The organism is Halobacillus sp. Marseille-P3879 (assembly GCF_900240285.1).
In the GTDB taxonomy this organism is placed as follows: Bacteria; Bacillota; Bacilli; order Bacillales; family Halobacillaceae; genus Halobacillus_A.
On sequence record NZ_OESS01000003.1, the window covers coordinates 115,344 to 173,014 of the forward strand.

The 57,671-nt window shown below is 40.2% G+C and carries 51 protein-coding genes and 1 pseudogene (2 of these 52 cut by a window edge); 37 read left to right on the plus strand and 15 right to left on the minus strand.

Annotated elements, in window-relative coordinates; all coding sequences use genetic code 11:
- The 3 genes in view from C1A12_RS15190 to C1A12_RS15200 are tightly spaced (at most 17 nt apart) and all read left to right on the plus strand, a layout consistent with a single transcriptional unit that may run on beyond the window.
- A protein-coding gene (locus C1A12_RS15190) for an SLC13 family permease (protein ID WP_235001625.1) crosses the window boundary here: on the plus strand, positions 1 to 941 show its 3' portion. 436 nt of this gene lie to the left of the window's left edge; only the last 941 of its 1,377 coding nucleotides appear in the window; the start codon falls outside the window, past its left edge; the stop codon is at positions 939 to 941.
- Positions 942 to 958: 17 nt separating this feature from the next.
- Entirely contained in the window at positions 959 to 1,876 is a 918-nt protein-coding gene (gene prpB, locus C1A12_RS15195; RefSeq protein WP_101845129.1) for a methylisocitrate lyase, read from the plus strand.
- A 4-nt stretch (positions 1,877 to 1,880) separates the two neighbouring features.
- The gene (locus tag C1A12_RS15200; protein WP_101845131.1) at positions 1,881 to 3,299 is read left to right on the plus strand and encodes a bifunctional 2-methylcitrate dehydratase/aconitate hydratase; all 1,419 of its coding nucleotides are present in this window, start codon (positions 1,881 to 1,883) and stop codon (positions 3,297 to 3,299) included.
- A 407-nt stretch (positions 3,300 to 3,706) separates the two neighbouring features.
- Here the strand turns inward: C1A12_RS15200 and C1A12_RS15205 are convergent, their stop codons facing one another.
- Positions 3,707 to 5,086: an alpha-amylase family glycosyl hydrolase gene (locus C1A12_RS15205; RefSeq protein ID WP_200816606.1), complete on the minus strand. Its 1,380-nt coding sequence runs from the start codon at positions 5,084 to 5,086 to the stop codon at positions 3,707 to 3,709.
- A gap of 424 nt (positions 5,087 to 5,510) precedes the next feature.
- Here C1A12_RS15205 and C1A12_RS15210 point away from each other — a divergent pair, with 424 nt between their 5' ends.
- From C1A12_RS15210 to C1A12_RS15300, 19 genes are all read left to right on the plus strand, one after another.
- Entirely contained in the window at positions 5,511 to 5,774 is a 264-nt protein-coding gene (locus C1A12_RS15210) for a hypothetical protein (protein WP_101845134.1), read from the plus strand.
- Positions 5,775 to 6,310: 536 nt separating this feature from the next.
- Positions 6,311 to 7,138 carry a sugar phosphate isomerase/epimerase gene (locus C1A12_RS15215; protein ID WP_101845136.1) on the plus strand — a complete coding sequence of 276 codons (828 nt, stop codon included), beginning with the start codon at positions 6,311 to 6,313 and terminating at the stop codon, positions 7,136 to 7,138.
- A 21-nt stretch (positions 7,139 to 7,159) separates the two neighbouring features.
- Positions 7,160 to 8,332 carry a Gfo/Idh/MocA family protein gene (locus C1A12_RS15220; RefSeq protein WP_101845137.1) on the plus strand — a complete coding sequence of 391 codons (1,173 nt, stop codon included), beginning with the start codon at positions 7,160 to 7,162 and terminating at the stop codon, positions 8,330 to 8,332.
- A gap of 52 nt (positions 8,333 to 8,384) precedes the next feature.
- The gene (locus tag C1A12_RS15225) at positions 8,385 to 9,548 is read left to right on the plus strand and encodes a substrate-binding domain-containing protein (protein WP_101845139.1); all 1,164 of its coding nucleotides are present in this window, start codon (positions 8,385 to 8,387) and stop codon (positions 9,546 to 9,548) included.
- Between the two features lie 13 nt (positions 9,549 to 9,561).
- Positions 9,562 to 10,734: a Gfo/Idh/MocA family protein gene (locus C1A12_RS15230; protein ID WP_101845141.1), complete on the plus strand. Its 1,173-nt coding sequence runs from the start codon at positions 9,562 to 9,564 to the stop codon at positions 10,732 to 10,734.
- Positions 10,735 to 10,774: 40 nt separating this feature from the next.
- Positions 10,775 to 12,277: a sugar ABC transporter ATP-binding protein gene (locus C1A12_RS15235; protein ID WP_101845143.1), complete on the plus strand. Its 1,503-nt coding sequence runs from the start codon at positions 10,775 to 10,777 to the stop codon at positions 12,275 to 12,277.
- Positions 12,255 to 13,214 carry an ABC transporter permease gene (locus tag C1A12_RS15240; RefSeq protein WP_235001626.1) on the plus strand — a complete coding sequence of 320 codons (960 nt, stop codon included), beginning with the start codon at positions 12,255 to 12,257 and terminating at the stop codon, positions 13,212 to 13,214. Before C1A12_RS15235 ends, C1A12_RS15240 begins: the two co-directional genes overlap by 23 nt.
- A 19-nt stretch (positions 13,215 to 13,233) precedes the next feature.
- Positions 13,234 to 14,205 (plus strand): sugar phosphate isomerase/epimerase, encoded by a 972-nt coding sequence (locus tag C1A12_RS15245; RefSeq protein ID WP_101845147.1) that lies wholly within the window; start codon positions 13,234 to 13,236, stop codon positions 14,203 to 14,205.
- A 129-nt stretch (positions 14,206 to 14,334) separates the two neighbouring features.
- Entirely contained in the window at positions 14,335 to 16,362 is a 2,028-nt protein-coding gene (locus tag C1A12_RS15250; RefSeq protein WP_101845149.1) for a LacI family DNA-binding transcriptional regulator, read from the plus strand.
- A gap of 779 nt (positions 16,363 to 17,141) precedes the next feature.
- Complete coding sequence (locus C1A12_RS15255) at positions 17,142 to 17,909, plus strand: helix-turn-helix domain-containing protein (RefSeq protein WP_235001670.1); 768 nt, start codon at positions 17,142 to 17,144, stop codon at positions 17,907 to 17,909.
- On the plus strand, positions 17,854 to 19,035 hold the full coding sequence (locus C1A12_RS15260) for an XdhC family protein (protein ID WP_159462206.1): 1,182 nt from the start codon (positions 17,854 to 17,856) through the stop codon (positions 19,033 to 19,035). Before C1A12_RS15255 ends, C1A12_RS15260 begins: the two co-directional genes overlap by 56 nt.
- Positions 18,993 to 19,640, plus strand: coding sequence for an NTP transferase domain-containing protein (locus C1A12_RS15265; protein ID WP_101845154.1), 648 nt, complete (start codon positions 18,993 to 18,995; stop codon positions 19,638 to 19,640). Before C1A12_RS15260 ends, C1A12_RS15265 begins: the two co-directional genes overlap by 43 nt.
- A complete protein-coding gene (locus tag C1A12_RS15270; RefSeq protein WP_101845156.1) occupies positions 19,637 to 22,069 on the plus strand; it encodes a xanthine dehydrogenase family protein molybdopterin-binding subunit in 2,433 nt (810 codons plus the stop codon). Before C1A12_RS15265 ends, C1A12_RS15270 begins: the two co-directional genes overlap by 4 nt.
- Positions 22,069 to 22,524, plus strand: coding sequence for a carbon monoxide dehydrogenase subunit G (locus C1A12_RS15275; RefSeq protein ID WP_101845158.1), 456 nt, complete (start codon positions 22,069 to 22,071; stop codon positions 22,522 to 22,524). Before C1A12_RS15270 ends, C1A12_RS15275 begins: the two co-directional genes overlap by 1 nt.
- A 19-nt stretch (positions 22,525 to 22,543) precedes the next feature.
- The gene (locus tag C1A12_RS15280; RefSeq protein ID WP_101845159.1) at positions 22,544 to 23,413 is read left to right on the plus strand and encodes a xanthine dehydrogenase family protein subunit M; all 870 of its coding nucleotides are present in this window, start codon (positions 22,544 to 22,546) and stop codon (positions 23,411 to 23,413) included.
- 5 nt (positions 23,414 to 23,418) lie between these two features.
- Entirely contained in the window at positions 23,419 to 23,913 is a 495-nt protein-coding gene (locus C1A12_RS15285) for a (2Fe-2S)-binding protein (protein ID WP_101846474.1), read from the plus strand.
- Positions 23,910 to 25,466, plus strand: coding sequence for an AMP-binding protein (locus C1A12_RS15290; protein WP_101845161.1), 1,557 nt, complete (start codon positions 23,910 to 23,912; stop codon positions 25,464 to 25,466). The genes C1A12_RS15285 and C1A12_RS15290 overlap by 4 nt, the downstream gene beginning before the upstream one ends.
- A gap of 23 nt (positions 25,467 to 25,489) precedes the next feature.
- A complete protein-coding gene (locus C1A12_RS15295; protein ID WP_101845163.1) occupies positions 25,490 to 26,278 on the plus strand; it encodes an enoyl-CoA hydratase/isomerase family protein in 789 nt (262 codons plus the stop codon).
- An 84-nt stretch (positions 26,279 to 26,362) separates the two neighbouring features.
- Entirely contained in the window at positions 26,363 to 27,601 is a 1,239-nt protein-coding gene (locus tag C1A12_RS15300) for a benzoate/H(+) symporter BenE family transporter (protein WP_235001627.1), read from the plus strand.
- 499 nt (positions 27,602 to 28,100) lie between these two features.
- On the opposite strand, the gene C1A12_RS15305 is transcribed toward C1A12_RS15300, so the two are convergent.
- From C1A12_RS15305 to C1A12_RS15320, 4 genes are all read right to left on the minus strand, one after another.
- The gene (locus tag C1A12_RS15305) at positions 28,101 to 28,544 is read right to left on the minus strand and encodes a tripartite tricarboxylate transporter TctB family protein (RefSeq protein ID WP_101845166.1); all 444 of its coding nucleotides are present in this window, start codon (positions 28,542 to 28,544) and stop codon (positions 28,101 to 28,103) included.
- A 1-nt stretch (position 28,545) separates the two neighbouring features.
- Positions 28,546 to 30,027 (minus strand): tripartite tricarboxylate transporter permease, encoded by a 1,482-nt coding sequence (locus C1A12_RS15310; RefSeq protein ID WP_101845168.1) that lies wholly within the window; start codon positions 30,025 to 30,027, stop codon positions 28,546 to 28,548.
- A 15-nt stretch (positions 30,028 to 30,042) separates the two neighbouring features.
- Complete coding sequence (locus tag C1A12_RS15315; RefSeq protein ID WP_235001672.1) at positions 30,043 to 31,155, minus strand: tripartite tricarboxylate transporter substrate-binding protein; 1,113 nt, start codon at positions 31,153 to 31,155, stop codon at positions 30,043 to 30,045.
- A 106-nt stretch (positions 31,156 to 31,261) separates the two neighbouring features.
- On the minus strand, positions 31,262 to 32,131 hold the full coding sequence (locus C1A12_RS15320; RefSeq protein ID WP_101845173.1) for a LysR family transcriptional regulator: 870 nt from the start codon (positions 32,129 to 32,131) through the stop codon (positions 31,262 to 31,264).
- A 136-nt stretch (positions 32,132 to 32,267) separates the two neighbouring features.
- Here C1A12_RS15320 and C1A12_RS15325 point away from each other — a divergent pair, with 136 nt between their 5' ends.
- On the plus strand, positions 32,268 to 33,383 hold the full coding sequence (locus C1A12_RS15325; protein WP_101845175.1) for a 2-methylaconitate cis-trans isomerase PrpF family protein: 1,116 nt from the start codon (positions 32,268 to 32,270) through the stop codon (positions 33,381 to 33,383).
- Positions 33,384 to 33,656: 273 nt separating this feature from the next.
- Here C1A12_RS15325 and C1A12_RS15330 read toward each other — a convergent pair whose 3' ends face one another.
- Positions 33,657 to 33,944 (minus strand): MFS transporter, encoded by a 288-nt coding sequence (locus tag C1A12_RS15330; protein ID WP_306417022.1) that lies wholly within the window; start codon positions 33,942 to 33,944, stop codon positions 33,657 to 33,659.
- A gap of 265 nt (positions 33,945 to 34,209) precedes the next feature.
- Between C1A12_RS15330 and C1A12_RS15335 the strand changes: the two are divergent.
- A pseudogene (locus tag C1A12_RS15335) lies at positions 34,210 to 35,027 on the plus strand (VOC family protein).
- Between the two features lie 331 nt (positions 35,028 to 35,358).
- Here C1A12_RS15335 and C1A12_RS15340 read toward each other — a convergent pair.
- Positions 35,359 to 36,558 carry a thiolase family protein gene (locus C1A12_RS15340; protein WP_200816607.1) on the minus strand — a complete coding sequence of 400 codons (1,200 nt, stop codon included), beginning with the start codon at positions 36,556 to 36,558 and terminating at the stop codon, positions 35,359 to 35,361.
- Positions 36,545 to 38,608, minus strand: coding sequence for a 3-hydroxyacyl-CoA dehydrogenase/enoyl-CoA hydratase family protein (locus C1A12_RS15345; protein ID WP_101845177.1), 2,064 nt, complete (start codon positions 38,606 to 38,608; stop codon positions 36,545 to 36,547). The genes C1A12_RS15340 and C1A12_RS15345 overlap by 14 nt, the downstream gene beginning before the upstream one ends.
- A 156-nt stretch (positions 38,609 to 38,764) precedes the next feature.
- On the opposite strand from C1A12_RS15345, the gene C1A12_RS15350 reads away from it, so the two are divergent.
- The 7 genes from C1A12_RS15350 to C1A12_RS15380 all read left to right on the plus strand — a co-directional run bounded on the left by C1A12_RS15350 (position 38,765) and on the right by C1A12_RS15380 (position 46,265).
- Positions 38,765 to 39,544 carry an IclR family transcriptional regulator gene (locus C1A12_RS15350; RefSeq protein WP_159462207.1) on the plus strand — a complete coding sequence of 260 codons (780 nt, stop codon included), beginning with the start codon at positions 38,765 to 38,767 and terminating at the stop codon, positions 39,542 to 39,544.
- A 7-nt stretch (positions 39,545 to 39,551) separates the two neighbouring features.
- On the plus strand, positions 39,552 to 40,328 hold the full coding sequence (locus C1A12_RS15355; protein WP_101845181.1) for an IclR family transcriptional regulator: 777 nt from the start codon (positions 39,552 to 39,554) through the stop codon (positions 40,326 to 40,328).
- A 330-nt stretch (positions 40,329 to 40,658) separates the two neighbouring features.
- Positions 40,659 to 42,206, plus strand: coding sequence for a class I adenylate-forming enzyme family protein (locus tag C1A12_RS15360; RefSeq protein WP_101845183.1), 1,548 nt, complete (start codon positions 40,659 to 40,661; stop codon positions 42,204 to 42,206).
- 33 nt (positions 42,207 to 42,239) lie between these two features.
- Positions 42,240 to 43,616, plus strand: a complete 1,377-nt coding sequence (locus C1A12_RS15365) for a solute carrier family 23 protein (protein ID WP_101845185.1) — start codon at positions 42,240 to 42,242, stop codon at positions 43,614 to 43,616.
- Between the two features lie 180 nt (positions 43,617 to 43,796).
- Positions 43,797 to 44,201: a thioesterase family protein gene (locus C1A12_RS15370; protein WP_101845187.1), complete on the plus strand. Its 405-nt coding sequence runs from the start codon at positions 43,797 to 43,799 to the stop codon at positions 44,199 to 44,201.
- Positions 44,202 to 44,439: 238 nt separating this feature from the next.
- A complete protein-coding gene (locus C1A12_RS15375) occupies positions 44,440 to 45,672 on the plus strand; it encodes an FAD-dependent monooxygenase (protein ID WP_101845189.1) in 1,233 nt (410 codons plus the stop codon).
- 17 nt (positions 45,673 to 45,689) lie between these two features.
- The gene (locus C1A12_RS15380) at positions 45,690 to 46,265 is read left to right on the plus strand and encodes a hypothetical protein (RefSeq protein WP_101845190.1); all 576 of its coding nucleotides are present in this window, start codon (positions 45,690 to 45,692) and stop codon (positions 46,263 to 46,265) included.
- A gap of 43 nt (positions 46,266 to 46,308) precedes the next feature.
- Here the strand turns inward: C1A12_RS15380 and C1A12_RS21700 are convergent, their stop codons facing one another.
- Complete coding sequence (locus C1A12_RS21700; RefSeq protein ID WP_101845192.1) at positions 46,309 to 46,569, minus strand: IclR family transcriptional regulator C-terminal domain-containing protein; 261 nt, start codon at positions 46,567 to 46,569, stop codon at positions 46,309 to 46,311.
- 236 nt (positions 46,570 to 46,805) lie between these two features.
- Here C1A12_RS21700 and C1A12_RS15390 point away from each other — a divergent pair, with 236 nt between their 5' ends.
- From C1A12_RS15390 to C1A12_RS15405, 4 genes are read left to right on the plus strand one after another with little or no spacing between them, the layout of a single operon-like run.
- Positions 46,806 to 48,098: a phenylacetate--CoA ligase family protein gene (locus C1A12_RS15390; protein ID WP_101845194.1), complete on the plus strand. Its 1,293-nt coding sequence runs from the start codon at positions 46,806 to 46,808 to the stop codon at positions 48,096 to 48,098.
- A gap of 45 nt (positions 48,099 to 48,143) precedes the next feature.
- The gene (locus C1A12_RS15395; RefSeq protein ID WP_101845196.1) at positions 48,144 to 49,100 is read left to right on the plus strand and encodes a fumarylacetoacetate hydrolase family protein; all 957 of its coding nucleotides are present in this window, start codon (positions 48,144 to 48,146) and stop codon (positions 49,098 to 49,100) included.
- Positions 49,097 to 49,588, plus strand: coding sequence for a DinB family protein (locus tag C1A12_RS15400; protein WP_101845198.1), 492 nt, complete (start codon positions 49,097 to 49,099; stop codon positions 49,586 to 49,588). The genes C1A12_RS15395 and C1A12_RS15400 overlap by 4 nt, the downstream gene beginning before the upstream one ends.
- Positions 49,589 to 49,602: 14 nt before the next feature.
- A complete protein-coding gene (locus C1A12_RS15405) occupies positions 49,603 to 50,724 on the plus strand; it encodes a cupin domain-containing protein (protein WP_101845200.1) in 1,122 nt (373 codons plus the stop codon).
- 235 nt (positions 50,725 to 50,959) lie between these two features.
- On the opposite strand, the gene C1A12_RS15410 is transcribed toward C1A12_RS15405, so the two are convergent.
- The 6 genes from C1A12_RS15410 to C1A12_RS15435 form a co-directional block, all read right to left on the minus strand.
- A complete protein-coding gene (locus C1A12_RS15410; protein WP_101845201.1) occupies positions 50,960 to 51,187 on the minus strand; it encodes a hypothetical protein in 228 nt (75 codons plus the stop codon).
- A gap of 525 nt (positions 51,188 to 51,712) precedes the next feature.
- On the minus strand, positions 51,713 to 52,840 hold the full coding sequence (locus tag C1A12_RS15415; RefSeq protein ID WP_101845203.1) for a toxic anion resistance protein: 1,128 nt from the start codon (positions 52,838 to 52,840) through the stop codon (positions 51,713 to 51,715).
- A gap of 68 nt (positions 52,841 to 52,908) precedes the next feature.
- Positions 52,909 to 53,760, minus strand: a complete 852-nt coding sequence (locus tag C1A12_RS15420; RefSeq protein ID WP_101845205.1) for a hypothetical protein — start codon at positions 53,758 to 53,760, stop codon at positions 52,909 to 52,911.
- A 176-nt stretch (positions 53,761 to 53,936) separates the two neighbouring features.
- Positions 53,937 to 54,890: a calcium/sodium antiporter gene (locus C1A12_RS15425; RefSeq protein WP_101845207.1), complete on the minus strand. Its 954-nt coding sequence runs from the start codon at positions 54,888 to 54,890 to the stop codon at positions 53,937 to 53,939.
- A 295-nt stretch (positions 54,891 to 55,185) separates the two neighbouring features.
- Positions 55,186 to 55,455 carry a hypothetical protein gene (locus C1A12_RS15430; protein WP_101845209.1) on the minus strand — a complete coding sequence of 90 codons (270 nt, stop codon included), beginning with the start codon at positions 55,453 to 55,455 and terminating at the stop codon, positions 55,186 to 55,188.
- Between the two features lie 543 nt (positions 55,456 to 55,998).
- A complete protein-coding gene (locus C1A12_RS15435; protein WP_101845211.1) occupies positions 55,999 to 56,388 on the minus strand; it encodes a tautomerase family protein in 390 nt (129 codons plus the stop codon).
- Between the two features lie 193 nt (positions 56,389 to 56,581).
- On the opposite strand from C1A12_RS15435, the gene C1A12_RS15440 reads away from it, so the two are divergent.
- Together C1A12_RS15440 and iolB are read left to right on the plus strand one after the other, a co-directional pair.
- Positions 56,582 to 57,334, plus strand: a complete 753-nt coding sequence (locus C1A12_RS15440) for a DeoR/GlpR family DNA-binding transcription regulator (protein WP_101845213.1) — start codon at positions 56,582 to 56,584, stop codon at positions 57,332 to 57,334.
- A 232-nt stretch (positions 57,335 to 57,566) separates the two neighbouring features.
- Positions 57,567 to 57,671 carry the beginning of a 5-deoxy-glucuronate isomerase gene (gene iolB / locus C1A12_RS15445; protein WP_101845215.1) on the plus strand. It continues 714 nt past the right edge of the window, so 105 of the gene's 819 nt are visible here — the first part of the coding sequence; it begins with the start codon at positions 57,567 to 57,569; its stop codon lies beyond the right edge, outside the window.

A 57,671-nucleotide genomic window follows, 5' to 3' on the forward strand; every position in this document is an offset into this window, starting at 1 on the left:
ATGATCTATCCAAAAGCCTGAAGAAGGTATATGAGGTCAACTATATTCCAAAGGCATTATTTATAGGGGTGGCTTATGTCAGTGCTATATCTGGAGCGTTCGTACCGACCGGGGCAAGTTCGACGATCTATGCTTTTGGGATATTTTCTGAAGTTTCCCCAAGCCTCACCTATATGAAATGGCTCTTGTATTTCAGTGTCCCTATGCTTTCCTTCGTCATGTTATTGTGGCTGGTTTTTATTTTCTGGTATCCGGAAGAAAAGATTGAACCCATGCATGTGAAAAACCTGATTGATAGAAAGATGCAGGAAATCGGTCGATTAAACCCTGAAGAAATACGGATGATGGTGATCATGCTGGTGACGTTGGGATTATGGATGTCACAACCTGTACATGGCTATTCGATACCTCTGGTCGGTCTATTAGGTGCCAGTCTGGTAGTTTTCCCTGGGATAGGTGTATTGAAATGGGAAGAGGCAACCAAGGGCGTAAATTGGGATATGATGATCTTTTTTGCTGCAACGCTGATGCTTGCAAACATGTTGATTGACACAGGAACTGTAGAAGTTCTTGTCTCATTTCTCGTCAGTCATTCCAACGATTGGTATTCCTGGGTGTTTGTGATTGGAGTGCTGATCATTACCTCACTGATACGTGTGGTGTTTGTCAATGTATTGGGATTTATGACGATCATGCTCCCAACGGCTATCACACTTGGGGAAAAGCTGGACAGTGTCACTCCACTGACACTTGCGATGGGGGTGTATTTGATTGGCATACCGGGGTTTCTGTTAGTCACACAATCTCCCGTTCATTTAATCAGTTATTCTTACGGGTATTTTACCGATCGAGATTTATTCCTAGTCGGGCTAATAGCGATGCTCATCTGGATTGTTATTGTCTGTTTAACCATGCTCTTCTATTGGAGTTGGATCATTTAAAAAGGAGGTAATCCGTTATGACTTGGTTAACATCAAAACAGAAATCACAAGCCGAACTGGCAAAGGAATTTCGTGAGTTAATCCATCAGAAGTCGGTTTTAAAAATCATGGGAGCCCATGATGGGATGGCCGGCCTGATGGCAAAAGAAGCTGGGTTCCGTGCGCTTTATTTATCAGGGGCAGCTTATACCGCCAGCAAGGGCCTGCCGGATTTAGGGATATTGCAGTCCACCGAAGTTGCCGAACGGGCAAAAGAAATTACCAGAGCTACCAATCTGCCGCTACTGGTAGATGTAGATACTGGCTTTGGAGGTCCATTGAATGTAGCAAGGACAGTCAAAGAGACGGCCGAAGCCAACGTGGCAGCTATCCAGATGGAAGATCAGAAGCTTCCAAAAAAATGTGGCCATTTAAATGGAAAGCAGTTGATTTCCTTGGAAGAAATGGTAGAGAAAATAGAAATGGTAAAAGAAACCGTCCCAGAAGTCGTGCTCGTAGCGAGAACAGATGCCTTTGGAGTTGAAGGAAAAGAACAGGCTCTGGAGAGAGCAAAAGCTTATGAACAGGCAGGCGCAGACGCGATTTTCCCAGAGGCGCTAAGCAAGGAGACAGATTTCAAGGAGTTTTCTGAACAGCTTAACGCCCCACTGTTAGCGAATATGACCGAATTCGGAAAAACACCATACTATACAGCGGATGAATTTGAATCGATGGGATACTCTATGGTGATCTACCCAGTCACATCCATGCGCCTTGCAGCCAAAGCTTACAAGGATACTTTTGAGGAAATATGTAAGCAAGGAACACAAAAACATCTGCTCGATCGTATGCAGACGAGAGAAGAATTATATGATGTCATTGGTTTAGCTGATTATGAATGTCTCGATCAGAAGATTGCCAGTACCGTTTTGCCGAAATACGGGGAAAGAGAGTGAGTGCATGAGTAACCATGATTTCGATAAAGTCATTGAGAATATTGCAGACTATGTATTGAGGGAGGATGTTGGGGATAAGGAATCACTGGAAACAGCCCAATATGTTCTGATGGATAGCTTGGGATGCGCGATTCTCTCTTTAAATTACGAAGCCTGTACCAAATTGTTAGGCCCCCTTGTCCCTGGGGTAGCGATCGAAACCGGTGCAAAAATTCCAGGTAGAAGAGAGGTGCTTGACCCTGTACAGGCTGCCTTCAATTTAGGAACTATGATCCGCTGGCTCGATTACAATGATTGCTGGTTGGCGAAAGAATGGGGTCATCCGTCTGATAATCTAGGTGGAATACTCACGGTGACTGATTATATCAGTAGGAAGTATGAAGCAATCGGTAAGGATCCATTGACAGTAGAGGATGTGTTGAGAGCCACGATTAAAGCACACGAAATTCAAGGGGTGCTTGCGCTTGATAACAGCCTGAACCGGCAAGGACTCGACCATGTTTTATTTGTTAAAATAGCTACAGCCGCGGTCGCTACACAGATGCTTGGCGGGGATAAAATACAAATCATGAACGCAGTCTCTAACGCCTGGATCGATAACTCCAGTCTGAGGACGTATCGCCATTACCCGAACGCGGGATCGAGAAAATCTTGGGCAGCAGGAGACGCGACCAGCCGTGGGGTATGGTTAGCTTTTCTCAGTATGAAAGGGGAAATGGGCTATACAACGGCCTTGACTTCTCATGATTGGGGGTTTGAGGAGGTGCTGATGGATGGCCAAACCATCACACTAAACCGGGAACTTGACGACTATGTCATGAAAAACATCCTGTTTAAAATCTCATTTCCTGCGGAATACCACGCCCAGACCGCTGCAGAGTGTGGCTTCGATTTATATGAACAAGTAAAAGGACGTTTTGGGGATATCGATACCATAACAATTCGAACCCATGAATCTGCAGTACGGATAATCGATAAAAAAGGCCAGTTAACTAACCCGGCCGACCGGGACCATTGCCTGCAATATATCACAGCCATTGCCCTGATATATGGGGAGATAACAGCTGACCATTATGAGGATCATATTGCAGAAAATCCTTTGATAGATGAGCTGCGCCGGAAAATGGAAGTAGTGGAAGAACCAGAATTTAGTAAAGAATATCTGGATCCAGAGAAACGCTCGATTGCGAATGCCGTTAAAGTTTATTTCAAGGATGGAAGTGCTACCGAAGAGGTGGTGAGAAGGTATCCACTCGGTCATCGTATCCGGAGGGAGGAAGCTTTGCCGGATCTTCATAAGAAGTTTCGTTATAATATTTCTACTCAGTTTTCTGAAGAAAAGCAAGCGGAGCTCACCCAGTTATTTGCGGCACGCGATCTTATGAGCACTACTGTTCCTGATTTTATGGATGCCTGGGAATAGGAAATATTTGAAGTTATTATTTTGTAAACTCTTGTAATGTAGAAACTCGACTTTTAGATTTGGGGAAAAATTAGGACAGTATTTTATAATTTCTGTCTAAACCTCTTTAATGTTAATTATTGTTTATATTCCTAAAATATTGAACTATTTTAAACAGTTAAGCACTTTTAAATAGTGGACCATTTGTTGACCAAATCCATTATTTTAACTAATTTTGCATCCAATTGTATCCTAGTGTGCGCTCTCAGATGGTGAATTAAACTTATTTGTTACAGGACTTTTGGAAAGTATCAATAAAAAGAAGGATGTTGACCGAATTCGTCAACAGCCTTCTTTTTATTCCTATTTTATCTTAAAGCCAGCTCACATAATAAGAGGCTGGCTATTGATTTCAAGTGGTCCCAATTTTACTTACCTTGTTTATTCTGCACAAGAATCTTAAATTCCCATGGTTCTAGATCAAGAGTATGTTTACCACGCAGAATAAAGTCAGAATCAGAGAAATAAGATGTATACTTGCCTGATGAAGATCTAGGCTTAAGAGTAGTAGACTCCTCATTTTCTGTGAGGTTCATTACCACTACCACTTTATTGCCATTCTTTTCTCTCTCAAACGCTAAAACATTCTCGTTCGAGTTCTCTAAAAACTTAACATCTCCACCGTAGTTTCCATTCCAAAGGGCTGGGTTTTCTTTTTTAAGATCAATTAATTTCTCGTAATACTTTTGCATAGACAAGTCGTTCCAGTTGATTTCGTCCTTTTCAAAGAATTCCAGCATCTTGTCCAATCCTGCCTCTTCTCCGGAGTAAATAAGCGGCATTCCCGGCATAGTAAAGGTTAGAGCTGTCAGGGTTTCGTTTGCTTCGCCGTAAAGATCTTCATTTGTTCCGTTCCAAGAATTCTCATCATGATTCGTAAGGAAATTCATTGGGTAAGTCCCTTCAGGATACGTTTCCTCTACCTCTGAAATATAAGTACGAATGTCTTCTGCCGTGTTTTCACCGTTTGCTACTCCGATAGCATTACCGAGAAAAGGCCAGCCATAGTTAGCATCAAAACTCTCTTCCAAAAGGTTAAGGTTATCACTATCTTCCGCTAACATATAGATTGGTTTAATCTCGTCTAGTTCTTTTTTTGCCTCTTCCCAGAAATCTGCTGGTACTCGTCCTGCAACATCCATCCGATAACCATCAATGTCTGCTTTTTCCACCCAGAACTTCATTTCCTCAATCATTGCTTTACGCATTTCTTCGTTTTCATAGTCTAACTGGGCGACATCCGTCCAATCTGTGCCCGGTGGCTGCACAATCTCATCATCTTCATTCTGGATATACCATTCAGGATGCTCGGAGATCCAATCGTGATCCCACCCCGTATGGTTAGGAACAAAATCCAGCATGACTTTAAACCCCATATCATGGGCTCTTTGAACTAACTGTTCAAAATCCTCCATTGTTCCAAATTCAGGGTTAATCGCTGTATAATCTTGAATTGAATAATAAGATCCCAAAGTTCCTTTTCGATTCTCTTCAGAAATTGGGTAAACCGGCATAAACCAAAGAATGTCTACTCCCAACTCTTGGAGCCGGGGAAGATGCTTTTCAAATGCTTCAAAAGTACCTTCTTCTGTGTATTGTCTGACATTTACTTCATAAATGACATCATCTTTCGCCCATTCTGAAACCTCATCTGATTTCTGCTTTGATTCCGACCCTAGTGCAACCGGTTGCACAAATGCTGTAAAAAAAAGAACAGTTGCTGCTACCATAAAAAAAATCTTCTTCACTCTATTCATCTCCCTTTTATAGTTAGTATTGCACTTCCTTCTTTTAAACTTTTACCTCCTTCCACTAATTTTTAACTATTATTGGGAAGCGCTACCATGACTATAAAGTTTTTCTTTTAAGTTTTCAATATTTTCTCACTATTCTAAAAAGAACAGTGCGAAAGTCTTAGAAGGTTTATTTATAAACTTATTCGTAACTGGGTGAGTTTTTTACCCTGTTAGTTGTATCCACAGCGCTACAAGAGCGATACGGTTCGCAGATACTATCGGAACAGGAAATTCCTTTTTATAAAAAATAATTCAAGTCCCTTTGAATCTTCCATCAGTGGATAATGAAGATTTAAGAAACTTTTGTTTTAGTGAGATAGATTAAGTTATAAACCTCTTTGATATTGAATTATCTGCAGACGATGCTAGACAATTTGTGAGTAATTTCTCTAAAGGGTTAGAAGCCCATATAAAGACACCTAGACAAGCGAAATTATATTCAAATATCCTTATGTTTTCATTACCCATATTAAAGGATGAAGCAAATGTTGTTGATTTAATGTTAATAGAAGGAATTAGGGTCTTTTTGCCTCCAATTTATACTTTAATTAAAGATAATGAAGATTTATTTTTGAAAGATGGAAAGAGTGGCTTTGGTTATGATTATGACCAAAAAGAAAAGGAAAGGAGAAAAGAGTGAATTTATTTCACGCCGATTGTTAAGTACACTTTAGTCGGATTACAGTCACAGGAACTGAGCTTGGTGAATCCTGCAATGTCTACCCTATCCAGGTATCCGTGTACTTATGAGAGGCTTTTCTTATGAAAATTGTTATGGGAAGTACCGATCTTTTCAAATAAAAAATTAAGTTTAAATGTTGATTTATTTCCTTTATATTACATGATTCTTCAAGTCGGGTTGTAGGTGGGGCTAGAAATGCATACCATCTTCATTGCAATTGTGTTTCGATTTGGTCGAGAAAGCTTTTAACATCCAGAAAAGAAAGTGCTTCATGTTTTTTCTAATTCATTGAAATATAATTTACGTAAAAAAACTAAGAAAAGATTAAAAATGTATATATAAAAGACTATAAACCTCATATTTTTGAATTATTATCGCATTATTTGCGCAAATTTTACGAAAAATAATTGACACCGTTTTCATATAGTGTTAAATTACTAACCGTAAGCAATTCATTTTATTTATTTACGTAAATATATAGAGGAGGGTAACTAGTGAATGTTGGTTATATGACTAATGCCTTCGGGCCTTTAGTAGGTTCAGGCGGCGGAGTAACTAGTATCAAAGACGTGCGTTATGAAACTTTGTGCAGGGATGAAGAAGTTTTTCAGAAAATCCAGAGACAAGGGTTCAACGGAGTGGAACTGTTTGATGGCAATCTGGATCAATTCGCAAGTCAGCCTAAGAAGCTAAAAGCACAACTTCAAGGGATGGGGCTTTCACTTTATGGTGTGTATGCTGGAGCAAATTTTATTTACGAAGATGCATGGCAGGATGAATTGTGGCGTATTCACCAGACAGCCAGAATTGCAGCTGAAGCAGGAGCCAAGCATCTCGTGCTAGGCGGTGGTGCGGTTCGAGCTTCAGGTGGAGAGCAAAAAGACATAAAACGATTGGCAGCATCATTAGCTGAGGCAGAGTCTATAGTGTCCCAGGAAGGGTTAATTGTAAGTTATCATCCACACTTAGGTTCAATGATTGAATCACCAGAACAAATTGATCAGCTTTTTTCTTGCTCATCTATAGCGTTTTGTCCCGATGTTGCACACTTAGCCGCAGGCGGTGGTGACCCATTAGAGATCATCCAAAAGTACAAAGACCGAATTCCATATATTCATTTGAAAGACTGGGACGGTGAAGGATTTGTCCCGTTAGGGCATGGGAGTTTAGATCTGCACGGTATCATTGACTTTCTTGAGGCCCAATCGTATACAGGGGATTGGCTGGTAGAGATCGACGGTTATGCCGGTGATCCTGTAGAAGCATGTAAAGTATCGTATGAATTTCTAAAAAACACTTCATTAAATAAAAATACTAAATAGTAGATAAAGGAGAGGTTTGTAATGAAAAATATAAAGATTGGTCTTATTGGCGCTGGGTTTATGGGGAAGGCACACGTTGTAGGTTATTCTAATGTACCGAAGCTGTTTTGGCCTGCACCAGCAGTTCCGGAACTGAAAACCGTATGTGATATAGATGAGGAAACAGCAAAGGATTCCAAAGATCGGTTTGGTTTCAAGGAATGGACGACTGACTGGCATGACATTATTAATGACCCAGAAATAGATGCGGTAAGTATCTGTACCCCGAATGATTCACACGCGCAGATTTCTATAGCTGCTTTAGAGGCAGGAAAGCATGTACTTTGTGAGAAGCCCATCTCAAACAATCCTGAAGACGCAAAAGCTATGGCAGACGCAGCGGCACAAGTATCCTCCGATGGTATTATCGCAATGTGTGCTTATCAATACCGCCGTGTACCGGCAGTTGTTCAAGCTAAAAAACTTATCGAAGATGGTTCTATTGGCGACGTTCTCAATATTCGTACAACATATTTGCAAAGCTGGAGCGCAGATCCAGATTCACCTTTGTCCTGGAGGTTTCAGAAAAAATATGCAGGAGCTGGGGCATTAGGTGATATTGGGACTCACGTTATTGATATAGCACAATACTTAGCCGGAGATATTGAAGAGGTAGTATCAAACGTTAGAACCTTCATTAAGGAAAGACCTGTACAAGAGGGTGGTGCAGATCTGCTTGGAACTGTGAAAGTAGATCCTGACGCAGCAAAAGAACCGGTGGATGTAGATGATGAGGCATCTTTTCTTGTCAATTTTAAAAATGGAGCTGTTGGAAGTATAGAAGCTACTCGGAATGCTTGGGGGCGAAATAATTATATTACTGTAGAAGTGCATGGCACGAAGGGTTCGATCCTATTCAATTACGAGCGCTTAAATGAACTCCAGGTAAGTTTCTCAGAGGACCCAGAGGACCGTCGAGGATTTAAAACGATTTATACAGGCCCTGCTCACTCTTATGGGGAAGTAACGTGGAATATCCCTGGTATGAATATTGGATATGGTGAATTGAAAACAATTGAAAGCTACGATTTTTTGAAAGCGATTGCTGACAAAGAACAGCCTTCTACTTCATTTAATGAGGCTTATAAGGTGGATCAAGTATGTGAAGCCGTATTAGCTTCAGCGGAGTCACGCAGATGGGAGAAGGTAAAATGATTTCTCCTATAACTCAAAGTATTTCTCTTTGGATTATAAGGGAGGAAGGAATATGAGAACAAAGTTCGTTGCAGGGTTGTTTGTGTTATTCACACTTCTAATGGCTGGGTGTAATGCACAAAAAGGCAGCGGTGACGAGATAGTCTCAGAAGATATAGAAATGGATGTTGCTTCAGAACCGATCCGGATTAACCCTGATATCCCGGAATCAAAGATATATAGCGAAGGACCTCAAGGAGAACAGGCAGTATCTGCTCATACTCTTGAACTGAGTGTGGAGGAAGCGGAAGAGATCAGTGATGGAGACTATACAGCAGCTATAGCTATGCATTATGCAGGAAATGACTGGTCACGAGCCCAGATTAATGGGTTGAAGCAGACTTTCGCGAAAATGGGAGTTGAAGTCATCGCAGTGACAGATGGACAATTTAGCGTAGAAAAACAGGCCTCTGATATCGAAACACTGCTTGCAAGAGACCCGGACGTTCTCGTCAGTGTTCCTGTAGACCCGGTTTCCACTGCCAGTGCATACCGGAAGGCAGAAGAAGCTGGTGTTGAACTTGTATTTATGGACAATGTTCCTAAGGGATTTTCTCCTGGAGAGGATTATGTAAGCGTTGTCTCTGCGGATAACTATGGAAATGGTGTCATTGCTGCACATAGCATGGCAGAAGAGGTTGGAGAAGAAGGAGAAATAGGCGTCATTTATCATGATGCTGACTATTTTGTAACAGAGCAACGGGTAGAGGCGTTTGAAAAAACGATCAACGAAGAATATCCTGATCTCAAAATTGTCGAACGTGATGGGATAGGAGAGCCAGAAGATGGAGAACGAGTTGCCAACGCCATGTTAACGCGGAATGCTGATTTGGATGGGTTATTCGTAGTATGGGACGTACCAGCAGAAGGAGCTTTGGCGGCTGCGCGTTCGGCAGCTTTGGAAGACCTGGATATTACTACAATCGACCTTGGTTCAGGAGTAGCGCTTGATATGGCACGTGATCAAAATATTAAAGGTATCGGCGCGCAACTTCCCTACGATCAGGGAGTGACAGAAGCTATTCTTGCCGGATATGCTCTGTTGGATAAGGAAACACCTCCTTATGTTGCGGTTCCGCCTCTAGAGGTAAATCGGAATAACCTGCTTGAGTCATGGGAGCTCGTGTATAACGAGGAAGTGCCACCAGAGATTCAAGGGGAAATGGAAAAAAAATGAGGGGGTTTTGATCATGAAAGAGCTAAAGGTAGGGATGATTGGCGGCGGGTTTATGGCTAAGGCTCATTCACTTGCTATGACAGCAGCACCTATGTTTTTTGATGATGGCATCATTCTAGAAAAATATAAAATTGCAGATGTGTCATTGGAATCGGCAAAGGCAGCTGCTCACAAACTGGGGTTTACTTCTTATACGGATAGCTGGCAAGAGATTATAGACGATAAGGAGATAGATATTGTTGACATTGTCACCCCAAACCATCTGCATGAGGAAATGGCAGTAGCAGCTGCCGAAGCCGGAAAGCATATCATTTGTGAAAAGCCACTTGGTAGAAATTCTGAAGAAACAAGGCGAATGTTGTGTGCTGTAGAGAAAGCGGGAGTGAAGCACCAGGTTGCTTTTAATTACCGGAAAACGCCCGCTGTTGCACTAGCAAAAAAATACATTGGAGATGGAGAGATTGGCCGTATTCTCTCTTTTCGCGGCACATATTTGCAGGATTGGTCCGCCCATCCCGACTCTCCACTTTCCTGGCGTTTCCAGGAATCATCAGCCGGATCTGGTGCACTAGGTGATATCGGGACCCATGTTATTGATTTAGCTCATTATTTAGTAGCCGATATCGAACAGGTGATGGCGATGACAAAAACTTGGGTTAAAGAGCGGCCGATTCAAGGTGCAGTTGCAGACTCTCTTGGAAACATTAAAGCTGATAGTTGTAAAAAAGGACCAGTAGATGTAGATGATCAGTTGATGACACTCCTCCGTTTTGAAAATGGGGCAGTTGGAAGTTTAGAGGCTACAAGAAACGCCTGGGGTCGCCACAATTATTTGACATTTGAAATTCACGGGGAAAAAGGCTCTCTTTATTTTAACTATGAAAGGAGAGACGAGCTGCAGGTTTGTTTTTCGGAAGATCCTGAGGACCGTCGCGGTTATAAAACAATTTATACAGGAGCAGCCCATCCATACGGAGATGGACTGTGGCCAATCCCAGGATTAGGTATCGGCTATAGTGAAGTGAAAATGGTGGAGATGCACGATTTTTTACAAGCTCTCCAGCAGGATACATCCTGTCAGCCAAGTTTCTTAGAAGGACATAGAATCAGTGAAGTAAGCGATGCTATTCTTCGTTCTGCAGCTAACGATCAATGGGAATCTACAAAGTCTTTATCTATAAAATAAAAACTTTACTTGCTTTACGCAAAGCAAAGGAGCTGTAAGTATGGGCAATACGATACTCCGAATGAAAGAAATTGAAAAAGGATTTAATGGTAACACAGTTCTCGATAAAGTGAATTTTAATGTAAAAGCCGGAGAGGTCCATGCATTGATGGGCGGAAACGGTGCTGGAAAATCTACGTTGATGAAGATTTTAACTGGGGTTTATCAGCTTGATCATGGAACGATTGAAATAGAGGATTCAAAAGTGAACTTGGAAAACCCTCGCGACGCTCAGCAGGCTGGTGTATCAATGATTTTTCAGGAATTCAGCCTTATTCCTAAATTGACCGTCGCTCAGAATATTTTTCTTCATCGAGAGCCACGCACATCTCTCGGAATGATCGACGAAAAAAAAATGCTTAAAGACAGCCAGCGCATTATTGACGATATGGGGCTCTCTATTTCACCGAAAGAATTAATAGAAAACCTTAGTGTTGGATATTGGCAGATGACAGAAATTGCAAAAGCACTCTCCATAAACACAAAAATATTAATTATGGATGAGCCAACCTCTACTTTGACAAAAACAGAGACAGAAGTGCTATTCTCTCTGATTGATCAGCTAAAACAATCTGGAATCACTATTATTTATATTTCCCACCGCATGGATGAGATCTTTCAAGTGTGTGATCGAATTACCGTTCTAAGAAATGGAGCGAATGTCATAACGACTCCCTGCTCAGAAGTAACAATGGAAGAGCTGATTGATTATATCATTGGAGGCAACATGGTCAAATCCTTTGAGTGGGTAGAGAGGCCGAAAAAAGAAGGCCGGAAACCATTGCTAGAAGTGAAAAATCTACAATCCGGTTCCCGTGTTAAAAATGTCAGTTTTTCTCTCCATGGGGGTGAAATTCTTGGTTTGGCAGGGCTGATGGGTAGTGGAAGGTCTGAAACAGTTCGTGCGATTTTTGGTGTGGACCCAGTCAATGGAGGAGAAGTGAATGTCCGTGGTGAACAAGTTTCCTTTTCTTCACCTAAGGAGGCCATTCAAAAGGGGGTGGGACTCGTACCGGAAGACCGCCGTTCGCAGGGACTGGTGCTCGGTCATTCCGTAAAAGAAAACATGATTCTTTCCAGCCTGGCCAAACTTTCAAAGAACAATTTCTTGCAGAATCAGCAGGCAAATAAGGAAGTAGAAGCACTGGTAAAAAAACTAAATGTGAAAACAGATAGTACACAAAAGACCATTTCACTTCTTTCCGGGGGAAATCAGCAAAAGGTAGTACTGGCTAAATGGTTGTTGAACGAAACAGAAATTTTATTGTTAGACGAACCTACGAGTGGAGTCGACATTGGGGCAAAAATAGAAATCATAGAAATTATCCGTGAGCTTGCAGATGCAGGGAAAGCTGTGTTGGTCGTTTCTTCTGAAATGACAGAACTATTGGCAATGAGTGACAGGGTTTTAATAATGAAAGATGGAGAGGTTACGAGTTCAATAGACAGAAAAGATATTAAAGGTGAGGAGGATGTTGAACGTGCCATCCAAGGTGAAGGGTAAATTGATAAATTTTGATTGGAGACAATATATAGTATACATCGCCTTTGTTATCGTTTTAATTTATTTTTCGATTACGTTAGCAGAGCAGGGATTTATGACTACTCACAATTTGCTGAATATCGCACGTCAAACCGCCATGATTTCTATTATGGGTGTGGCGATGACTTTTGTTATCTCATCTAAAGAGATTGATCTCTCTGTTGGTTCAGTTGCAGCTTTATCTGCTATAACTACAGCCCTGACGATGCAGGCAGGACTGGGAATGGTAACCGGTGTATTGGTAGGGCTAGGTACAGGACTGGCAATCGGATTTGTAAACGGATATTTAGTTACACGAGTAGCTATTCCAAGTTTTCTTGTTACGCTTGCAATGATGATGATCGCTCGAGGATTGGCTATGTGGGTTTCAGGCACTGCTCCCATTCCTATATTAAGTGATAGCTATATATTCCTTTTCGGTTCTGGAAGTATATTAGGTGTTCCAATCCTGCTAATTTGGACTCTTATAATCGCATCTGCTGGGCATATTATTTTACGTAAATTTACCTTTGGCCGTGAAACGCTTGCTACCGGCGGGAATGAAATGGCTGCCATTTACTCGGGAATTAAGACTAACAGGATTAAAATGACAGTCTTTATGGCCTCGGGGATGATGGCGGGTCTGGCAGGCATGTTATACGCCGGACGTCTGCAGGCAGGACGTTTTACCTTCGGTGAAGGAGATGAATTGTCGGTGATAGCTGCTGTTATTCTTGGCGGAACTAGTCTATTTGGTGGAGTCGGTACAGTAGTAGGGACCGTCATTGGCTCTATCATGATAGGGACCATTAACAACGCCCTGATACTACAAGGACTTGACGTTAGTCAGCAAATGGTTGTTCAAGGCATTATTATTATTTTAGCTGTAGCATTTGGTCGAAAGAAAAAGAAGGCATAACAATAGAGGAGAAGTAGAAATGAAAGTTGGTGTATTTACTGTTTTGTATCATGATCAGCCTCTTGATAAAGTTCTTGATAGACTTCAAAATCTTGGCGTTCAAGCAGTAGAATTAGGAACAGGAAATTATCCAGGAAGGAGTCATTGTGATCCGAAAGAGTTACTTAGCAAGCCTGATAAAATCCAAGAACTTAAAATGAAGATTCAGGATCGCGGAATGGTGATTAGTGGTCTAAGTTGCCAGGGAAACCCGCTCCATCCTCAGAGCGAAATTGCTAATGACCATCACCAAACATGGGAGGATACAGTCCGTTTAGCAGAGCAGTTAGAGATAGAGGTTGTAAACTGCTTTTCTGGATGTCCAGGAGATAGTTTTAAAGCTCGCGTACCTAATTGGGTAACGTGCGCCTGGCCACCGGAATACCTTGAGTTACGTAAGTGGCAGTGGGAGGAAGTCGTTGTCCCATATTGGAAAGAACAGTCTAACTTTGCATCTCAGCATGGTGTGAAAAAAATTGCCATAGAGATGCATCCTGGATTTGTTGTTTATAATCCGGAAACGATGATAGAGTTGCGCCAGCGAGCAGGAGAGAATATTGGCGCAAATATAGATCCCAGTCACCTTATATGGCAGGGAATCGATCCAGTTGAAGCCATAAAGTATTTAGGGAAGCATGAAGCCATCTATCATTTTCACGCTAAAGATACTTATTTGGACAGTCGTAATATAGAAGTTAACGGGGTACTTGACTCTAAACATTATAGCAGGTTTTTAGAAAGAGCTTGGAGTTTTCGTTCCATAGGATACGGTCAATCTGTGAAGCGATGGAAGGACATATTCAGCGCGCTAAAGGCAGTAGGCTTTGATGAGGTAATTTCTATTGAGCATGAAGATATGCTTGCATCTACAGAGGAAGGAGTGGGAAAAGCAGTCCGAACGGTGCAAGAAGCCATTCTAGCAGAGAAACCCGTCACTATGTGGTGGGCATGATTTTTACGTAAAAAAACGCTGAAAAGTTGAATTTACTCCCGGCCGGGTTCATACTAAACGTGACAGGATATCGAACGAACCGGTTATTCTATATAAAAAGGTAATATATAGTGGAAGGGAGAATCAGTTATGGCAAACATCCAAGACATAGCAAAAATGGCAGGTGTTTCAGTTGCTACAGTTTCTCACGTAGTAAACAGGACGAGGTATGTTAGCCCTGAAACGGTACAAAGGGTAGAAGAGGTGATTGACTCTTTAGAGGAATTGCCGAATTTTATCATAAAAAAAAGAGGAGCAAGTCCTAAAGATAAAAAGCAGCAGATCCTCGTGTTTTCTACAGACATTTTTCATCCCTTTCAGGCCGATATTATTCAAGCACTGCAGGAGAAGACGTCTGCTAATAGTGAATTGCACATCGTGCATGTGCAAACAGAAGATTTGTTACAAACGTTGAGCAGCTATTCACCAACCAATCCAAAACTAAATATAGGAAAAGTGCTACTGTTGGATCGACCGTTGGGTGGATCACTTAAAATTCATTCATCGTTGAAACCAAGCCCGACAATAATTGTAAGTGAAAACGCGCTTGACTTTACGGAGTTTGAGACAAATGAAGTCTACAAAATTATATCTGATAACTATAAAGGGACTTATGATTCAGTAAGACACTTGGTAAATCATGGACATGCAAAAATCGCGCTGGTGCATGACTGTTTTAAACAGGATGGAGTGCCTGACGATATTCTTAAAGGGTACAAAAGTGCACTAAAGGACTGTAATATTGCTTTAAATAAGGAATATATAATAGAATCATCCGCAGTCGAAAATATTCACGAGATTCTTTCTAAAAGAGAACCACCCACTGCATTGATTATTACTAGTGAAACTGCGCTCCTTCAAGTACTTACCTTTTTAAACAGCAGGAATTTGCAATGTCCAGATGATCTTTCCATCCTTTGTTTTAACGATCGCCGTTGGTTTAAATTATTTAACCCAGCATTAACTGCTGTAAGACCAGACGTAGGGCAAATCAGCGACAAAATTCTTTCTTATATTAGGAATGACACTTCACAGGAAAAGGAACCGTCTTATGTTCCAGTAAAGCTACATCTGCGCCAATCTACATCCGGCATTGCACGCGGTCCATTTGGAGAAAAGGCTGCATCCGTAGATTCGATTCAAATCACTGAACAGGAAGTTGCAACAGTCCGCAGTAAAAAGCCTACGGCAGTGATTTCCTTTCATTATACAGGAGCTGCTTGGATGCACCTTCATGAAAGAGGAATTCGTGATCTGTTTAACGAACTGGGAATTTCACTCCTTGCTGTAACAGATGCACATTTTGATCCTGAAATGCAGATTAAGCAACTTGAAGGTTTAATGGCACTTGATCCAGATATAGTAATTGCTATTCCCACTGAAAATAATAAAACCTCGGAAATTTTTAAAAAGATTGGAGAGAGCAGGGCGAAGCTCATATTAATTACAAATGTTCCTCATGGAATGGAGCAGCAAGATTATATCAGCTGTGTTTCTGTGAATGAGTGGTCACATGGGCGACTGGCCGGCAGTGGACTTGGCAGTACAATGAGGGAGGAGGGCCGTACACGAATCGGAATGTTATCTTTTGACTCTGATTTTTATGCCACCAATCAGCGTGATACAGCGGCTCACCAAATTCTCGTTGAAGAATATCCAGACCTAGAGGTTGTGGGAGAAGAGCAATTTAAAGATGAAAGTGAAGTCATTGATAAAACAAAAAAACTCATTCAGGAACATCCTGCTATAGAGGGGATATATGTTTCATGGGAGGGGCCAGCCACTAAAGTGCTTGAGGCTTTAAAAGAATTAGACAGGGAGGATATTCTAATCGGTACCGCTGATTTAGATTATGAATTGGCATTAAATATGGCTAAAGGTAAAAACATCAAAAAAATTAGTGCCCAGCTGCCATATGATCAAGGGAAGGCACTTGCTCTTGCAGCTGCCAATGCGGTTCTCGACAAATACGTTCCAAAATTTATCGGCGTTGAACCAGTGGAAGTAACCCAGGAGAACCTTTTAAAAATGTGGAAACGTATTTTTCATGAGAGTGCTTCAAAAGAGATTATGGAGGCAGTAAAAGCAAACCCATATTATCTTCCTACAAAAATATAAAGAGGATAAGGTAATGATCAAGTAGATGCTGTTGAGGTAGAAGTTTAAGTCAATTTAGTGTAACCACACATGAATTCCAATTGAAGAAGGCCGACCTGATTCGTGTTAACCACTTATTTCCCCATAACAAAACTAAAAATCGCAATACGCTTCGGAGTTCTATTTGGAAACGCTAGAAGTGAAGTTGGCGGTTGTATTTTCATCAAGGAACAATTATCAATAGGTCAATACCAGATTAGAAGTGTAGAATAGGAAATCCCAACTCGGGGATTTCCTATTTTTTGTGTTACCTCCCTTAGTGCTTGTGTTAACTAAAGGGATTTTATGGCGCGAATAAATTAAGGCCTAACAACTTTAAATATAAAATCGTAGATAAATATTTATCTTTAGATTAAGATTGATTATTTGATTACCGTAACGAAATCTTAAGATTACTTTATTTCGAGGGAGGCCTGCACACCTTGAATTCACTTCAATCGCGTTTAAGAGGAGCAAATTTTGTTCCTTCTTCTTCATAGTCCCCTCTAATACGAGTTTAATATTTTTATAAAATTAAGTAATAAAATACCAAAAGGTCATGGGTTCCCATTTATAGAAATATTTTAAACAGGTAAAAGCAAAAATTTAAAACAGAGTGATAAAAATCTCTTATATGCTAGTCAATAATCAGAAAATTCTAATAAGACAAAATCATAAAAAGTTAAGTGCAAAATTTTAAAACAACAGATGGAAAATCTTCGTTAGACTTTTTAAGTGAGGAGGAACTCAATTTGGCTGAAGTGTTGCTTGTTGATAATGATAAACAGAGTCGGCATGAGTTCTGTCATATTATTCAAGACAGTAAGTATAATTTCCTTTCTATCTATGAATCAAGTACGGCTGATCGCGCTTTGTTTCTATTAAAACAAAATAAGCCTAGTTGTATGGTTATTGATTTATCTTTGCCTGATATGGATGGTATTAAATTGGGACGAACTGCTTTGGAAATGTATCCAGATTTACCGGTGGTTGTAGTGACTCACCTAAAAATGTTTAGTTTTGTACAGGATGCTATCAATGCAGGATTCTCTGCCTATTTGCTGAAAGCGCTTTCTAAAGCGGATTTAGTTGAAACATTTGAACGGGTGTTGACTCCCGAGCTGAGTAAGCAGTTAAACAATATCATGAACAGAGGGCAAGGTGGAATTGTATCTGATTTAAGTAAACCGATTGAGAGTGCTATTCATATTATTCAGGAGAGTTATAACGAATTACTTACATTAAGAGATGTTTCCGATCAGGTTTATTTGAGTCCCTCCTATTTTAGTAGGATGTTCAAAGATGAGACGGGGAAAAGTTTTGTCGAGTATCTCGCTTTTGTCAGGATGCAAAAAGCAAAGACAATGCTCCGGCTGTCCTCCCTTCCAATTGAAGTTATTGCTAATAATACGGGATTTACGACTGCAGGATATTTTGCAACAACATTTAAAAAGCATGTGGGAGTCACACCTAGTGAATACCGTGATCAATTCTATTGGAAAAATGAATCACGAACTATTAAAGCTTGAAGGGAGAAAGCTTATGCTTCCGATTTATAAAGAAATGAAACGCTGTCGAGCCCTAATGAAAATAGGGGTTTTGGGTACTATCATTCGGACTGAAGGATCTACTTACCAAAAAGCTGGAGCAAAATGTTTTATTAGTGAAGATGGGTTTATAACTGGACTTGTAAGCGGAGGTTGTGTGGAAGGAGACCTAGGTGAATACGCCAAACACGTTATGGAGACTGGAAATTCCAAGAAAGTATTTTATGATTTCAGAGATGGAGGAGATGATTTATGGGGGTTAGGGCTTGGTTGTAACGGTTCGATTGAAATATATTTAGAGCCGTTTTACCCTATGTGCCCTTCATCTATCCAAATCGAAGAGGGTTTATCCGGGGCGTTAAGTAGTTCAATATGCATGCTTACCATTATTTCCTCAGAATATCCTATATCAACTGAAAAAAAACGAATAATCATTGAGGAAGAGTCAAGCATTAATGAGATAAATGATGAGCGAATTAGGGATGAGTACAATAAACGTTTAAAGAATAATGAAACAGGTCTTTATAGAGGTGAGGAGTTAGAGGTCTTTTTCGATTTCGTTACGCCTGCTCCTCATGTCATTGTGTTTGGGGCAGGACCTGACGCTGTGCCGCTTGTTGATGGAGTGAAACGATTGAATTGGCGAGTTTCTGTCATTGATCATCGTCCAGAGTTTGTTAGTGACGCACATTTTCCTGATGCGGATGAGCTGATCTTGAACGAAAGAGGGACCTTTCCTGAAATAACATTGAATGAGCATTCGTACATCGTCATAATGACCCACAATTTTGAACAAGACCAGCAAATATTGAGTGAGTTGCTGAGAGCAAAGACAGGTTATATCGGGATCTTGGGTCCAAGGAAACGTACGTACCAGCTACTCGAAGGAATATCCATTGCCAAAGGCATTTCACACCAAGAACTGATTAATTTTTATAGTCCTATAGGGCTTGATATTGGGGCAAAAACACCGGAAGAAATTTCCTGTAGCATTGTTACTGAGATGATCAATGTTTACCGCAGAGGTAATGGTATCTCACTTAAGATGACCAAGGGGCCTTATATATGGGAGCAAAAAAGAGAGGAGGAAGCATCATTGACAACCTGAAAAAAAGGGAAGTCTGGGGAATTATTTTAGCTGCAGGTTTGTCTTCTCGTATGGACGCTCCGAAGATGCTTCTGCCTTTCAGGGGAAAGACATTGGTTCGTTCAGTCGTTGAGCAGGCAATCAACTCCTCTCTGGACGAAGTAGTAGTAGTAGTAAACCCGGAAGTGGCGGGTATGGTCAATGAAGCAAGAATCCCTGGTGTTCGTAAAGTGATCTTGAACAGCAGAGCAAAAAGAGGATTATCAACCTCCGTACAAGCAGGATTGACAGCACTACCCGAACATGCAGAGGCTGCTTTATTCCTCCTTGGGGATCAACCTTATATAACAGAACGCGAAATAAACAAAGTAATTGAAAGATATAAAAAGACGAGGAACTCTTCCATCTATCAATCAACTTCTTTTGGTGTCAGGGGACATCCCGTGCTGTTCCATAGAGAGCTATTTAATGAGTTATTCAGCGTGAACGGCGATGAAGGTGGAAGGTCAGTTATAAAAAAATATAATCAGCAAGTTGAGTTAGTAGAGATGAGTACAAATCACCTTTTTGATATCGATACAAAAGGTGATTATGAAAAAGTGTTGAATGAGGAGGATTGTTCATGACTCAATCAATAGGTACTCCTGTCAATCGAGTGGAAGATGATCGCTTATTAACCGGTCAGGGAAAGTACATGGATGATATTGGAACACCACCTAATACAGCTCAGGCTGCTATTTTGAGAAGTACGTATCCTCATGCGGATATTATTTCAATCGACACGTCAGATGCTGAAAAGGTAACTGGTGTGAAAGCGGTAATCACGGGTGAGCAAATCAAACAGTATATGAAACCTTTTAGTGTTGGTGTAAGTGCGCCTGTGAAATATTACCCGGTTGCTGTGGAAAAAGTTCGTTATGTTGGAGAGCCTGTAGCAGTAGTATTAGCTAAAAATCGATACATTGCTGAAGATGCGTTGGAGAAAATAAAAGTGAAATACAAAGGACGCAAGCCGATTGTCGACATCGAACAGTCCTTGGAACCTGATGCCCCGTTACTCCATGAAAATGTGGGTTCCAACATAGCAAATCATCGGACTTTCGATTACGGGGAGGTCAATCAGGCGTTCGAGCAAGCTGACCATATAATCAAGCATAAATACAACTTCCCCAAATACTCTGCAACACCTGTAGAGACATATGGAATCCTGGCAAGCTATGAAAATAGCGAAGACCGATATACCATACATGCCAATTTTCACGGGCCATTTGTTATTCAGGCGGTAATGGCACAAGCATTAGGTGTCCCTGGTAACAAACTAAGAATTGTAGTCCCTAAAGATATCGGGGGGAGCTATGGGATAAAAGCAGGGGCATTTCCATACATGGTTCTGTTAGCCATCGCCAGTCGTATTGCTGGTTGTCCAGTAAAATGGATTGAAGATCGGCAAGAGCATTTATCAGCAAGCTCCAGTGGAACAGACCGAGTCACTTATATAGAGGCTGCAGTACAGAAAAGCGGCAAGGTAACAGGCCTAAGGATGAAAATGATAGACAATGTGGGCGCATATTTGCGAGCGCCTGAGCCTGCTTGTTTATATAGGACGCATGCTAATTCTACTGGAGCTTATGATATTCCTAACCTTCATATTGAAGCAATTGCAACAATGACTAATAAGTTGCCGACCGGACTTATAAGAGGATATGGCGGTCAAGAGCTTTATTTTCCATTAGAAAGGCTGATGCAGCGAGTTGCAAATGAACTAGATATGGACCCTGTAGACGTCATAAGAGAAAACATAATCAAGAAGCATCAGTTTCCTTATAAGACTGCTTCCGGAGGTATGTATGATAGCGGAGATTATGAAAAGGGATTAGAACTAGCGATTGAAACCGGCAACTATACAGAGTTTAGAAGAAAGCAGCAAGAGGCAAGAAAGAAAGGGAAAATCTTCGGTGTAGGACTTGCGAACATCGTGGAGCCTTCAGGTTCAAACATGGGGTACATTACGGTGGCTTTAACTCCCGAGGAAAGGGCTTCTTCCCTCCCTAAATCCGGGTGTGCCGAAGCAGCAACTGTATCCATGGATCCGATGGGCAGCGTCAATGTGAGAATCAGCACTACTCCATCCGGTCAAGGTCATGAAACAGTGGCAGCCCAAATAATAGCTGATGTACTGGGAGTTCCGATAGATAAAGTCAATGTAGTGGCGGAATTAGACACTTCAACCAGCGCCTGGTCAATTGCATCAGGAAGTTATTCCAGTAGATTCGCATCCCTAGGATCCAGTGCAGTATTTTATGCAGCCCACAAGGTGAGATCTAAACTTTTTAAAATAGCGGCCCATCAGCTGCAGGTGGAAGCTAGTGAATTGGAATTAAAAGAAGGAAGTATTTTTGTAAAAGACAATCCGGAACAGAAATATTCATTAAAGCGTGCTGTCGGTACAGCACATTGGAATCCTCTGGCTCTGCCAGAAGGAATGGAACCAGGTATCTATGAAACTTATTATTATACAGCTAAAAACACTGAACCGCCTGATGAACAGGATTTAATCAATTCTTCAGTGACCTATGGATTTGTCTCCGACCTGGTAACGGTAGAAATTGACCCGGAAACAGCAAATGTAGAGATTATCGATTATGTGACCATCCATGATGCAGGGAAATTATTAAATCCTAAAATTGTAGATGGACAAATATACGGCGGGCTTGCTCATGGGCTGGGTGGCGCCTTGTATGAAGAATTAGCTTATGACGAAAAAGGGCAATTTTTAACAGGATCTTTTATGGATTACCTTTGCCCGACTGCCCCAGAAATGCCAAAAGTAACGATAAAGCACATGGAGACTCCTTCACCGCTCACTCCCCTTGGAGCCAAAGGGCTTGGGGAAGGCAATACGATGAGTGCTCCTGTAGCTGTTGCCAATGCGGTTAGTGACGCATTGTCTCCTTATAATATTGAAATTGACACGCTTCCTTTAAGTCCAAATTATATATGGAGTCTTTTAGCAGAGTCAGATATTTATCAAAAACAAAAAGAGGTGAATGCATAATGGAAGGAAAAGGAAAATTGAGTCTGAATGCTGGGATTGAAAGATCATGGGAAGTATTAATGGATCCAAAGGTACTTGAGAAATGCATTATGGGGTGTGAAAAGCTGGAACAGATTGAAAAAAATAAATATGAAGCAGAGCTGGCAATGGGTATTGCTGCAGTTAAAGGGAGATATTCCTCCCTTATAGAGCTGGCAGATTTAGACAAGCCTAAGCACTACAAATTGATTGTAAAAGGGGAAGGAGGTCCTGGGACAGTAGAAGCCGTGGGTAACATTGACCTAGTAGCCGAGGATGAAACCGAGACTACACTTAAGTATACTTACGATGCAGAAGTTGGTGGGAAAGTCGCCATGATAGGTCAGAGGATGCTCGGCGGTGTTGCAAAAATGATTATTCAGGACTTCTTTAAGAAATTTAAAAAAGAACTGGAAAACACAAAGCAGCATACTTGAATGGAAAGGAGGTTGAGTGATGAAACCAGCCAAGTTCGAGTATCACCGGCCAGATAACCTTCCTGATGCACTAAGACTTTTAGATGAAGCTGGATTTGAAGGAAAGATAATAGCTGGTGGACAAAGTCTCGTACCAATAATGAATATGCGCCTGGCAACTCCCGAGTGTCTGATCGATATCAACGGATTAACTGACCTTGACTTCATTGAATGTAAAGACTTTGTAGTCAAAATAGGCGCTATGACACGACAAAGCCAGGTAGAGGCTTCTGATGTAGTAGGGAAGAATATTCCTTTACTAAAAGAAGCAGTACCATTTATTGGACATGTACAAACAAGGAATCGAGGCACGATTGGTGGGAGTATCGTCCATGCGGACCCGAGTGCAGAGCTCCCACTTGTGCTAATGACACTTGGGGGGAAAGTAAAGATTTCTTCGGAAGATGAAGAACGAGTCGTTGATGCGGAAGACTTTTTTCTTACCTACCTTACTACTGATTTAATGCCGACGGAGATACTAACTGAAATCCATATTCCTGTCTGGGAAGGGAAAACAGGTCATTCATTTATGGAGATTGCCCGTCGGCATGGGGATTTTGCGTTGGTGGCTGCTTCGTGTCAGATGGCCGTTGACGAGGAGGGCAGAATCGAAAACCTCCGTTTAGCTCTGGGTGGTGTAGAAGCTATTCCGTTTCTAATAGAAGACGCCCAAACAGTGCTCTGCGGAGAGCAGTTGACGGATGGACTAATCGAACAACTAGGAGAAATAGTAGGGGAGAGTGTGGAGCCCGAATCAGACCTTCATGCCTCTGAACAGTATCGACGGCATCTAGCTAAAGTGCTGACTTCACGTACATTACGTCAGGCATACGAAAGAGCGAGAGGGTGATGAATTTGGCGATGCAAGAAATTGAGGTCACTATCAATGGCACGAGATATCAGGAAATGGCGGAGCCTAGAATGCTCTTAAGTGACTTTTTGAGAGAGGTATGCGGACTAACTGGTACGCATGTAGGCTGCGAACATGGGGTGTGTGGAGCTTGTACGATCGTATTAGATGATGCTGCAGTTAGAAGTTGCTTAATTTTCGCGGTACAGGCAGACGGCAGGAATATACGTACGGTAGAAGGACTCGCACATACCGGCCAATTAACGACTCTGCAGAAAAACTTCAAGGAAAATCACGGATTACAATGTGGTTTTTGCACATCAGGGATACTCATGGCAGCCACTGACTTTATCGAAAAAAAACCTGAAGCAGACAGTCAGGAAATTAAAGAAATGCTGTCAGGACATTTATGCAGGTGTACAGGCTACGATGGCATAGTAAAAGCTGTAGAGAAGACTATTGAAGAAAACAAAAAGTCTGTAAAGGAGTTGAACACATGAATATTGCAAAGTTACTAGAGTTTGCAGTAGAAAGGCACCCGAATAAGACAGCGGTTGTCCAAGGGGATATTCGCTTGACCTATTCCCAGTTGGATTCTAAGGTGTCTCAAGTGGCTGCCTCTTTGCAACGGATAGGGGTCAAGCAACAAGACCGGATAATCGTTATATTAAAAAATCATTTGGAAAATGTGCTTACTTATTGGGCTTTGCAGAAGCTTGGTGCTATTTATACTCCTATTAATTTTCGGTTATCGGACAAGGAAGTCGAGTATTGTGTGAACGATGCAGAAGCGTCCGCAATCGTCTATGAAAATGTCAGTCAGGAAGCTGTCCTGAATGCAGACTTTAAAGAACGGCCTATTTTGATAGGCGTACATGACGTAGAAGGGGCAGATATTTATTTCAAAGAGTTAGTAGAAAGAAGTCCAGGCAGCTACGATAAACCAACCATTCAAGATGATGACATAGCCCTTATGCTCTATACCTCAGGAACGACCGGCAAGCCGAAGGGAGTTCCGAGAAGTAATAAAAATGAATATGCTTCTGCTACCGCTCACATTATACAAAACCATTATACCGTAGGTGAAAGCACCCTTGGAACGATGCCTCTTTATCACACGATGGGGATGAGATCGCTCTTATCAATCGCCTTTGTCAATGGTAAGTACGTCATACTTCCCGATTTTGATGCTAAAGATGCGCTCAATTTGTTAAGTGAGGAACAGCTTACATGTTTATATTTAGTTCCAACACTGTACCATGATATGTTGAACCATCCTCATTTTGAGGAATACGATCTGGCTTCTTTAAAGAAATTAGGATACGCCGGGGCATCTATGACAACTGTCTTGACAGAAAAATGTGTAAAATACTTTAAACCTGATGTTTTCGTCAATCATTATGGAAGCACGGAAGTATACACATTCACAATTAATCCAAATGTAAGAGAAAAGCCTGGATGCGCTGGTAAACCTGGATTCCATCAAAATATCCGTATAGTAACTGCTGATCCAAATGGGGGTGCCAGTCACACAGATATAGTGAACAAGGAAGAGGTTGGTGAGATTATTGCGAGCCTGGATTCCAGTGAAGCTTTCAAAGGGTATTGGAATCGACCGGATGCTACAAAAAAATCGATTCGTGATGGTTGGTATTTTACTGGGGATCTAGGATATATAGATGCCGACGGAGATTTGCACGTAGTAGGGAGAGTAGATGATATGATCATCTCCGGTGGAGAAAATATTCATCCGTTAGAAGTGGAAGAAGTGTTGTCGAAACACCCTAAGGTTTCAGAAGTTGCTATCGTCGGAGAAGAGGATAATCGTTGGGGCCAGATCGTAACTGCTTATGTAGTACCTTCCGATTCATCACTTACTATTCAGGGGTTGGATGAATACTGTAAAAACCATCCGAAGTTATCTAATTTTAAGCGTCCTAGAAACTATATTTTCATTAAGGAAATACCGAAAAGTCCAGTAGGAAAGATCCTTCGCAGAAAATTACGTGAAGGGGAATTTGAATTTTTTAGCGATGAGCAGGTAGTCCAGTAAGAAAATAGAAGGGAGAAATAAATATGACAACGAGTACACAATATGATCACATTCGAGTGGAAAAAAACAGGGAGGACAAAATTGCGACGGTTGTTTTTGATCGACCAGAAAAAATGAACTACATCAGCATGCTCGCACGAGCTCAATTTTCTGAAATTTTTGATGACTTAAATACAGATGAAAATGTAAGGGTAATCGTTATTAAAGGAGAAGGTGACCAAGCTTTTAGTGCTGGGGGTAGCATTCCGCAGTTTATGGAAGCTCATGTGGAAGAATTATCCCACTTGGCGGAAAATGTAGCAGCTCCAGAACGTTCTCCCAAACCAGTGATTGCTCAATTGCAGGGATATACATTCGGGGTAGGTTTTGAAATAGCTATGGCTTGTGATTTTCGGATTGCTGCAGAAGATACAATGTTAGCATTGCCTGAAATGAATTTAGGAATGATACCGGGAAGCGGTGGTACTCAACGGGTAGCAAGGGCTGTTGGATTGACTAGAGCTAAAGACATGATTATGCGTGCTAGAAGAATTCCTGCTGATGAAGCTTATCAATGGGGGCTGCTTACTCAGGTAGTAGAAAAGGATCGATTAGAAGAAGAGGTAGCCAGTGTGGCTAAGGACCTTACTCGCTTCTCACCATTAGCACAACGTGTATGTAAGGAAGTATTAAATGCTGCAGAAGAAGGTCCGTTAAGTACAGGGTTGCAAATTGAAGGACGAGCCTATGGGATGCTAAGGGGAACTGAGGATTTTAAAGAAGGCGTAGAGGCTTTCGTGGAAAAAAGAAAGCCACAATTTACAGGGAAATAAGGGTGGCCTGCAAGGGCTTCCCTTGCAGCAGCCAGTTTTTTATAACCGATAATTTCTGAATTTTCAGAAAGGAGGTAGAGGCTGTTGAAGAATGAACAGAACAATCTACTCAAGCACTTGAACGTAAATACCATCAGCGCCGGGACGCTTGCAGCAATCTTTGGATGTACTGGCCCAGCTTTAATTGTCATAGGAGGAGCTCAAAATGGAGGGTTATCGCAGGCTGAAACGATTTCTTGGTTGTTTGCCATCTATTTTTTCGGCGGTTTACTTGGGCTTATTCTATCATTGAAATATAAGCAGCCAATTGCCGGCGCATATTCTATTCCAGGCGCCGTACTTGTAGCAGGTGCCCTAACCCATTTCTCCTTAAATGAAGCAGCTGGAGCTTATCTTGTATCAGGGATTATTGTATGTATTTTAGGTATAAGTGGATTAATTGGAAAGGTTATGCATTGGCTCCCCGTTCCTATTGTCATGGCAATGATTGTAGGAGCGATGATCAGATTCGGAACAGGCATGATTACCTCCTTAGAAGAAGCTCCATTGATCGCAGGGGCCGCCATTCTTGTATATTTACTTTCATCAAGGTTTATTACACATGTTCCCCCGATATTAACAGCATTTCTGGTCGCAGTAATACTGGCAGGTTCAATGAACCAGTTTCAAATGGGCGCTATGGAACCCAGCTTTATTGTACCTGGTTTTGTAATACCTGCATTCAGTATAGATGCCATCCTTTCAATTTCCATACCCTTAGCATTACTGGTAATAGGTGCAGAAAATGCACAAGCGTCAGGGGTGTTGATTGCCCAGAACTATAAGCCGCCGATCAATGCTATGACCATCTACAGTGGTATCGGCGGAATAATTACTTCCTTATTCGGAGGACACAATGCCAATGTTGCCGGTCCAATGACAGCTATTTGCGCGTCTGAAGAAGCAGGAAAAGATAAGAAAAGTCGCTATGCATCTGTTGTGGTGAATGGTGTGTTTTTTGCAACATTTGGATTACTAGCAGGAGTTGCTGTACCATTTGTTACTGCTATGCCATCCGTTTTAATCGGGACTGTTGCGGGATTAGCCATGATTGGAGTCCTTTTAAGTTCTTTACAATCAGCTTTTTCTAATCCAAGGTTTCAAATAGGCTCCTTCTTTGCTCTTGTAATAGGTATGTCTGGGGTAAGTTTCTTTGACATCAGTTCGCCATTCTGGGCTTTAGTCGGCGGTGTTCTAGTGTCCTTAATTATAGAAAAGAAAGATTTTGATGCAGTTAAACAAGACAGTGGAAAATCTACAGAAGCTCATGTAGAAACAGCTTAGAAGTGTAGTGGTCATATAACTAAAATTTTTAAAAGCAACCGTTTAAAGTCATAAAAAGATATAGCCACAGACGTTAGCAACTAATTTGAGGTTGTGAACCAAATATTTTTAAAATACAGAATTTAATATTGTCCTATTAGCTAGCCGAGTCAATGGGCGGCATGACGTAGGAGTAAATCCATCACTATCCCCTCGAGCTATCAATGAAGCTAAATAGTTAGTAAAAGTAAGACTACTTCCTGGCCAAGGAGGTAGTCTTTTTTATAGATTTTTATACTTTCGTTTCATGAACTTACGTAATAAGAAGTATCCGGAGTTTTATCAATTTAGTGGTTTTAATAATTAGTTAACAATGGAGTGAAGAATGATTCTTTTATATGAAACCCTTTATGTCCTTAATATCGATGTTAAAAACTTCTCAATAATAATTGGGAGGTTTTTTAGTGTTTTGTTATTCTTCTCTGTTATGTGATCATATTTATCACTTTAACCCTTTCACTTAGAGTCCTAACAATACGCTCTGCGGCCATGCAATATTTAGTAAATTGCTTAAAACCGTAATGATAACTAATGCAATGCCGGTGGAGTAGAGAGCCTTAAAGAAAGGGAACTTAGATTCTATCAGTAAAAAGGAAATGAGGTAAATAGTGGAAGCAATAAACAGCCCCACTAAAGAAATAGTGATGACGTATCCCACAATCCATCCAGTATATATAATGGGTTTAATAATTAAAACTTTCGGATGCGAACCTTGGTCTTTTTGTTTCCTTATTTTTATAACTTCCTTTACTAGATAAATACCGGATACAATACTACCGGCGATAGATACATATAAAGGGAAGAATTGGGCTAATCGGGAAAAAGTAAGTGCGGTAAAAGCGCCCCAGACGAAAACAATAAATATACAAAAAGTAAAAATCAAATTTAGTGTTTGCTTAGTCATATTACACACCCTCTCTTTGTAAATTGTTACTGATTTTTTTCATTATGGATCCTCCTGTAAGAAGGATGACAATTAATACACCGATCGTAATAACAATAGGATTGCTGAGCCATTCCCAGCCGTACCTTTCAATGGAGATCCAATAGTACCTTTCTGCTGATATGGCTAATACAAACCCGATAAGTAATGGGGGTCTTGGCCAATCAAGAATTGTCATGATATATCCTAATAAGCCGATGGCAATAAAGGCTATAATGTCTCCCCAGGCAAAATTACTTTGATATGCCCCAATTAATAAGAGGATGGTGAGGAAGGGAACAAGCTTCTCTCCGGGAATTAAGCTTAGTTTAGAAATCGGCTTGACTAATGTCATACATAGAATAGCTCCAATTATGTTTGCAATAACAAGTGTCCAAACGATAGATAAGGTGAGAGGCAGTTCGGTTGTCAACATTCTTGGTCCTGCTTCCAGTCCCATTAAAATTAGTCCGCCCAGCAAGATTGCGGTTGTCCCACTGCCAGGAATGCCAAATAGCAGGGTTGGGATGAGAGATCCGCCTTCTTTAGCGTTGTTTGCACTTTCAGGAGCGATGACTCCGCGAATGTCTCCCTCGCCAAATTGGTTATTTCTTACCGTCTTTTTACCTGCTCCATAAGCAAGCCAGTCGACGACACTTCCTCCCAAACCTGGAATGAAGCCGATCAGGCTCCCTAAGACAGCGCTTCTCATGACTAAGAACTTGTTCTTAAGGGCGTCACCCACTCCTTTTAGGACCCCGCCTTTTAAGCGATTCGCTTCCGCTACGCTCCCCTTATGGGTCAGCATAGTAATAAGAATTGGAAAGGCAAAGATAGCTAAAGCGACAACTGGCAGGGAAAGACCATTAGAAAGGTAAAGAAAATCAAAGGTATACCGATACTCCGTAATAGCAGGAGCACTTCCAACGGAACCGATCATTAACCCCATTAAACCTGATAGGGCTCCTTTAGCCGGTGAATCTCCTGCTAAAAGGCCGGCCATGCTCAGTCCAAGCATCGTTAACATAAATAAAACTGGTGAATTGAAACTAGTGATAAGCGGAGCAGCGATTGGAATCGCCAGATAGAGAGCAACGCCGCCTATAAATCCACCTATCATTGAACAAAATAATGCAGCCCCCATAGCCCTGGATGCTTCCCCTTTCTTAGCTAAAGGAAATCCGTCCATAATGGTTGCCTGTGATCCGGAAGAGCCTGGGATCCCAAGCAATACAGAAGGAAAGGTATCTCCCGTATGAACAACGGCTACCATGCCGATTAACAGGGCCATCCCGACAAAAGGATCCATTCCAAATACAAATGGCAGTAAAAGTGACATGCCTACTGTCCCGCCTAAACCTGGCAGCAGGCCGACTACGATGCCCAGCCCGATACCAAGGCACATGAATAAAATTCTTGATGGATCTAAGACAATACTTAAGGCTTCCATTGCACTCTCAATCATAATATCCCCTCACTTCTATAGTTTTCTGCCATCAACTCCGTGTTCTTTTAAAAGAAATTCATAAACCCAATTGATTGTATCCTCATTCATATTTTTCTCTAAGTTATCGATCCTTTTTTCTAACTCTGCTTGGGAGTATACTTCATAATCCTCTAGAATAACGGAAGACTCTTGCTTGAATTGTTCATCCTTAACTAATTTGTTGGCTGTTTTCTTCAATTCTTCTTTTGCACTTTCAGGAGCATCTTCATGCACCCATATCACCTTTTGTAAAGTATAGGTAGCGTTTAGAAAATGCTTATAGGTTTCCCATGCTTGTCCTTTAGGTTCCTCACCGTGCAGTTCTTTATAAACTTCTTTTACAGTAGGAAGGTCAGGGAATTGCGGATCCCTCACCACTTCACCGTTTTCATCGATTTGTCCTAAACTGTAGAGTGGAACAGCTTCCCCATCTTCTACCTTAGGCTCTATGTTCTGCTTATAGGCTGTCGTCGTTTGAAAATCAATATTACTTTCCCCTTGTTCAAAAGCCACTCTTGCTGGTCCTCTTCCTTCGTAACCCAGTACTGCTTTGGAATCTATCTCTAGTACTTCAAAAGAGATTAATGTCGTTAAATCTAAACCAGTAGGAGACATGCCAGCATAAAAGAGCTTTTCTTTCACTTGATCGAGATCAAAACCATCTTTAATGTTTAAATCTGCAGAACCATAAACCACGCCACCTGTAGGAGCCCCGACCAGGGGAGTAAGTTCATCAAAACTATACTGAACAGATGATTGATCCAGTAAATAAGGGATATGAGTGGAAGCACTTGTTGCTACTAGATTTGTCCCATCCTTATCATAAGAATTTACATATTCATTTGTACCAGTAATACTTCCACCGCCAGGAACGTTCTCAACTTGAATACTTGGCTGGTTTTCAATATGTTCGGATAGCGGCTTCGTCATAAACCTGGCAAATACATCAGTTCCTCCTCCTGAATTATAAGGAACGACCATTGTTAGAAGATCTTCATTATAACCTTGTTCTTCTTCTCCGCTATTTACCTTAGAGCTGACAAACGATAAGGGCTGGCAACCTGCTATAAAAAGGTTAAGAATCAGTAATAAAGTAAGCGCATACATTTTTCTCACTGCCTTATCCTCCTTCTTTTTTTGTGTTGTCATAAGGTTATAAAAATCAATGTCATAAGTAAAATAGGTAAATATTATTGTTATCTATAAAAAAATTTTATATTTTTACAGTTTGCTGCTTAATTAAGAAGTCGATAAAAGCTTTTACAATATTAAGCTGGATAAAGTCTGTCCGGTACATTAACCACGTGTCACGCAAGACAGGCTCTCCATTTTTATAGGTTAATCCTTCTGTATACAGATCATCGGAAGGGGTTAAGCAGATTTCGGGCACAACAGAAAAACCTAAATCATTCTTTACCATCTCTTTACTTGTTTCCTGCCTGTCCACTTCCATTGCAGTTAAAGGAGATTGAGAAAAATGATCATTCCACCATCTGTTGATCAGCCGTTTAAGTGAATTATCGGTTTTGTAATAAATAAAGGGAAACTGGGGGAGTTCAGCTAATGAAATTTTATTTTTCGATATGATATACAATTGCTCTTTCGTTAAAAGAGATTTCTCTCCTTCCCAATCATAATCCCCTCTTAGAATTCCTAAGTGGATTTGAGATTGATTCAATAAGTTCATGATTTCGGTACTCCATCCAGTCTGTACCTTAAATTGAATATTGGGATAAGAAGTCGAGAATTTCTTCAATAATGCGGGAAGCTTATATTGGGCAAAGTTACTTGATACTCCAATCCGAAGTGTGCCTCTTACTTCATTCCCCATATTAAAAATTTCATCTTTTAATGTGAGATATTCCTCAATCCGATCCTTGGCATAATCTACAAGAAATTCGCCCTCAGAAGTAAACTCAATTCCTTTTTTTGTACGAAAGAAAAGCTTGGTCTGAAAAGACTCTTCCAGCTGCTTTAATCGGTAACTGAGAGCAGGCTGAGTAATAAATAATTTTTCTGCGGCTTTTGTTAAGCTTTTTTCTTCTGCAATTGCATTTAAAATCTGCCAATCTTTTTGGTCCATAAGATAAAACTCCCTTACTTATAAAAAATATTTATACACTTCCATATAGAATTTTGATTTTTCTTATAATTAGATCCATTGTACGCTATGGATACCGTCTGGACAACATTCATTTTTCTATAAGGAGGCATTTAAAGTGAATAAAGTACCTATTACTTTAATGCGTGGAGGAACCAGTAAAGGGGTATTTTTGCAAAAGAAAGATTTGCCTGCAACTGACCAGGAAAGGGAAGAATTTCTGCTGGATATCATGGGCAGTCCAGATCCTAACCAAATAGATGGATTAGGTGGGGCTAATTCTCTTACGAGCAAGGTGGCTATTATTGATAAGAGCAGCAATTCTTCATATGATATTGAATATACTTTTGCTCAAGTAAGCTTATATGATCAAATGGTAGATTTTAAAGGGAATTGTGGAAATATCTCTTCAGCAGTCGGCCCTTATGCAATAGCTAAGGGACTCGTTTCAATAGAAGAACCTATTACAAAAGTAAGAATATACAATACAAATACTAAAAAAATTATTACAGCGGAAGTAGAAGTGGAAAATGGAAGGGTAAAAACAGAGGGAGACTATTCGATCCCGGGTGTACCAGGCAGTGCTTCGCCTATATTCTTATCGTTTGAAAATCCTGAAGGAGCTGTTACAGGAAAAGTTCTTCCTACAGGTAGACCGATAGATTTTCTCTCGTGTTCTTTAGGTGAAATTCGAGCATCTATAGTGGATATAGCTAATCCCCTGGTATTTGTCCGAGCTCAGGATATAGGTCTTCGTGGAGATGAATTGCCAGAGGAATACTCAAAAGAGCAGATTGACCTTTTAGAAGAATTACGTGCAGCAGCAGCCGAGAAGTGCGGGTTTGCATCCAAATCTGAAGCTACAAGGCTTTCCCCGGCAACACCTAAATTAACAGTTGTTTCAAAGCCTTTTGATTATCAAGATATTGAGGGTGAATTTCACAGGGAAGAGGATTTTAACGTACTAGTGAGAATGATGTCTATGCAGCGCCCACATAAAGCACTTGCTATTACAGGAGCGGTATGTATCACAGCAGCAAGTAAGATTGAAGGTACTATTCTTTCTGAGATTATTGATAAGAATAGCCAAACCATTTCTATAGGTCACCCAGCGGGGGTGATGGAAACTATATATAGTGAGAAACCGTTGTCCATTAAAGTCGGTAGAACTGCTCGTCGCTTAATGGAAGGGACGGTATACACAAAAAGTAATTATGGTCAGTCTGTAATTTAAACATTTACGATTATAGCTCAGTGTTTGGAATGCATTATCACAATTACATCAGGCCGCCCACTGCCTCTGGTAAGAAGGGGTTAGCTTTACTTCATAAGTCAAATTGAAATGCCTGAGTAGAAAAACACTAAAAATCTAAAAATCCTCTCAATAGGTCGTAGAATATTCGAGAGGATTTTTATGGATGGATATTAAGCATACGATAAAGGAAAGAAAAAAGTAGAGCACTGCATTTAAAACAGTACTCTACTTTTTACCATTACGAAAGTTAAATTATTTAACCATGTATTCTTGTTCTAGCTGAACTTGTCGAACTGGCTGATTGTAATACGCAAACTTCTCAGGTATAAAAAATAAAGCTATAGCAGCGATGGCACCAGGAACCGCAAAAGCTACAAAATTTAATTGAATAGGTAAGGTGGCTGACAAAATGAAGCCGCCTAAAATTGGACCCAGCAGTCCTCCAAATCGTCCAATACCTGAAGCCATACCTAAGGGAGTTGAACGGAAAGGAGGATAGTACTGTGATACATAGGCTTGTACGATATTTTGGGCTCCGATGGTACAAGCCTATGCGAGAGGCAATTGACTCATGCTTCATTTTCTTTTTCTGGACCATAAGAAAAACACCTTCAAATGTAAAATAAAGCTTTTACAATTTGAAGGTGTTTTATTAAATTTCATATTAAAAAGCCTCGTAAAAAAACGATTACTTTAAACCCTTGATTATAGTAAATAGTAACTATCGAAGAATAGGTAACATACATTCATCCCTAATATCTGAAATAGATATGGGAAATCGAGTAATAGATTAAGGAGGAATTTCATTGTCATTTCATCAAAAGTGCAAAACATAGAACGATCTCTTCAATTTTATCAAGAGGTTATAGGGGTGAAGGTTCTAGAGCAAATTACCAACGGTGCGAAGTTAACAGCTGATGGGGAAAATTGTATTCTATCGATAGAGCAGCCGGAAAATGCGAAACCTAAGCAGAAAGGGACGACCGGCTTATACCACTTTGCTCTTCTTGTCCCTCGTCGTTCAGATTTAGCAAACATTGTAAACCATTTTATTAAAAAAGGAATTCGGATAGGATCTTCTGACCATCTCGTTAGTGATGCTCTCCATTTAAACGATCCGGACGGGAATGGAATTGAAATTTTTGTGGACCGTGACCCTTCAGAGTGGGAGTGAAAGAACAACGAAGTTGCCATGACTGTTGATCCGTTAGATTTTACAGATCTGCTTAAAACAGCGAATTCAGAAGAACCGTGGGATGGGCTTCAAGCTGGTACGGTTATGGGACATATCCACTTACATGTTTCTCAATTAGAAAAAGCAGAGGAATTTTATACATAAGGTCTCGGATTTGAAGTTGTTAACCGATTTGGCGATCAGTCCCTTTTTATTTCCACAGGTAACTATCATCACCATATTGTTTTAAATACGTGGACTGGAACTGGAGCTCCTGCGCCATCAGCAGCGGTCTAGAATCGTATACGATCATTTTACCTGATGAGGAATATAGAAAAAATGTGGTAGCTCGTCTGGAGAGGATTGGTGCGTCTGTCAAAGAGGAGGGTGGGGTTTTTATTACTTCTGATCCGTCTGGAAACAGTATCCACCTAAATGTAGACGAGTGAAGATCAACAGTAAAATAAATGACATAATTACTGACATACTTTTACTTATTTTTATATAAATTCTTTTTGTTAGATTATGAAGCTTAAGTTTAGTATAAGCTGATTGATTCAATAATATCGATGTTATTTTTCTTTATTTATTTAGACGAATCCATGGGTGGCATGATGTAAGATATTCCTTATACTTTCTTCGCTTAATAAATTACCAAACAAAAGAACCTACTTCCTTTATGAGGGAGTAGGTTCTTCGTATTTTTGCTAATTATTTTGCATTTTTAGTGGCAGGGTGTGGAGACAGTCATTTTTTACTTCCCAAACAATGGAAATATTCTTAGCCAACCTTTAAAACTATTGCAGCTCCATTATCACCTGCTGCACAGCCGGTGACCAAAGCGTAACCTCCACCTTTATCTACAGTTTCTTCTATAGCTTCAATTACTAAACGTCCGACAGTTGGTGCCTGGGGATGTCCAAACACTAAGGAGCTTCCATAGTTATTGAAATGCATAGGGTCTATTTCCAATGCTTTTCCTAAATATAAATCATTGACTATAAAAGGATTATGATTCTTAATAGTCGTGATGTTCTCTATCGATAATCCAGCTTTTTCTAAAGCCATCCTGACGGCTGGGACAGGAGCAGTTGGCATCCTTGCTTTTTCTACTCGTGAATGACCATAAGACAAAATTTGAATAGGAATGCTTGGATCTGTACTTAGACGCTCGGCATGCTCTTCTGTGGTTACGATAATCCCGGCATTTCCATCTGCCGGGTGTGTCTGACCCCCGAAGGATACAATTCCGCCTCCTATTGTCGGCTTCAGACGGCGTAAAGCCTCTGATGATGTGTTTGTTACCCCTTCATCTTTATCCACGACTTTTGTTTCTCGTTTTGAGACAGCGATTTCTACAGGCTGCATATATCGTTTCTGAAAGGCCGCATCATTCTTTAATGAATCTTCGTACTGTTCGTATCTTCTTAACGTAAGTTCATCTGCTTCTTCCTTAGTAAAGCCGTTTTCTTTAGCAACGTTTTCAGCAGTCTGTATCATTCCTTCGCCAGTTGAAGGATCTGCAGCCATGTTATCTAAATTCCAATTTTCTGAAATAACCTGGCCGCCTAAACCTTTAGGGTTAGGCCATATAGTATGCGGTCCATTCGAACATCTATCTGTTAATAAGCAGTATCCCGTATTTATATTACCAACTTCAATGGAAGCGGCTGCATTATATAAGGTAGTAGATGATGTGGCACAGGCATGCATAACGGTTTGCCCTGGAACGTCTGGGGCTCCCATCATTGTCGCTGCCCAGGAAGAACCATAAAATACCCCTTTTTGACCAACGGTAATACCAAGATATAGAAAATCTAACACTTCATTGGGAGCAATACTTTTTGATTCAAACCATTTTTTACTGCTTCTTGCTCCTAACTCAATTGAATTTTCATTTTGAAAACTACTCTGCCATTTGCTGAAGGGAGTGGAATAATATCCGCCGTAAGGTATATATGCTTTATTAAACATGCTCATAATTATCTTTCTCTCCTATAAAAACGGGTGGGGTATTGCTGATAGAGGCGGTAAGACCTCTCAAAGCATCTTCTGTGCTGAAGATTTCTTTCAAGTGGTTTAGCTCAAGGTCAATACCATCGTCAATAGTAAGCTCAGCTTGTTTATTAACTAAATGATTTATCGTTTTTAATGCAATTGGACCTTTACCACTTAGTGTATTTATTAGTTTATCTGCTGTTTCATTGTTTATAGGTTCAGGATTTTCACCTTTTAACAGCATTTCAACGTTATGATCAGCAAATGCCTGCTTATATTTGTTTAATTTATTTGGAATATTTCTTTCCTCATATTTATCAGTACGGCCTTTTTTAACAATTGCTTCTACAGTTTCTTGAATGTTTTCTAGATTCGTTAATTCTGTCACTAAGTTTAATTCTTTAGCTTCTTCTGCTCTAATAGCTTTACCAGTCATAACATAATATTTTGTTAGCTCTTTCCCAATATGGTGGTTTAAGCGAAGCATACCCCCAAGGCCAGGGTAAATCCCTAAACCGCTTTCAGGAAATGCCATAGTTCCCTGATTTGTTGCAACAATAGCTTGACATGCCAGGGCTAGTTCACTTCCTCCTCCAAGCGATAGACCATCTAAAATGGCAACCGTCTTTTTATTGGATGTTTCTATTCTTCTAAATAAATGATGACCTCTTCTAGTGAAAGCTACATTTTTTTCGATGTGATCATTTTCTATACAATCGATAAAGAATTTAATATCTGCCCCTGCGACAAAGGCTTTTCCTGCACCTTGTATTGCAATCCCATTTACATCGGGGTTTTCTTCAGCGCTCTCAAAGGCTTCTTCCAACTGTTCGACTACAACAGGGTTTAGAGCGTTCATCGCTTCTGGACGATTGATAGTAAGGTAAGCGATGGAATTTTTCACTTCTGTATCTACATACTTGAATACAAAAGGTTTATTGTTTTCGGCTTGTGCTTTAAGCATAGATGGATTTTGGAAGGATGGACGTTTTGAATATAGCTCATCTACTATTGAATAGGATTCCTTGATTCCTATTTTATTCATTAGTTCGAAAGGTCCCAACTTCCATTTTAAACCGACTTTTGCTCCTATATCTGTGTCTTCTATACTTGCTACTCCTTCTTCAACCTGCGCGGAAGCTATACCAAATACTACAGCAAGTAAATGTTTTTTTATGTCATCGACCTTATCCTCCATAACTTCTCCGTTTAGATCCCATTCTTTTTGAGTTTCTACTTGTTCTTTCAATAAGTCTGCTGGGGCATAAAATTCACTGATTTCATTAGCTAAATGAGACGAAGAATGTTCAGCGATAGGCAGCCCGGTAACATTCATTAATTCGAAAGGTCCCATGCCTATCTCAAATGCTTGTTTTGCTGCGGCGTCGATCGTTGGAATATTGCCAAACCCTTCTTTCAACAGATGTACCGATTCATTTAAAAAGGGAACAAAGTAACGATTAACTGCAAATCCAGGAGAATCTTTCACCGATATACATGTTTTATTGTGAAGTTTTCCAATTAAAAGAGTGGTTTCAATCGTTTCTTTACTTGTTCCTTCATGAGGAATCACTTCTACTAATCTATTTTTAGCCGGGTGATAAAAATAGTGCATGCCTATTACTTTATTAGGGCGATTCGTACACTCAGCAATGTCTTTTACAAATAAACTGGACGTATTCGTAGCAAGGATTGTTTTCTCAGCGCAGATAGCATCAAGCTTTTGAAATACACTTGATTTTATTCCTTTATCTTCAAAAACGGCCTCTACGACTAGATCAGCATCCTTTAGGTCATCGTAGGTAGTGCTGCCATGAATACGATCCATAACTTCTGTTACCTGGTTTTCATTAAAAATACCACGTGTTACCCCTTCTTCAAGAGTGGACCTAATATTTGTAACTCCTCGATTTACTTGTTCTTCTTTCAGATCAACCAAAGTCACGTGCAGGCCTTCTTGAGCCATCTTCTGCGCAATCCCGGCACCCATATTTCCTGCTCCTACAACGCCCAGCTTAAATTTCTTTCCCATATTGGTTCTCCTCCTACTATGAATAATTTCTGTTTTATGATTTTCCTTGAACTATGATTGTCTTTATTCTATGACGCGGAATAGGGAAGTCAAAGGTTGAATTTCTTTTATATGGAACGTATATTAGGAGAAACTAGTCCTTCAAGGAGGGAGAAGATGAGTCACCGATCAAATACAAGCCTCGAAAATGCACTGGATGTATTAAAAAGCTTTTCCGGCAATAACCCGGAACTGGGTGTTAGTGAACTATCAAAAAAGTTGGATATAGGAGTGAGTACGGCCCATCGTCTCCTTTCATCATTAGCTGAAGAGAACTTTATCGTTAAAAATAGGGAGACCCAAAAGTATTCACTTGGCCTTTCGATTTTGGAATTAACAAATACTGTGACGGATCAGCTCCATATTATTCGCGAATCCATTCCCATCCTTCAACGTTTGAGAGATGATACAGGGGAAAGTGCACATTTAAGTATCATTGATGACTCACATGTTATTTATCTTCAAAAGGTAGAAAGCCCTTATAACACCCAATTAGATACATTTCTGGGAAAAAGAAATCCTGTTCATTGTACAGGTGCCGGCCAAACTATTCTGGCCTATCAGTCCGAAGGTGAAATGAATAGAGTACTCGGCACAAAAATGAAAGCGTATACCGATTATACGATTACAGATGTCAATAAATTAAAAGCAAAGTTTGCTCAAATAAGGAAAGCAGGGTACGCGATAAATAATCAGGAATATCAAACTGATTACTTCTCGATAAGTTCTCCTGTATCTAATAAGGAGAACTTAGTGATTGCCTCTATAAGTATCGTAGGTCCTGTGCAAAGAATGAAGCCCTCTAAGGATACTTTAATAAATAAAGTAATTACTGCAGGACTGGATTTGTCACAAATAATAAAACGACGCCAGGCTACTGCCATGAGAAGAGGATGATACGTTTATGCCATCACAGAAATACCTGCTTACTTCAATTACTAATGCTATGAAAATCCTTAACCTTTATAAGACAAGTAAAAGTAAAGAACTTAGCGTTACCGATATTTCCTCCCAGGTGAACCTGCCGAAAAGTACGGCCCACCGATTAATTACTACATTACGCAGAGAAGGATTTTTGTCTCAAAATCCACGTAATGGTAAATATCGCTTGGGATTATCACTTTTAACTCTTGGTGGGGTGATATCTGTACACAAAGAAATTTATCGTGATACTTTTCCTTTCGTTGAACAGCTTGTTAGAAAATTGGACGAAACTTGTCAAATCTGCCTGCTCGAAGAAGAACATTTAGTTTTCTATTATCGGGTGCATAGAAATGAACCTGAAAATCTTGAGACAAATGAAGGACGTAAAGGTCCAATACACTGTACAAGTTCGGGTTTAGTGCTTCTCGCTTATCAAGACTTGGCGTTTAAGGAGCAAGTTTTATCAAACCCCCTTCGACGCTACACTCCCTACACCGTTACTGACCCCGATAAACTTCTCGCACGTCTTCAGTCGATTGAAAAGGAAGGATTTGCTTTTTGTGAGGGAGAGTACTATAAAGGGTTCTCAAGTGTTGCTGTACCTATAAGGGATTACTCCTCTAATGTTGTTTCTTCCCTAACAATGATCAGCCCCACGAAGCGGATAAAAGAAAAAGATCTTTTCTTTTATGTGAATCATCTGAAAGAAACGGCAAGTGATATTTCTGAGGAATTGGGATTTTATGGGGATCTATAGTTTGACGGAAATCATTTCATAGGATGGTTTCCGTTTTTTTATTGAAATATTTAACATTATACGGCTATTCCTTTCACTGTTAATCTTTAAATAATATGACGAGAAGCTAAGTAAAGTAATAAGACAATACGACTTCTGAAATTTTTCTAAGATTATTAATACAACCATCTTCATTTTTTACAAAATTCAAAAAACTAACCTCTGTTCCACATAAGAGAAAACTAGATAGCCTCGAAATCTCTATGTATTTATAATTGAAAGCGATTACAGGTAGTAGGGTTTAGAGTAGCTATAAAGTTTAAATAAGTAATTTTTAAAAGAGGTGAAATTATGAGGAAGACTCAATTTAAAGAGACAATAAATGAATTAATAAATGAGTCAGTGAGAAATCACGGAGATGAAGAAGCTGTGTACGATCAGTATGGACGTCTTACGTATAGTGAATTACTTAGGCAAAGTATAAGTCTCGCTGCGGGGCTTAGAAAGTTAGGTATTAAAAAAGGGGACAGAGTGGCTGTCTGTCTGCCTAACTGGAATGAAACCGTTGTTGTTTTTTTTGCTACAGCAAGGTTGGGAGCCGTATTAGTTCCCTTTAACCCTACGTACCGTTCAAATGAAATAGAGTATATATTGAAAAATTCGGAACCAGAAGTACTGTTTATTAATAAAAGTTTTACGGAAAATCTGAAAAAATCAAGTGTACTACCTTTAGTAAAACATGTTATTTCTGTTCGCTTTCATGAAGATGATTTCATACCTTATCAAAAATTACAAATAAGTGAAGGAAACGGCACAACAGAGAATACTGTCTCTCCTGAAGAATTATTTTGCATTCTTTATACTTCCGGCACTACTGGCCGACCGAAAGGTGTAATGATATCACATAGGAGCGTTTCCAAATGTTCTACAGCTGTAGTGAGAGAAATGAGATGCAATGAGGAAGATGTATTTATTATTCCGGCTCCTTTGTTTCATATATTTGGAATTGCGTGTAACTTAATTGCAGCAGTAGCTGCTGGTGCAAGAATGGTACTCGTAGAAAAGTATAATCCAACGCTTATGCTGGAATTAATCGAACAAGAAAGAGCCACAGTGCACCAAGGGGTACCTACCATGTTTTTAAAAGAACTTCAGGTGCCAGGTTTTGAAAACTATGATTTGTCGTCTCTTCGTACAGGGATGGTAGGGGCTGCTCCTATCTCACCTGAGCAGATGAAAAAAATTCGAGAAAAGATGAAGTTTCATTTATGCCAGTCTTTCGGAACAACTGAGACAAGCGGCGGTATAACCATTAATAGATATGACGATGATGAAGCTTCTATTCTGGATACTTTAGGGAAACCTTTCGAAGGAATAAAAATAAAAATTGTAAATGAATTCAAGGAGGAGCTTCCTGTCGGAAGTACAGGAGAAATTGCCGTTCACAGTTTTGGAAACATGAAAGGTTATTACAAACTGCCTGAAAAAACAAATGAAGTATTAGGCGAAGGAGGCTGGTATTATACGGGGGATCTAGGTTTACTGGATGAGGAAGGAAATCTTCGCTATGTAGGAAGGGAGAAAGAAGTAATCATACGCGGAGGGCTTAATATTTATCCAAAAGAAATAGAAGCTCTCCTATACGAACATGATAATATATCAGAAGCTGCCGTAATCGGACTTCCTGATGAAATATTGGGAGAAGTGGTGTGTGCTGTCGTCCAGCTTTATCCAGGAAAAAATATGCCGGAGCAAGAAGTGAAGAACTATGTGTCGGCTCACCTGGCTAAATATAAAACGCCAGCATCTGTCATTTTTGTCGACCATATCCCAATGACATCCAGCGGTAAAACTCAAAAAGTTAAGCTAAAAAAACAGCTCATCCACGAACAAAAATAAAGACAACGGTTAATTAAAAAGAGGAGGGGAAGTATGAAAAAACAAAAGCAACCTGAAGTTCAGTCCCATTGGAAAATAGGAAACTATCAGATGCGTCTGCCTTTCATTCACTATCGACTGGAAACTCCAGAGTTAATTCAAGGTGTGGTCATTTTTACTATTGGATTAAGTATGATTGAAATAATGACTGGCCCTCTTGGCATGTCCTATAGCGCTGCTTTGGCTATTGTTATCTTTGGTCAGTTCTTTATGCTGCTGCCCCCGATGTTAGGTGTGCCTTTTGTACCTGGGTTTATTACTCCTCTCATCCCTGTTCTTATTGTATTTTTAGGTGGATTTGAACCAGGGGCCCAGGCTATACAAGCGTTAATAGCTCTTCAACTAATAGTAGCCTTTATCTTCTTGATATTCGGGGTTACTGGGCTCGGGAGACTATTTGTAACGAAACTTCCGGCTTCATTAAAAGCTGGGATTCTGATTGGCGCTGGTATCGCAGCAATTATGACAGAAATTGAACCTGGCGGAAGACTTGCCGAAACCCCTATCACTCTCATAATAGGAGGATTTCTATGTTTATATACTATGTTTTCAAGGTCTTTCCGCAAGCTTCATGATAAGAATAGATTTCTTCGTTTTATTGCGAATTATGGGATTATGCCCGCTATCATTATTGCTATTTTAATAGGATGGATCATTCAGGAATATCCTTCTCCACAAATTGAATGGGGGATCACTATACCTTCTTTAACGGCCATGTGGAATGTTACTCCTTTTGCCATCGGTTTTCCTGGGTGGGATATTTTCATTGCTGCTGTTCCTACGGCTGTACTGGCATACATTATTGCCTACGGAGATATCATTGTTGGAGATAAGCTTATTGAGAGATCAAGTACTTTCAGACCTGATGAAAAAATTGAATATAATTCAAATCAAATTCACATTTTGACTTTTATTCGAAACTTCATTCATGCCCTGTTTTTCCCTCATCCGGGCTTAGCTGGTCCTATATTCACTGCAGGGACAGCATCTGTAGCAGAAAGATATACTTTCGGAAAAAAGGCGATGCAATCTATTTTCTCAGGTACAAACTCATTGCTAATATCTTTATCGCTGGCAATTTTTATTCTTCCGCTGGTTACACTATTTCAGCCGTTTCTGCCCATAGCTCTCTCCATTACACTTATTCTGACTGGATACTTATGTATTACAGTCGGTATTCAGCAAGTGAACAATGAAAAAGAGATTGGGGTAGCCGGAGTTATGGGGATCGTCCTTGCTGTTTATGGTGCTGCTTATGGAATGGTAGTTGGTGTGTTGCTTTATTTGATTATACAGCGCGAAAATATTTTTGCACAAAAAACACAGTCCCAAGAGAACCTTAAAGAAAATGAAAGAATAGAGAAGATTTAGCACTGACCAAAAAAAGCTTTAGATATACAAAGAGGAAGACTTTCTGAAGAGAGCTTCCTTTTTTATGGAAAGGTCTTGTGTAATATCCGCTTCTGCTTTAGTCCGTTTATATAATTGAAGAATACTAGGAATAAGGTAATCCTTTAGAAGAACTACAAGGGCAACCGGGAGGAATAGCTAATGAAACATTTCCATCATATTAAGGTCAGGTTTGGGGATACCGATGCGGCCGGCATCGTCTTCTATCCGAATTATTATAAGTGGCAGGATCAATCCACTCATGAATTATTTGAAGCGGCAGGATACAGTATATCTAAACTGCAGAAGGAAGATCAGGTAATCATTCCATTATTAGAAGCCTTCTGCCAGTTTAAATCTCCGCTTTTCTTTGAAGATAAAGTAAGCGTTCAGACAGAGGTCAAAGAGATTAACAATAAGGTTTTCAAAGTGGAACATCGGTTTTTCCGGGACGAAGAACGGGTTGCTGAAGGGTATGAGCTTAGAGCATGGACCTCTACAGCAGGAGAAAGGCCAAAAGCAGTTCCTTTACCTGAATCTATACAAAAAAATCTATTGGATGATTGAAAAATTAGAGTTATGTTCTGAATTCACTTTGGAACATAGCTTTTTTATTTTTGTAACTGGGAATGTTGTTTCCTGCCTGGGTATAAGCTTTTAACACTCTTTCATTATAAATATCTTACGGCTAAATTAATCAATAGAGTTCCATATAGAAGAATTGCTCTACCCTTTTAAAAGATAGGTTATTTTATACTGAAATTACTATAAAAATTGTAAATAATCTGAAAAGGAGAATTTGAATATGAGTGAACAAACGAAGAAGCGAACAGCTATCGTTGTAGGTGCTGGTCCTGTCGGTTTAACGGCTGCCCTTACCTTGCAGAGTAGAGGTATATCTTGTGCGGTAATGGAAGCGGACCCTAAAGACCATCCCCGCCCGGGAAGCAGAGCCATCTTTCTGCATAATGCCTCATTAAAGTTATTAGAAAGTCAATCTAAAGGTTTAGGATTTACACTGGCTAGAAATGGAATTGTCTGGCCAGTAAAACGCACGCTTTACAAAGGAAAAGAAGTGTATAAAAAAGATTATGGTATTACGAATACTCATGACCCCCATAAGCTTCCTCCCTTTACTGCGCTTCATCAGGATGAAATTGAAGGCCATATCTATGATGCGTGTGTGAGTGCCGGGGTAGAATTCATCTGGGGAACTCCTGTGGCTGCCTGTCAAACTACATCTGATGGCGCAAACATCACTACTGAGTCAGGAGACGTATGGGAAGCGGATTATGTTATCGGGGCTGATGGCGGACGATCCATTGTAAGAACTTCAGTCGGTTTAAAATTTGAAGGGCCTCGTACTCAAGATACATTTCTAGTTGTAGATTTGGAAGAAGATGAAGATAATCCTCTGCCCCTTGAGCGGATTTTCCACTATCAACATCCTGCAATGGGCGGAAGAAATGTGATGCACGTTCCTTTCAAAGGAGGGTGGAGAGTCGATTTGCAATTGTTGGAAGAAGATGATCCGGAAGAATTTAAAGACATTGAAGGTGTGAAGAAGTGGCTTCCTAAGGTGATGGCGCCTAAGTATGCGGATCGAATTAAGTGGGTCTCTTCTTACCGTTTTCATCAAGTTGTAGCCGACTCTTTTACTGATAAAAACTATCGAGTACTGCTGGCCGGGGAAGCTGCTCACTTATTCGCTCCTTTTGGGGCAAGAGGGCTTAATTCCGGGGTACCTGATGCGATCATTGCTGTAAATGGTATTGAAAAAGCATTAGAAAGTAAGAGTGAAGAAGAAAGACAGGCTGCCATTTATGCTTCAGCAAAAGAACGGAGGATTGCTGCAAAATGGAATAGAGACGGCTCTACTACGGCTCTGCACCATTTGCAGGGAGATTCCCCTGAAATGAATATGAAAAGAGAAGTAGCAGCTTCTCTAACTGCAGTAGCTCCTAAGCTGGGACGCTGGCTGGATGAAGGTCCTTATGGGCCGAAATTTGGGCCCCCTGAATTGACCACTAAATACTAAGCAAAGGAGCGAGGTCTATGGCAGTAACATCATATGTTCCAAAGAAAGAACTCTTTGGGCCCAATGATAAACGAGTCAAAGTATTGATTGACAGGCTTACAAATGTAGAATGGTATCGGCAAATCGGAACTAAGGATGTAAGAACTGAAGAAAAGCTGAAAAAATTCATGGATTCATTTGACTTATATGACTATGAAACGGAATGGGTTTCATTACAAGAGGTGCCTGGTAAAATTAGGAGTCTAAAGTTAGAGGATAGCAGGCCTTGGGATCATCTAAAAGAAGTCCCGGAGAAGATCAATACTACAGGAGAAAAAGCTGGAAGAAAAGCAGCTTTGGATCAATTAGTCACTGATATACCCGAGCTTGTGTACCATGGTGCTTTTAAAGGTGCTTATAAAACCTACCAAGATCAACAAGCCGTTTCAATATTAGCAGGGCATGCCATGTATATCAGTCTTCTGGCTTGTACATGGGAAGCTGTAGCAGATCAGAGTGGGTGGGAAGATAATCCGTTTCTTTACCTTATCGATATTATGGAAGAAGGCCACCTTCCTCTGGGACCGCACGACAATTCTATTTATCTGGCATAACTGTCAAAGGGACCGTGCTGGTTAAACAGCAGCGGTCCTTTTCTTAATACCGTAATAACCTAATTCCAGTGAAATCATAAAATTTTCCCCTCGGTTTTATACGATTTACTAGACCAGCAATATTGAGGGAAGCAATCACACGTTGTTTTGTTTTATAAACAGGTGCGCCTATCGCAATGATATTGTCCTTGAATTCTCTTTCGCTTTTTACAAAAACTTCTTTTCGAATAAGAGAAATTCCCTGTCGAAGTTGATCGGGGCCAGTAATTGTTTGCTTTGTAAAAGGTTTCAAAGGTTCTTCCAAGAAAAACTTTTAAGAAGACGAAGGGCATTTTCAAGTGAAGTATATTTTCAATTCTTAACAGACGTCATTCCTTTTCTCCTTTTACGTTTATGTAAGTTATATCAAAAAAATCAAAAAATTCAGCTAGTATTCACTTAAAAGTTCCATATATAAGAATTCTACTGTTTTTCAATATACCAGCAAAAATTATAATCGGAGTAACATGAGCTAACAAAAAAAGAGAAAGGAGCGTTGTTATGGAAGCGGCAGCTTTATATCCATTGTATGAAACAAAAATGGATCTCAAATCCTATCAATTTCAGCGGTTGAATCAGTTGCTGGTGTTTACGCTGCAAAATAATGAATTTTATCAAGAGAAGCTGAAAGGTATTCGGTTTCCGATAAGAGGATATGAGGACCTGACAGATCTTCCGTTCACCTTTAAGCAAGAACTTGCCGAAGATCAGGAGAATAATAAACCAGTCGGAAAAAACTATTCATATCCGCTGTCCAGTTATGTTGAGTTCCACCAGACATCAGGAACTACAGGAAAGCCAATCCGTGTCATGGATACGAAAGAAAGCTGGGAGTGGTGGAGCAAGTGCTGGCAGGAAGTATATAAAAGCAGTGGGGTCACGGCAGAGGATACTATTTTTATTGCTTTTTCTTTTGGTCCTTTCGTCGGTTTCTGGGGCGGATACCAAGCTGGAAAAGACGTCGGTTGCTTAGTTATTCCAGGTGGAGGCCAATCTACTAAGCAGAGGCTGTACAACATAATAGAAAATCAAGCGACCGTTTTGCTGTGTACGCCCAGTTACGCCCTCCATCTTGCGGAAGTTGCTGAACAAAACGATATCGATATTTATAATTCTTCCATGAAAACTATAATAACTGCTGGAGAACCGGGTGGATCTATTCCTTCTGTACGGGAAAAAATCGAAGCAGGATGGGGTGCGAAAGTATTCGATCATGTAGGGATGACGGAAATGGGAGCTTACGGTTTTTCCTGTTCCGAACAAAAAGGATTACATGTAAACGAATCAGAATTCATCGCAGAAGTGATTAATCCTGAGACTGGTCATCATGTACGGGAGGGGGAAAGAGGAGAACTTGTGCTGACGAACTTAGGCAGATATGGTTACCCGCTAATTAGGTATCGAACAGGGGATGTCGTCGTTCATTCTATGGGCAAATGCGGCTGCGGGAATCACTACCGCTTTCTTCCCGGCGGTATAGTAGGAAGACAAGATGAGATGGTGGTCATTCGCGGTACCAACATCTTCCCTCAATCTATTGAAGCGATTGTAAGAGAATTTAATGGTGTTAACGAGTTTAGAATTATTTACTATCAAGAAAACGGGATGGACCAGGTAAAAGTTCATTATGAAGGTGAACAGTTAATTTTCGAAGAATTGAAAGCGCTTTTAAGAGAAAGGCTGGGTCTGAGAGTCGATGTAGAGCTCGTGGAAGATAATGTGCTGCCCCGCTTTGAACTTAAGTCACGAAGAGTTGAAGATCGAAGGTATGAGATGAATAAACCGTTATTTTAAAAGCTTTAATCTCGAGATGAAATTTGAAATGGAGGAGACAAACATATGAAACTAGTTAATTATATAGTAGACAAACAGGAGAAGCGAACAGGAATCTATGAAGATGGTGTCATCATCGATTTAAACAGAGCTTATGAGAATTACAAAGTATCAGAAGGAAGTCAGATCGCAAAGAAAACGGCAGCTGTCTATGTCCCTTCTGATATGACCTTGCTGTTAGAGGGGGGAGAAGAAACTCTGAAGGAAGCTGAAAAAGCTGTTAATTATGTCGTCTCAAACGGTCTTAACGTAGATGGGAAAGTTGTTTTCAACAAAGACGATGTCAAGCTGGAGGCACCGGTTGGGAAACCGAACAAAATCATCTGTGTCGGTCATAATTACCGGGAGCACATTTTAGAAATGAAGCGGGAGCTTCCGGAAAATCCAGTCTTGTTCGCAAAATTCAATAATACAATATCGGGTCCTGAAGATCCGATTGTAAAGAAAGATATTTCCGATCAGTATGATTTTGAAGCCGAGTTTGCTTTCGTCATTGGCAAGCAGGCGAAAAACGTTAAAGAAGAAGATGCTCTTGATTATGTAGCTGGGTATACAGTGGCCAATGATGTAAGTGTGCGTGATCTTCAAAAGCGGACACTGCAATGGCTGCAAGGTAAAAGTGTAGATGGCACACTGCCATTAGGGCCGTGGCTGGTAACTAAAGACGAGGTACCGGATCCGCACAATCTGGATATAGAGTTGAAAGTTAACGGAGAAACGAAGCAAAAATCTAATACGAGCAGTCTGGTATTCAATGTTAATCGTTTAGTTGATTTTGTCTCACACCTGATCACTCTTGAGCCAGGGGATATCCTTCTTACCGGAACACCAGGAGGAGTCGGCGTTGCCCGCGATCCCCAGGAATTCCTGCAGGAAGGAGATACAGTTACAATCAGCATCGATCAAGTAGGGATATTGGAGAATGAAGTGAGAAATGAAGCAAAGACGGAGGTGCACGTATGAGCAAAGCAGAACAGTATCAGCAGCAGATTAAGGAAAAAGTGAATACGTATTTAGAGGTCTCCGATGTTTCCAAGGAAATGGTCAAATGGAAGCCATCGAAAGACGAATGGTCTATTTTGCAGATTCATTCTCATGTAAATGAGTCTCTTAACTTTTGGATTCAAGATCTTCTGGAAGCCGTGGAAGGTAAGGAAAAATGGGGTCGGACTTTAAAACATGAAGGACGTCTTGCTGCCGTTGAAGATGTAGAGAACCTTGACATTGAATCCATTCGTGAGGATATTGCTGCCAGTAAGGACAAAGGTATTGCAGAAATAGGTAAGATGAGCTCCGAGGTTTTTGAAAAAGAAAAAGAGCACGTGAATCCTAAGTTCGGCGTAAAACCATTATCATTTTTAGTCGAGCATTTCATCATCGAGCATATTGGAAAGCACATCACTCAGGTAGAACGCAACATTGCGAATTATAAAGAGAAAGTTCATCAATAAAGGAGGAGATATAAATGGAACAAAACGATTTTATGAAAAGTAAGGAAGTTCAGCAATTCGATGAAGATATTAAACAGCATCATCTCGGCCCTCTCTGGCATGCTATTCCTCAGCTCGCATCAAAAGAGCCGAATAAAACGGTTAAGCCTTATTTATGGAAATGGAAGCTTATTAAAGAAAAGCTTGAAGATGCTACTGAAATTTTCACCCCTGAACGCGGCGGGGAAAGACGTGCGATTTATCTGCAGAATCCAGGGCTGGAAAATCGGGAGCCATATGGCTGGGGGTCTACTACCTCTACAATGTATGTGGCCGTCCAGCTGATTCTTCCAGGAGAAACAGCCCCTTCTCATCGACATACTCAAAGTGCTTTGCGTTTTATTAAAGAAGGGGATGGAGCTTTTTCCATTGTGGATGGGGAACGTTTATTTATGGAAGAGGGCGACTTCCTTTCCACACCAAAAGGACGCTGGCACGGTCATTCGCAGCCAGGGGACAAGCCGATGTTCTGGATTGATGTATTGGATATTCCAACCATTTACTTTTTAAATGGCTCATTTTTTGAAGGCCATCCTGATGGCATCGAGAATCCTTCCTTACCGGACAACTATTCTGCCAGAAAATATGCAGGAGGACAGGTAAGACCTCCTCAAGACAGACATAGCGAGCATACACCTCTTGGAGCTTATAAATGGGAGCAGACGAAAAAGGCGCTGGACAGCATCTCAGATTTTGAACCGGACCCTTACGACGGTCATTCTGTTGAATATTTAAGTCCTTCCAATGGGGAAACCGCGCACCCTAATATTTCATCAAGACTTCAAAAGCTGGAAGCGGGATTCCATTCTAAATCCCATCGTCATACAAGTTCTACCGTGGTGCACATCTTTAAAGGGGAAGGTTATACGGTGATTGATAATATCCGCTATGATTGGGAAGAAGGAGACCTCCTCGTTATTCCGAACTGGGCTTGGCATGAGCATGTTTCAACTTCAACAGGAGATTCGTACCTATTTACGGTAAGTGACCTGCCGATGATGGAGAAGTTTGGATTGGAGAGAGAAGAAGCTTATCAAGGGAATAACGGCCACCAAGAGGTTAAAGAGGTTTTTAATCCTGAATTGCAAAATATATAAGGGTAGAGAATTGTAAAAGATGAATTTCGTTCCAATTATAAGGTCAATCAGGTTTATATCTGGTTGACCTTATTTTTATGGGTTATATATAAGGGAAATATTAAAGAAGAATTTTTAGTAAGGGACCATGTTTTCAATGCCAAATTTATTTCCGACAATATAAAAGGGCGCTGCTTAGTTTGGCGGATTCTTCTAAACAAGAACATCTGCCAAACAAACACCGCCCTATTTCACCTTACTGCTTATTGAAGCTGTTGTCGTCCTTATAATATAAATACGCCACTAACTTTTCAAAATCTTTATCAGAGGAACATTCGATTTGTAAATCAATAAAGGCCATTACGACTTCTTCATCATTAAACGGAAAATGGCTGTTATCTACATTACTTATGATCTCCCTATTGGATAGTCCCTTCTCCCGTAACATCTCAACGGCTTGCTTCATCGAAGATACTTCTCCCATGTCTATGCCTCCTAAAGATTGTTTAGTTTCTTACCTGTAAATCTTTACGCAAGGTCTTAAAGTAACTAGATTTGAGGGAAATGGCAGAGGTAAAAACGAAAAATCCAGAAAAAAGACCTTTGTCTTTATTATTTACTACATGATTAAGCGATTTTCCTGCTTAGCTTTAGGATCTATTTCATCGTTCCATAACAAAACTAATAGAATGTAAGCCATAGTTGATTTTCATACTTCTTATTATTTATTAATCGTTAAACCATACCTTCTTTTTTACTTGAAAAGATTGGGAGGACAGCTTTTTTATGTTAGTTGGTATGTTATCTTCCATGGAAGAATAAAATAGTTTTCTTAAAGACTACTCGATTTGTGACTAGGTTTTAGAGAAACGATGGCATTCTCTATTTAAGTGTGCGGTGAAGGGAATGTTCGAACATATTGAGCCCATCGACCGTTAACATCCGGCGAAAAGCTTACAAATGCTTTCCCACTCTCGTTCTTACAAATCGCCATATAAAAAAGAGCGCTTTAGTCACGAAGCGCTCTTTGTGTATGACTACCGGTCTGAGATAATTTCTTCCGGACATTTTCGTTTAAAGCATCCATCTCTTCAATGAACTGTTCACTCGAAGCGATGATCCGCTCGGACGACTGCTCTGTCGTTTTTAGTGCTTCAAATACGTTATCGAAAGACTCCTGAAGTGCTTCCATACTGATCGCTGGACTCTCCATCATCTGTGTTGTCTCTTCCGCATTTTCCCTCAGATTCCTTGAGTTCGAGAGCAGCATCTCCTCGGTCGCTTTATTGACGCCGTTCACCGTATCGATCACTTTCCGTTGATTATTCAACGCAAGCTGAATCGAAGCGGAAACAGTAATAATATTTTTCGTCAGGGTAACTGCATTACGAATCGATTCCTTCAGCTTTTCATTGTTTTTCTTGATAATATCTACAGAAGAAATACTCTGATGCAGTACACTTTTCATCTGGGTCATGTTTCTTGTACGCGTAATGATCTTTTCTTTTCCTTCTGTAAGCAGCGCAAGGTCGTATTCGCCCGCAGCTTCTTTTTCTTTCAAGAGCTCAAACAGCTTCTTCCCAAGATAGATTTGCTTGTCCAGGTCATAAATACGCTTCTGGGCGTTTTCTTTAATAAGCTGCAATTCGACGCTGTCTTCTTCAAGTCGGTCTTTTCCTGCCAGCAGACTGCGGACAACCGTTTCGATTTTCGAGTCGACCGTTTCATATTTTTTCATGTAGCGGTCGATTGGCTGCGTTTTGCTTAATTTATAAAAGAATCTCTGAATACCGTTGCCTTCGGTACGCTTCGGATCAAGGTCCGACACGATAACCTCGAGTTCATTCAACGTTTCGGGGATGTCATTATTTCCTTTGCTCATGAGATCGTTTACCGGGCGCTTCAGCGTTTCCATCGTTTCCCCGGCGACTCGCTGTTCCTCTTCTCCGAGGTTCCCGAGCTCTCTCATCACTTCAGAAAGGGAGTCATCCCTGGAAGATTTGAACCTTTCTGCGTAAGCTTCAGCCTCTTCGTTCAGACGGTCGATATCTTCTTTTTCAATTAGAGTCATCGCTTCTCTCAGGTCCTGATGGTTCATTTCAGCTTCTTTGTCTCTAAGGAAAGAATTTTTATTCATGTTCATATCTCCTATCTGCGATTAGTTGGGTTCGAGAAAAGCAAAACGTCCGGCTGCTGAGTGTCTTTTTACTTCTGTGAAAAGAAGCTCTCGTCTTCCTTGTTATACTTAGAGGCAATAATTCCCTTGCTTCTGGCAAAATTCTGCGCATAACTTTCTTCTTCTTTGCGCTCAAGTGTTTCGATGAACTTACGCAAATCGTACATCGTCTCCAGCAGTTCCTCTTTCCGGTTTTCCTTATTATCCTCCGACAATCGCTGAAACGATTCGATGAAGTTAGGAACGTCTTTGTTCACCATCGTTTCAAGGGCATATTGTTCTTCGATTTCGAGTTCTTCCAATCGTTTAAATTGTTTCACTGTCCGTTTTTTTAGAGACGTCCATTCCTTTTGAAGGTCAGTGTGGTTCTCGAGAAAAGGAAATTCCCAGCCTTCAAGAATCGCTTCTCCGTGATCTTCCGAAGTGGTTTCCTCCCCGTATTTTCCCCTGCGCTCCACGTAAGAATCCAGGTAGGTATATAAAACCTTCGAAAAATCACGCAATGTGTCTCCAAGCCCTTTTCTTCTCGTGAATTCTTCTTTTAAAAACGTAGCGGAAAATGGTTTTTCTTTTTCGTCCATTTCAAAACGGCCAAGCAGCCTTTGCGGCGGCTTCCCGTATACTTCGATAGTCCCCTTGAATGTGTTGGAAGTTGGAATAACAGCGGTGAAAAAGACACCGTTCCAAAATCCATCCAAAATATATCTCATGTTCATCTCTACCAGTTCTTTTATAGCCAGGTCGAAATAAACAGGGCGTTTTTCTTTAATAACCTGCTTCATTTCTCTCATCGTGTGAAAATCGATGTAGCGCTGGTATTCGGAGGTATGCGGCATGAATGTTCTTTCCAAATTCTCAAGCGCAGAGTAGAGGTTTTCCATGCTTCTTCAGCCCCTTACTTTTCCGCGATAAATTGTTCTCATTATACTTTAAGAATACCACAAATTGGGGTTTAATATTAAGAAATGCCTATTTACTCTTTACCAGAAATTAAAGGAGGGAAACCATTCTCATGGTTTCCCTCTAAAAAACAATTATGCGTTTTTAAGCATTCCAGTCAGTTTCTTAAAATGATGTAAACAAGATAAATGATGTACATGGTCATAAGGATGAAACCCTCTGTTTTTCCAATTTTATAATGAGTCCTTGAAAATAAGAACAATAACAAGCTCAGTACAATCATGATCATTACATCGATAAATATCTTTCCATTCACAGTTAAAGGCGAAATGACAGCTGAAGCCCCAAGTACAAATAAAATGTTAAAAATATTGCTGCCTACCACATTCCCTAGTGCAATTCCACTTTCTTTCTTAAATGCAGCGGATATGGAAGTCACCAGTTCAGGAAGCGACGTACCGATCGCAATGATGGTTAACCCTACTAATGTAGGACTCATGCCCAGGTCATAGGCAATCGCTGTTCCGTTGTCCACCACCAGGTCGCCACCAAAAATAATAGCGGCTAAACCTGCTAACGTTAAACCAGTGTTCTTTCCCCATTTAATGTTTGAAGGAACTGGTTCATCCACCGATTCTTTTCTGCTTTTCATTCCAACTTCAATCACGTAGTACATAAAAATAGATAAAAACAATAAAAAGATGATGCCGTCACTGCGTGTTAGCAAGTTTTCACTTAATCCCTGTAATTCCGTATCACTGATAAGTACGAGTAAAGCCCCACTAGCAAGCAATACGAATGGGATTTCTTTTTTGGTTGTTTCACTTTCTACCATTAATGGATAGAGGAAGGCTGCTATACCTACCACTAAAGTAACATTAAAGACATTACTTCCTACTACATTTCCGAGTGAAACTTCAGCATTTCCTTGTAGAGCTGCAATGATGCTGACTGTTGCCTCAGGAGAACTTGTGCCAAAAGCTACAATCGTTAACCCTATCAAAATAGGCGGGACACGCAGCAGCCTGGCAATGTTGGAAGATCCATCAACGAATAAATCGGCTCCTTTAATTAATAAACCAAAGCCGACAATTAATAAAACGTAAGCCATAGTTGTTCTTCAAACTCCTTTTTCTCAAACCATACCCTCTTTTGTTGCACTTAAAAAGCATAGGGATACAGCTTTTTACTGCTTACTAGTATGTGAAGGAGGGTGGGGGTTTTGAAGTGAGGGGACCTTAAAGGGGAGGGGGGCTGAATATAATGAAAAGAAGAACGGTTCCAAAAAATTCTCCTCTTAGAACCGTTCTTCTTTTATAGATGACTAAACTTCTTGAATAAAATGCTGGTGATTATTGATTATAGGATAACGATAATGATTTCATCAGGCACTATTGTTCAATCCTCTATTTAATTTTTGACAGTGTTTTTAATTCAAAATGGTCGGCTACGAGGTCGAAGTCACTGCTTACATTAAATAAGTGCAAGTCCGAAAAGTTATTAACGCTTTCCCATACATGCTGACCAACTTTGAAGGTGTAATATTCCCCTTCTGTGAATAAGCAGTGGTGGGGAGAGTCTAACACTTTCTTAAAAGATTCTTCATCTTTGGCTGCGTTAAGTGAAGTTGGAATCTTGCTGAAGATACTTCGTTTACATTTTGCCTCAAATTGCATCGTAAGCATCCCTTTCTAAATGTTATCGATTATTATAATTCTACCCAATAAGTCAGAAAATTATAACAATAAAATAGGGCGACTTGTTTTATCTGCATTAAAGCAAAATGTGGAGGCTATAAAGAGGGCAAAGGTTTTAAAAAGCAAATCACCTAATGAAAGAATAAAAGGGTAAGTCTAACGAAATTAAGATTCTCTTTGATAGAGGACAATAATAGAGGTTCAAATGATTACTCAGTAACTAAAAAAGGTTAATAAAAACATATCATCTCCTAGTAATTTAAAATACTGCAAATGCTTAAAGCCTCTCATGAGTTTGGTGGGCTCTTGAGAGGCTTAATTTGTCTGCACAGGCGTTGCTAAATGGAAGAGTATAGTGACATGGATAGCATCGAAAGGTTATTACCTTTCAAGCAGGAAATGATCCTGTTTCTGGAATATAAATTCTCTTAATACTTGTTGGTTAACTAATCACTGACTATAAACTATAGAACTTTATTAAAATGACCCAAGGGAAAGAATCTGAGCCGCCTCTTTAGTCACTTATAGTTTTCCAGTCAGGAACTGAGCTTCCCCATTTCCGAAACTCCAATCTGTATCCCCATTATTCGTTATCGATACCATGATGTCTTCAGGAGAGATATTGCACCATTCCTGAAGGTAAGCAGCTAAATTTTGATATAGGTGTTCCTTTTGTTCTTCTGTTCTATGTCTGCTTGTTAATGAAATAACGACCACATCCCTGCTTCGCTCAAATCCGAGGCCTGTATCTTGTATGATCATCTCCTGGACTGGGTGCTGATGAACAATCTGATAACGGTCACGGTCCGGCACTTGGAAAGCATCTACCATTGCTTCATGTGAAGCGTCCAATAATGACCGCAATTCTTCTTCAGATCTTCCTTCTACGAGATCAAATCGAACTAATGGCATTTATTTTTCCTCCTTGATTAATTTTATCATGAATATATCATAAAATTAAAAAAATATATACATTTAATCTAAAAATTCCTCATAAAATGGTGAAGTTTTGAGTGTTTTTTGGTAATATAGAGTGAGACAGAAATTAAAGTTTCATTTTTTTATGAATAAAAAACGAATACCAAATAAGATTGGGGTCATTGCAATGATAAAGATTAAGCGGATTAATGAACTTCTTCAGTATGTGGAAAAGAGGCAGACAGCCTCGCTGGACGATTTAGTTAAAGAATTTAACGTTTCTAAAAACACGATCAGGAGGGATGTCCAGGAATTAGTAGAACAGGGCAGGCTCAAAAAGGTGTATGGAGGAGTGTCAGCCAACAAATCTTCTACTGTACCCTACCATGACCGAAAAGTGCAAAATCAAGAAGGGAAAATTAAAATTGCAGAAATGGCAGCCTCCTACGTAGAGGATGGAGATATCATTTTTCTTGATTCCGGTACAACAACAGTAGAGATGTTGGAATTTATAAAGGATAAAAATTTGATAATCGTTACAAATAATCTTGATTTTACGCTCGAAGCCACTCCTTACAGTAATTTAAAGATTTATTCAACTGGCGGTATGTATGAGAGGACTACCAAGTCTTATGCAGGGCTGGAAAGTGCAGAATCGGTTAAGAATTATAATTTTAGTAAAGCATTCATGGCTTCTACAGGCATCTCTTTAACGAATGGGGTAACGAACTCTTCTCCTCAAGAGACACAGATTAAAAGTACGGTGGTCGATAGGAGTAAAGAAGTTTTCCTTCTGGTAGATCAGAGTAAATTCGATCATTATTCATTAACCACTTATTGTGATATAGAAGACATCGATTATCTAGTAACTGATAAACCGACGGAAGATAAATACAATCAGTTTGCTGAAAAAAATAATGTGAAGTTGATCTACCCATGACCTGTTCAGAATTACGCCCATTCATTTGAAAGAAAAATTCTGAAAAATGGTTGACTGAAAATAATTTTAGTAATATGCTTGAATCATAATTTAACAATAAGTTAACCAAAAGTTAACATTTTTGATGTCGTATACAGGGTTTAAGTTGTTTTATAGTTGTTTTAAGAATAACTGTTGGTTAATTATTTTGTGAGCGTTTAGTTGATGAAATTGAACTAATGGAGGGATGAAAATGAGTCATTTACTTAAAAAGCCTGAACATGTGGTGAAGTCTGAAGGTGTAACCATAGTTCACGATATTACAGGAGAACAAACCAATTTAGAGTATGTAGGGTTT

Excerpts from the sequence above, each read along its gene's own strand:
- C1A12_RS15345 (WP_101845177.1), bottom strand. The coding sequence starts at position 38,608 with ATGGGAAAGAAATTTAAGCTGGGCGTTGTAGGAGCAGGAAATATGGGT.
- C1A12_RS15270 (WP_101845156.1), top strand. The coding sequence starts at position 19,637 with ATGACTCAATCAATAGGTACTCCTGTCAATCGAGTGGAAGATGATCGC.
- C1A12_RS15315 (WP_235001672.1), bottom strand. The coding sequence starts at position 31,155 with ATGTATGCGCTTACTTTATTACTGATTCTTAACCTTTTTATAGCAGGT.
- C1A12_RS15380 (WP_101845190.1), top strand. The coding sequence starts at position 45,690 with ATGGCAGTAACATCATATGTTCCAAAGAAAGAACTCTTTGGGCCCAAT.
- C1A12_RS15350 (WP_159462207.1), top strand. The coding sequence starts at position 38,765 with ATGAGTCACCGATCAAATACAAGCCTCGAAAATGCACTGGATGTATTA.
- C1A12_RS15360 (WP_101845183.1), top strand. The coding sequence starts at position 40,659 with ATGAGGAAGACTCAATTTAAAGAGACAATAAATGAATTAATAAATGAG.
- C1A12_RS15375 (WP_101845189.1), top strand. The coding sequence starts at position 44,440 with ATGAGTGAACAAACGAAGAAGCGAACAGCTATCGTTGTAGGTGCTGGT.
- C1A12_RS15320 (WP_101845173.1), bottom strand. The coding sequence starts at position 32,131 with ATGGACCAAAAAGATTGGCAGATTTTAAATGCAATTGCAGAAGAAAAA.
- C1A12_RS15370 (WP_101845187.1), top strand. The coding sequence starts at position 43,797 with ATGAAACATTTCCATCATATTAAGGTCAGGTTTGGGGATACCGATGCG.
- C1A12_RS15235 (WP_101845143.1), top strand. The coding sequence starts at position 10,775 with ATGGGCAATACGATACTCCGAATGAAAGAAATTGAAAAAGGATTTAAT.
- C1A12_RS15310 (WP_101845168.1), bottom strand. The coding sequence starts at position 30,027 with ATGATTGAGAGTGCAATGGAAGCCTTAAGTATTGTCTTAGATCCATCA.
- C1A12_RS15365 (WP_101845185.1), top strand. The coding sequence starts at position 42,240 with ATGAAAAAACAAAAGCAACCTGAAGTTCAGTCCCATTGGAAAATAGGA.
- C1A12_RS15340 (WP_200816607.1), bottom strand. The coding sequence starts at position 36,558 with ATGAGCATGTTTAATAAAGCATATATACCTTACGGCGGATATTATTCC.
- C1A12_RS15275 (WP_101845158.1), top strand. The coding sequence starts at position 22,069 with ATGGAAGGAAAAGGAAAATTGAGTCTGAATGCTGGGATTGAAAGATCA.
- C1A12_RS15305 (WP_101845166.1), bottom strand. The coding sequence starts at position 28,544 with ATGACTAAGCAAACACTAAATTTGATTTTTACTTTTTGTATATTTATT.
- C1A12_RS15430 (WP_101845209.1), bottom strand. The coding sequence starts at position 55,455 with ATGCAATTTGAGGCAAAATGTAAACGAAGTATCTTCAGCAAGATTCCA.
- C1A12_RS15405 (WP_101845200.1), top strand. The coding sequence starts at position 49,603 with ATGGAACAAAACGATTTTATGAAAAGTAAGGAAGTTCAGCAATTCGAT.
- C1A12_RS15280 (WP_101845159.1), top strand. The coding sequence starts at position 22,544 with ATGAAACCAGCCAAGTTCGAGTATCACCGGCCAGATAACCTTCCTGAT.
- C1A12_RS15415 (WP_101845203.1), bottom strand. The coding sequence starts at position 52,840 with ATGAATAAAAATTCTTTCCTTAGAGACAAAGAAGCTGAAATGAACCAT.
- C1A12_RS15435 (WP_101845211.1), bottom strand. The coding sequence starts at position 56,388 with ATGCCATTAGTTCGATTTGATCTCGTAGAAGGAAGATCTGAAGAAGAA.
- C1A12_RS15200 (WP_101845131.1), top strand. The coding sequence starts at position 1,881 with ATGAGTAACCATGATTTCGATAAAGTCATTGAGAATATTGCAGACTAT.
- C1A12_RS15245 (WP_101845147.1), top strand. The coding sequence starts at position 13,234 with ATGAAAGTTGGTGTATTTACTGTTTTGTATCATGATCAGCCTCTTGAT.
- C1A12_RS15420 (WP_101845205.1), bottom strand. The coding sequence starts at position 53,760 with ATGGAAAACCTCTACTCTGCGCTTGAGAATTTGGAAAGAACATTCATG.
- C1A12_RS15425 (WP_101845207.1), bottom strand. The coding sequence starts at position 54,890 with ATGGCTTACGTTTTATTAATTGTCGGCTTTGGTTTATTAATTAAAGGA.
- C1A12_RS15290 (WP_101845161.1), top strand. The coding sequence starts at position 23,910 with ATGAATATTGCAAAGTTACTAGAGTTTGCAGTAGAAAGGCACCCGAAT.
- C1A12_RS15225 (WP_101845139.1), top strand. The coding sequence starts at position 8,385 with ATGAGAACAAAGTTCGTTGCAGGGTTGTTTGTGTTATTCACACTTCTA.
- C1A12_RS15265 (WP_101845154.1), top strand. The coding sequence starts at position 18,993 with ATGGGAGCAAAAAAGAGAGGAGGAAGCATCATTGACAACCTGAAAAAA.
- C1A12_RS15230 (WP_101845141.1), top strand. The coding sequence starts at position 9,562 with ATGAAAGAGCTAAAGGTAGGGATGATTGGCGGCGGGTTTATGGCTAAG.
- C1A12_RS15410 (WP_101845201.1), bottom strand. The coding sequence starts at position 51,187 with ATGGGAGAAGTATCTTCGATGAAGCAAGCCGTTGAGATGTTACGGGAG.
- C1A12_RS15355 (WP_101845181.1), top strand. The coding sequence starts at position 39,552 with ATGCCATCACAGAAATACCTGCTTACTTCAATTACTAATGCTATGAAA.
- C1A12_RS15390 (WP_101845194.1), top strand. The coding sequence starts at position 46,806 with ATGGAAGCGGCAGCTTTATATCCATTGTATGAAACAAAAATGGATCTC.
- C1A12_RS15220 (WP_101845137.1), top strand. The coding sequence starts at position 7,160 with ATGAAAAATATAAAGATTGGTCTTATTGGCGCTGGGTTTATGGGGAAG.
- C1A12_RS15295 (WP_101845163.1), top strand. The coding sequence starts at position 25,490 with ATGACAACGAGTACACAATATGATCACATTCGAGTGGAAAAAAACAGG.
- prpB (WP_101845129.1), top strand. The coding sequence starts at position 959 with ATGACTTGGTTAACATCAAAACAGAAATCACAAGCCGAACTGGCAAAG.
- C1A12_RS15395 (WP_101845196.1), top strand. The coding sequence starts at position 48,144 with ATGAAACTAGTTAATTATATAGTAGACAAACAGGAGAAGCGAACAGGA.
- C1A12_RS15440 (WP_101845213.1), top strand. The coding sequence starts at position 56,582 with ATGATAAAGATTAAGCGGATTAATGAACTTCTTCAGTATGTGGAAAAG.
- C1A12_RS15400 (WP_101845198.1), top strand. The coding sequence starts at position 49,097 with ATGAGCAAAGCAGAACAGTATCAGCAGCAGATTAAGGAAAAAGTGAAT.
- C1A12_RS15250 (WP_101845149.1), top strand. The coding sequence starts at position 14,335 with ATGGCAAACATCCAAGACATAGCAAAAATGGCAGGTGTTTCAGTTGCT.